This window comes from Ureibacillus manganicus DSM 26584 (assembly GCF_000772945.1).
GTDB classification, from domain to species: Bacteria; Bacillota; Bacilli; order Bacillales_A; family Planococcaceae; genus Ureibacillus; species Ureibacillus manganicus.
Genome location: NZ_JPVN01000008.1, coordinates 115,343 through 165,247, shown reverse-complemented (window position 1 = coordinate 165,247; position 49,905 = coordinate 115,343). Strand labels below are relative to the sequence as shown.

Here is a 49,905-nt window from a genome sequence, read left to right as displayed (position 1 = left end):
CCCCACAGTGGACTTCCACCACCTAGATAGTTGCCATGCCTGGCACACACAAAAAAGACATTAATCCTTCTTGGATTAATGCCCGGTTAATTAATGCTAACTCATAATAAAGTTAAATTGGTTAGTTTATTTTAATTAATATTTTACCTTCATAATTTCGGCTTTCGATTAATTTATGTGCTTCTGCTGCATCACTTAAATTAAAAACCTGTGCAATTGGTAGCGTAATTTGATTTGTTGCAAATAATTCTAACACTTTTTTTGCAACAGGGCCTAGTCGTTCAGGATTATGTTGTCTTGTTGTACCCAAGCTAAAGCCTTTAATATTTCTACAACTACTATGAACATCACTTGTTTTAAAAGTACCAGCCTTACCACTGCTATTACCAAATTGTACAAGTGTGCCATATAAAGCTAAGCACGAAAGACTCACACTAGTAACATCACCTGCAACGGAATCAAAGATAACATTTGCCCCTATATTATTGGTTTGTTTTAAAACTTCCTCAGTAAAGGTTTCATAGGTGCATACAACATCAGCCCCTAATTCTCTTACATAATTCGCCTTTTCTAAATTTCCCACGGTTCCAATAATTTTTTGGATCCCAGCCAATTTAGCTAACTGCACAAGCATCGAACCAACTCCACCAGCTGCACTATGTATAACAATAGTATCCGTTTTTTGTACTTGTCCAATTTCGTGTAAAAGTATATAAGATAAAATGGAAACAGTAGGCATTGCTGCCGCCTGTTCAAATGAAAGTTTTTCTGGAATTTTAAATACTAATTGTTCATTTGCAACTACATATTCAGCATATGAACCGTTTTTCGGAAAAGCTATGACTCTATCTCCTTTTGAGAACGACGAATTAACTGGAACTTCTTCAATTATTCCTGAAACATCCAAACCAAGAATGATTGGAAAAGCCCCTTCCCCCTTATTACCCAGTCGTTGCTTTATATCTGCATAATTTACACTTGTATACGCCACTTTAATTAGAACTTCATTTTTAGCTATTTTTGGAATGTCAATATCAGTATATGAAAGTACATTAATATCACCAAACTCATTTTGTATTACTGCTTTCATTTTTAAAATCCCTCCCCTGATTTTTAGACTGCTTTGGAAGTCCATATTCTGTAGACATAGTTGCCATTTTCTAATACTTTTTCTCTATGAACTTCAACCTTTACTTTTAAGTAATCTGCCCATTGTGGGATTAGTTCACCTAATTGAGTTATCACTTTTTCATCTGGTGTTGCATAACCAACTCGCTTCAAGACATAAGTAATTTGAGATATCTGGATACAAAGAATGTGACCATTCATATACTTCCATTTCTGATTCAAAAATCCTCTTATCTTCAGCATGTTGCCCGTTCACCCTATTGATTTCCATCAGCAATCCCCTTTACCTTATTTCAATACGCCCCTTTAATTAATTACTTTTAATAAAGATTCCTTTAAGTTCAATTAAATCATCTATCACCATATCAGCCTGGGAAAGTTCATCTTCCTTTGCAAAATCAAAATTACATCCTATAGAGACTAAGCCATTATCCTTTGCTGCATTTATATCAGAAAGACGATCTCCAACTACTGCACCACTGGTAATATTGTATTTCTTTATAATCGTTTGAACTAAATCTGATTTGTTCAGCGATTCAATTTGTTGGATGCTAAATGTTTCAGTAACCCACTGATCCAAATGATAATAATCTACAATTGCTTTTAAGTATTCCGTTAAGCCATTGCTCGCTATGTAAATTGCACAGTCATTTTCTTTTAAATAACTAAAGACTTCTTGCACATTCGGATATAATGCCCCTTTGCCACTATTTATATTTTCTATTAATCTTTCAAGAAAATAACGATCAGTCTGCTCCCTTACTTCAATGGAATGACCAGGCAACAAAGTTTCCCACACTTTCGGTAAAGGTACGCCCATAATTTCACGGTATTTCTCAATTGGAGTTTCTCTATCCCATTTATTTTGTGAGCGTAAATGGTTAAATGTATCTTCAAGAGATAGTTCTAATATTCTATCTGTTTGAAATAGCGTTCCGTCCATGTCAAAGATTAGCGATTGCGACATTTTCCCCTCTCCCTTTTAAGTAATTCTTCATTAAATCTCACACACTCTCATTTAACAATTGGAAATCATTCATTATTATAATAAGTTATTACGAGTTATACCCATTATATATTTTAAGTAGGGTGAAAACATGCGAATGCATACTAGATTTGCGAGTACTCTATTGTTCTTACTGTTATTTATATCTGCATCAAAAGAAGATGGAGTGGACCTCCTTGGAATCGAACTTGTATTAGTTGTCCTAAAAGAAGGTTCTATAATAAAATCTTTTGAAGTTCTTAATAAATCAGAGGTTGGTAGAATTTCAATCGGAACTCCTGAAACGGTATCTGTAGGAAAATATGAAGAAGAATCCCGTGGGAAAGTTGAATTTATGGAAAGATATTGAGTCAAAAGTAGTTTTTGCAATAAAGAGGTTCAAGCGTATGAACTTGAACCTCTTTTATTAAAAATATTCAACCCACAACTAGTCCTAATCGTTCTGCAAGTTCTTTTGTAAATTCCTTTTGTGATGTATCTTGCTCAGCGTACATTTTACTTATTCGTTTTTGAGCTTCATCTTTATAACCATAGGATTGATAAAGAATCGTTAAAAAGTGTGGATTTTCATACCACCCTTGTTCTTCTTTTCTTTTCATTTCGTTTATTACATCTTCTATTGTTTGGAATTGTTCAAGGTGAGGGAAAATCACATTTTCAATGTCGTTTTGAATTACTCTTTTAATTTCATTTAGGTTCGTTGTTAGATGAAGTTTATACCACTCATCTTGAATACCCTTCAACTCTGCAATACGCAGTCGTAGAACAGAGTATATTTCTGTTGGAAATTTCGGAGGTTCTACTTCATAAAACGTTCCGAACAACTTATCAGTAAATATCCCAATATTAAAGGTGAACTCTACTTCTTCTTTTGTATTCCACTTTGAATTTTGGATATTAACAACCCAAGCAAAATCAGAAAATACTTTTGCAAAGTTATTTCCCCTCTTTTTAAACCCTTTAGCTTTAAATAAAGGTGAAATTGATTCTTTGATCAGCTGTTTCAATTCGTTTTGCATACTCATAGTTTAAACCCACCTAATATTAACTTATCATTTACGTTTCCCGATATTTATTGAGATTATTCTACATACGGTTACTATGAAGGGATTTCAACTTCTTAAGTGTAATGCCTTTGTTATTGAAAAATGTTCATTATTATTTACTCAATACTAATCGATTGAATTCTTCTACTGTTTCAAAGTAATATTTTGATTCTAATTTCATCTGTTGCTTAATTTCAGAGATACTGTGTGACCAACCAGCAGCAGCAAAATCTACATTACAACTTCTCGCCATTTCCAATCCAGGCTTTAGGTCATCCAACATTAGTGCTTCTGTTTCTTCAAGATTAAAGCGTTTTAAAATATCCTTAATTGGAAATGGATGTGGTTTTCTCTGTTCTTCAGGAAGTTCCCAACCATAAATTGCGTCTGGCACAAATCCACAATGAATAGAATAATCTCTTTCAATTCGGTTCCTTTCAGAATGAGAAACCACCGTTACTATTCCACCTTGTTTTTTAAATTCTTGAATAGTCTCTACAAACATCTCATAGAAGTCTGGTACAGTTGATTCGGTATATTTTTTCCATACCACTTGCTGATGTTCTTGTTCTTCCTCTGTGAATTTAATGATGTCTTTACACAAAGAGGAAAAACCCGGATTAAAACAGTATCTAACAAAATTTTCAAAAGTAATAGGTTTATCGTTTGGTCGCAAGTATTCAAGAGCCTCTACAAATGATGGATAATGAATATTTGGTGTGCTTTTTACTGCTGTATCATCGTGGTCTAAGATTAGACATTTATATTTTAAAGCCATATATATCCCCCTATAAAATCGTAATATCATATCATAATCATTTATACATTTACCTTAGAAACTTTAGATAGCTCATTAAACTGCTTCGTTAGTTAATTGGATCTAAAAGAAATCATGTAAGGCTATTCGTTTTTCAAAAAATTCTTTCTCCATATTCCTTCGTACTTGTCGTCTCTTTATTTGTTCCATAGTGCAAGTGTTACATCCATGTGTTTCGACAATATTTGTATCTAAAAATAAATCATATGGTGGTTTTTGGAGTGATAATGCATGGTTTAGTATCTCCCCTAATATTTCATCATCATAAAAATTAGATAGAATCGTATATATTAATCCACCATCATTACTCTTCCCACTGTATGTCCATTGCTTTTCTAGTTCACTATGGTCATACCCACAATCCAAACATTTCATAAGTTCACCTATTTTTCGATTAATTCCTGAATGCGGAACAGCAAAATAAGGATGATATAGTATGTTCAATAGTTTTTATATACTAATTTCCTCAATAATTGAATGTCCCTCAGAACCTTCTGAATCAAGCCATTTCCAGTTTTCATATAACCTAATTCGCCCATCTGGTAAGATTTTAGGAGTAGAAATACATTGTCCACCTCTAATTTCATTTTTGTTGTTAACGTGGTTATATCTAAACTCTAAGCAACCGTCTTCCCTGACTATTCCAATTAATGTCCCTTGCACAATTTCTCCGCCACTGTATGTTGCTGAGATGATATGCCCCTTTTGTTTATATTTAAATAAAGTTTGTGAAGAAACCTCTCCATTTTCCGTATTTTCAATAGAAACAAAGTTGCGTCCATTATAATTTATCATTACTTAATACTCCTTTACTTACTAATATTTTTTTATCATACCATTTACTTCCTAAACTAATGCCCCTCAACTTTAATAAAATAAGGCATTTCACCTTTTTATGAAATGCCATTTTTGTCGATTTTAATATATGTATTTCAACTCAAATCAGTTAAACCTTTGGGACGCCCCCCTATCAGAAAGAACTCACTTTGTTTTAATTTAAAGTAATACCTGATATTATTTTATTTTTAATGACCGCTCAAGCGGTAATCTACTGATGTTGGAATGTTTACTTTTGATAAGGATTTTGACGGACTTTTTGCATAAAAAGTTCTGGATGTTCGATGCTTTCAAAACCATATTTTGAATATAATGAATGTGCATCATTCGTCGCTAACATAAATCTACGAACTTCCTTTAAATCAGGGTGGTTTGTAATCACATCCATTAACCATTTGGACAGTCCTAATTTCCGATAATCCGGTAATATAAACACATCACAAAGATATGCAAACCTCGCTAAATCAGTTATTACCCTTGCAAAACCAACTTGAACAAAGTCTTCTCTACCTACTTCACCTTTGTAAACACCGAAACAGAAAGTTGTATTTTCAATTGCCTTTTTTACGGTTTCCTTAGGAATCCCTTTAGACCAATATGCTTCTTCACTTAAAAATTGATGGATTACTGATAGATTTAAATAATCTTTATTTGTTGAAATTGAAAACCCATTATTTGCCCACATCTGTATTAATCCCCCACTAAATTATTTTTTAACTATTGTAAACTAGTTTTATCGCACAAACCTAATTGATTCACAATGGATGATACTAAGGGTTTCAAGGGGTTAATGATTGTTGTTGGTGTCCTAGTTTCAAACTGCTGAGCTGCATCAACCATAGATAGTTGTGCAACAGAGATCACTTTCTTCTGATCATCCATGATTTGTTCTAAGAATTTAGTAATTTCCTGATTGTATTGTTCTTTTAACCCTTGCATGATTAATTCAAAAGTGTTGTTTATAACCATAACCTCTATGTTCAAAGTTTTTTGATGGTGATTTGCGTATTGTTTGAGACGTTCCATTGTCCCTTCAACGGTTGAAGGATTTGTAAAAAGAATTATTTGAGGTTGCTGTATATTGCAAATGAATTCAAAGAATGGTTCATCAATCTTAATAATGGGAACTGATATTGAGAGCTGGTCCCCTTGCAAAATAGCAATGTAATTTGTACAAGTAATCAAGATTGCATCAACATTGCATTGCGCAATCCATTCGATTTGCTCTTTCACTTTAGTTTGGGCATCCGAGTTTTGAAAACTTTCATCTGATGTAACACGATACATTAATGCAGGGTCAACAAAATGAATTAACTCAATGTTATATGGAGAAAGTGCGTTTTCTATGTATTCTATATTTGAGTAATGTGCATGTAAGCATCCTAATCTTTTTTTCAATAGTAATTCCCCTTTTATAGATTTCTTAGCGGTTTAAATGGATGACTATGAAAACAAGGATTAGCCCCCTATCATTTGTACTAACTCGCTCTTTATTCTTCTGAATTTCTTAGCTTTTTCCATTGTGAATACATACTAAAGAGTGACATCAAAAAGATGATCCACATGACTTCATTATCAAACGCTATACCAGTAGAGGATTGGCCACCTAAAATCGTCATAGTACCTATTAAAAGAATAATATAAATCATCATAAATATTTGCCATTTAAATAGCACTTTTTTATTTGTTTCCCTGTACTTTTTGAATATCAGACTCACCAACATTATTACTAAAATAAGTGGAATCAGAACACCACTTGGGATAAAGTCAGCGAAAGGAGTATTAGGGAAAAAATCGTAAACTATTAATAGTGAAAAAGCGAAGATAAATATTATGTCTATAGACTTTATAAAGTTCATAAAACTGCACCTCGTTGATCCTTTTGCTGAGTGTCTATAATTTGCCTGATTCTGGCTATTATCCACCTAATTTTGTCTATTATCAGGGCATAATTGGCTATTATCCAAGCATTCTTTGTTCGTGTGTCTATTACCTGCCCTATTTTGGCTATTATCCACCTGGTTTTGTCTATTATCGGGGCGTAATTGGCTTTTATCCTATCACTCTTTGCATGAGTGTCTATTATCTGCCCTTGTTTGTCTATTATTCCCCTGGTTTTGTCTATTATCGAGGCGTAATTGGCTATTATCCTTCAATGTCCTTGCTTGATATCTAGCAATAGAGTATGAAAACCCCGATAGTATGTTATTTCCCCCAATCCTTCAACATTTCTTCATCAATCGATTCTACTATTTCTTCTGTACCGTCATTTCTTACAAACTTTACTTGAACTTCTTTAAAAGGGCTGATTGCGTACCAATATTTTTTATTTCCTTCGACATCGATTATTTTTGCTTTTTCATTTCCAGCATAGATTTCTTTAATATCAGTTTCACTAATTGCTCCGGAGTAGATATATGGAATCTCGTTCATAGCAGACCATTTATGGGGTGTATCCCACTCCGCGCCTCTTGTTTGTTTCCATTCCCACCTATTCTCCATTTTCTCAAAATAGGCAATGAAAATTTGTTCTCCTTGGCTGTTATGTTCTTTAAATACCGCAATCGCATCGTTTTCGTGAACTGCATTTAATTCTGTATGTACAAGATTATACGAAAAATTATTAGCATCTTTGTACATTCGCTTCATTTCTTGATGAAAGAATTCCTCAAAGGTAAGTTCATTTGAGCAGCCAACTAAAAATACGACAGAAAGCAATAATCCGATCATTATCTTGATTTTCAATTTCATCCTCCTTTTAATAGAATGAATCTGTTGATGTTAATCCCACTCCTTGAATAGTATACTAGCCCTTTCAATAGTAAGTGTTTCATTGCTACTTTTAACAACAATATCGAAATTCTTACTGTATGGGTGCATGAACACTTCGTACTGAATACGGCGCTCGTTATGAGATTGTTTTAAATACTCAACATCCATTCCTCTTTCCTCAATATCTCGACCGAATCTTCTAGAAAGTTCTGTATCTCCGTCTGTGTAAAAATAAATAAGAAGATCATATAATTCAGGGTTCGTAAAAGCTACGCACATACCTTCTACAATAGATATTTTGTTTTGTGAAGTGAGTATTGTACTTTTTAAATAACGAGTATTAATCGTGCGCAAATCCATGCCTTCCTTTAACATTTGAACATCTCTTTCTAAGGCTGGGATGTGATGTGCTGCGGGATGGCATGCTGTCATTTTAAAGCGATGTGGTGTTCCATTGTATGTATAGTCAATCTCTGCATGCTTTCTTATTGCTGAGCTTACTATGTAAGGGTCTGTATTAATATAGTTTATATTAGTCTTTAACTCTTCCTTTAACTTATGGGCAAATGTCGTCTTTCCGGCAGCACCATGACCAGAGATGCCAATAACTAACTTCTTATCAGAATCTTCAATCCAACGTACAATTTCTTGTATTAATGTATCCATCGTTCACTCTCTTTTCTCTTTTCTTATTCGGCTGATATAGCTTAATTCAATAAAAAAAGGCATTTCTCCTTCATAAAGAAATGCCTTACCTTACTATTAAAGTGCTTCTTAAAATTTACTAATTTTTATCTATCAAACCCTTTGCTATGTATTCGATAAATAACAGCTGCCATTTGCGCTCTAGTAATCGGATCATTGGGACCAAATTGACCATCTAAATAACCAGCCATAATCCCTTCTTGTTTCATTGTTTCAATGGCAACATATGCCCAAGAATTTTCGCCTACATCTTTAAATGAATTCATAACATTATTAGCAGATTGACCATAAAATCCAGCATTATAGAATACTTGTGCCATTTGCGCTCTGGTTAAAATGGCCTTAGGAGAAAAATATCCATCACCTGTACCATTCATTATTTTATTTTGTGCAACTAAACTAATGGGTTCAGATGCCCAAAAACCATTATGAACATCTTTAAATGAAATGTTTTCATTCGTTGGCGTCAGCGTTAAAAAGTTATCCATAATTTTAGCGGCTTCCGCTCTTGTTAAAGTGTCATTCGGCTTATATGTTCTATTAGGATATCCAGCTATCCAACCTTTTTCTGCTAAGAATAAGATTTCATTTTCAGCCCAATGTCCACCTATGTCTATAAATCTTCTTTCATCGTCATATTGATATAAATTCCATTGGTCCATCATTGAACCTATTTTAGTTTTGTAGTATTCCCCGCCCAGATGGTTATATCCGGCATTGGCAATGTCATAAAGATATTGTTTAGATGCCTGCTCAAAACTCCATCCACTTTTGAGTCTTTCATCATAATTTGTTTTTGCGAAACGATATCTCTGATTTAATAACAAATTCCCTGCTAAATAATCTACCGCTTCTTTATAAGAATCAAAGTCACGATACCAGTTATCTCTTCTTTGGCTTTCATCGTATAAAATTCGATTCTCTCCATAATTAGCTAAAACAGGGACTGCTTCATAATCTTCATCAGGTTGCCCCTGTAGTTGCCAAGCATTATCGGGATTATATCCCCATACTTTTATTCCGAATATATTTTTGGCATTTATTGCAATTCTTGTAGTTCCGTATCCACTTTCAAGAATTGCCATACCAGTAATAGCACTGGCAGGAATCCCCCACTTTTTATTTGCTTCCATTGCATATTTAGAGATTTCGTTAACAAAATCTTCTTTCATTTGAGTGGAAGGATAAAATACAGGTAAATAGGCATTACTATTTTTTCCTAAATTTACATCTTCAATTGGTACGGGATTAAGTCCATTTGCACTTGATATTAGCGAGTTCCTATTAACTAATGTAAATACTAAAATGATAGTAAGTAGAATTCTCACTTTTGTTTTATTGGCCAAATCTCCAACTCCTTTATATCAATCTAGTAAAAACAACTCTACCATCATAGCAATTTATTTCTACCCATTGGAGGGCTAATTCATGGGTAAACCCCCAATATTTGCATAACGGGATTTATTTTTTTCGAAACAAAAAGAAACCACCATTCATCCCTAAGGACAAATGATGGTTTATAAGTTTGGTGGACACAATTGGCATTTGACATTCTTTACAATTCTTGTTAGGCAACGTATAATATTTCTGTAAAGTTGATTTCAATGAGAAAATCAATTAAATAAATGAGGTGCATGTTTGTGAGTGCGGTAGTTTCTAAATAGGAAAACATTATAGGAAATAAGGAATTGTTAACATCTGGGGATTTTCATTAGAATCTCACCCCTTATTTTGTTATGGACTTATTTCCAACTATGAAGATACCTACCTAAACACTTTATAAACAAGCGCACTACTTCATCTTTATGGATGGGTTTATTTCCTTATGCTTGTAAAAGTTAAGCCACGGTATCTGCCGTGGCTTTTTTATGTCTAAATATCTCATTGAAATCCTAGGGCAGTAGGTTTCTTCATTGCTGATTTAAATCACAGTGAGGAGAAAAAAGAATGAATGAAAATACTTTTGAAAAATTACAATATAACGAGCTAAAAGAGATTGTGAAATCTTATTGTGTGAGCGGACTTGGGAAAAAACTAATCAACCAATTACTTCCTAGTTCCAACGTAAAAGTCGTTAAACATCGTTTAACTGAAACATCGGAGGCACGCGCAATTCTTGATGAAGGTGGGAACGTCCCCTTTTCAGGTGTGTCTAACATTGAACATATCATTACAAAATTAGAAAAAGGCATGATTCTTGATCCATCTGAATTGTTAAGTATCTCTGACTTTTTAAGAGGTTGCCGTAGAATCAAGACGTTCATGTCTGGCAAGGAATTCGCTGCACCAACCCTAGCATCTTACGCTCGCTCCATGACTGAGTTTTTAGATGTTGAAGAAGAAATCAATTTTTCCATTAAAAACAATCAGGTGGATTCAGCAGCTAGTGGTGAACTAAAACGAATTCGTCATCATATCCAAACAGCTGAACAAAAAATTAAGGATCGGTTAAATCAGTTTTTAAATAGTAGCGCAAACAGCAAGTATATTCAGGAATTCATTATCACGTTGAAAGATGATCGTTATACGATTCCTATAAAAGCATCATTTAAAAACCATGTTCAGGGCTCAGTTGTTGAGGTTTCTGGTAAAGGTGCTACGGTCTTTATGGAACCGAATGTTGTAGGAAAGTTAAGTGCAGAGCTGGCAACACTGAAATCGGAAGAAGCAATGGTGGAATATCAAATTCTCGCTACATTAACTGGGCTCGTTCTTGAAAATCTCCACCCTATTAAAGTAAATATTGAGCTCATTTCCCAATACGACATGATTTTTGCTAAAGCGAAATTTAGTAGGCATGTGGATGGAATTGAGCCGAAAATAAATGATTATGGAAAGATTCATCTGCGGGATTGCAGGCATCCCCTGTTATCTGGTCATGTTGTTCCACTTCAGTTTCTGATTGGGGAGGACTATCGAAGCTTAGTGATCACGGGTCCGAATGCTGGAGGGAAAACTATTGTATTAAAAACAATCGGGCTTGTTACGTTGGCAACCATGTCTGGTTTTCATATTACTGCAGCCAAGGGCACTGAAATAGCAGTATTTGATAATGTTTTTGTAGATATTGGCGACAATCAAAGTTTAGAAAATGCACTAAGTACTTTTTCTTCTCACATGAAGAATTTATCTGAAATTCTTCGTCTAGCGAACAACAACACTCTGCTACTGTTTGATGAAATTGGTAGTGGAACTGAGCCAAACGAAGGTGCTGCGATTGCCATCTCAATTTTAGAGGAGTTTTATTTGAAAGGATGTATTACTGTTGCAACTACGCATTATGGAGAGATCAAACGTTTTTCTGAAATGCATAGTGACTTTATGAATGCAGCCATGCAATTTAACAATGAAACATTGGAGCCTTTATTTAAACTGTTGATTGGGAAATCTGGAGACAGTAACGCGTTGTGGATCTCGAGGAAAATGAGTGTCCCTGAACATGTGTTAAAAAGAGCCGAAGATTATATGAAGAATAAAGAATATCGCTTAGAACGACTGAATGCGAGCAAAATTAGGACTCCAAATGAAGTTGTTGAGGTGGCGGAGAACCTGGTCGATTATCAAAAAGGCGATCGTGTGAAACTGCTGGATTACAACGACTTTGGAATTGTATATAAAGAGAAAGATAAGTATTCAAATGTGACTGTATTTTATAAGAAGGAATTCCTTGAGGTGAACGAGAAACGATTGACGCTTGAGGAAAAAGCGGAAGAATTATATCCAGAAGGTTATGATTTAGACTCCCTATTCACTGACTATAGAACACGTAAACTAAATCACGATATTGAACGAGGCTCGAAAAAAGCACTTCGGAAAATCAATAAAGAATTACGTAAAAATAAATAAGTCAGCATAAGGCGACACTGTTATGAATAGTCCATTTCCTCTCAAAGCTAGATCGAGGAGATGGGCTTTTTCACTGCAACTCTTCACCTTATTAATGAAGTTAAAGGTGGTGAGCTAGAGTGTACTTATTATCTATTTGAATGCCCGTTACTTTTTTGAGGACCGTTCATAAACTATAAATGAGGCACGTGAACGGGAGGTTATAATAATGAATCCATACAATAATTTAAATAACAATAAAAGTAACGCTAATAACTCATCAAATAATGAAATGAATGCTGCTCAACTAGCTGTACTAGGGGGCTTTCTTGCAACACTTGGCGATGCCATCTCAACCTATGCTGCAGTACTTGCGCTAGAAGAATTGCAACAAACACAAAATCAAAGTAACAATAACAAAAACAGTAACAGTAACAATAACAGTAACAATATAGACGATGAAATAAGCGAGCTCAAAAAGCAGATTAAATACTTAACTAAAGAGCTACATCGACAAAAAAAAGGAAAATAAAAAATTTTGTTACTTTACTTTTCTTATGAAGACCTTTTTAGTAGATTTTCACGCGCAAAAGGTCTTCATTGACGTTATGATGACCTTTTCCAATCGATTTCCTGGCGCAAATGGTCTTCATCCACCTTATCATGACCTTTTCTAGTCGATTCTCTGTCGCAAATGGTCTTCATCTACCTTACCAAGACCTTTTCCAATCGATTTCCTGGCGCAAATGGGCTTCATCCACCTTATCATGACCTTTTCTAGTCGATTCTCTGGCGCAAATGGTCTTCATCTACCTTACCAAGACCTTTTCCAATCGATTTCCTGGCGTAAAAGGTCTTCATCTACCTTATCATGACCTTTTCCAATCGATTTCCTGGAGTAAAAGGTCCTCATCCACCTTATCATGACCTTTTCCAATCGATTTTCTGGCGCAAATGGCCCTCATCCACCTTATCATGACCTTTTCTAATCGATTTCCTACCCCAAAAGGTCTTCATCCACCTTATCAAGTCCTTTCCCATCGATTTCTGGCGCAAAATGTCTATTTCACCAGTATGAAGACCTTTTCTATTAGATTTGCTCAAATGAATTTATCTATATCACAGCGAATCAAAATACAATAATCATTTTCCCTTGGACAGTAAGTAGAATTCCTTAAAGTTAACTAAGTTCCTCCGCCAATTCCAAAATTATTCCCTCTGGACCTCGAACGTAGCATAACTTATAATTTTCCTCATATTGCTGTATCTTACTAAAGATTTCCGTACCCCTCTTTTTCAATTTGGCAACAACAGCTTCAATATCTTCAACAGCAAATGCAATATGTCGGATCCCCAGTGTATTTGCAAAGGATGGCTGAATATCTTCTTCATTTGACGGCGTAAGAAATTTGATCAGCTCTATCCATGTCTGACCATCTGGCATTCCCAATCCTACACACACAACTTTAACGCCATTAAGCCCAACAGCATAACCCATCAAATCTCCTTCCATTTCCCATTCCCCTTTTACCTCTAGTCCCAAATCGATAAAAAATGCTTTAGCCTCTGAAAGATTATTTACGTTTATACTCACATGATCTATTCTATTAATCTTCATATCTGATACCTCCTTTGTTCCTGTTATTTCAATACTTTATTCGTGTAGTGTTGGGTTAAAACTTTAATTCGCTTACACAGAAAATACCGTTCTTCAACAATCCTTCCCCGTTTGTTCAATAAATTAAACAAAGAAGCTAAGAGGAAAAGTCTCTTAGCTTCTTTACTAATTCAATTAAATATCATCCCAAGTTTAAATGTAATACTACCGGTAGCAGAAATGTAACTGTTTTTGCTTGAACATCTAGGGATATTTTTAATCCCATTAATAGTCGATTGTTTGCTATTTAAAGGTAGTAAAATGATCAATAGAGATTATTAATAATTGTAATATAGAGTGTTATTGGACTAATTTTGATTACCTTATAACTTAAAATGTTTGACTAATTCATTTAACTCTTCAGCTAATTTTGCTAGTTGATTCGAACTACCGGCTACTTCTTCCATAATGCTACTTATTTGTTGAGAAGATGCAGATGTTTGTTCAACACCAGCTGCAGATTCTTCAGAAACAGATGCAATTTCTTGAATTGCTCCATTCATCTCCTGTGAACTTGCTGCAATGTGAGTTAAGTTTTCGGCAATCGTCGTAATACTATTAACCATTTCTGTTACAGCTCCACTAATTCCATGGAAAGTCTCACCAGTTGATTCAATCAGTGATTTTCCTTGTTCCACTTCGTTATAGCCTCCTAGTAACACTTCCGATACTAGACCCGATTCTTTTTGAATGTTACCTACTATACTAGTTATATTCGTTACCGAATTAGATACTTGTTCAGCAAGTTTTCTTACCTCATCTGCTACTACGGCGAATCCTTTTCCATGCTCCCCAGCCCTTGCTGCTTCAATTGCGGCATTTAAAGCTAAAAGGTTCGTTTGATCTGCAACGTCTTTAATCACGGTTACTAATTTAGAGATTTCTTGTGATTGCTTGTCTAGCCCTTGAACCTTTTTGACTGAATCCTGCATAATATCAACAATTTTTTCCATTTGGAGAATTGAATTTTTCATTAACTCTGATCCATCTTCAGTCATCTTTAATACTACTTTTGAATTTGCTTCTATACGGTAACCATTTTCATTTGCTTCTTGCACTTTATCTGCAAAATTATTCATACCAAATGATAAATCACTCGCGCTATTGGCTTGATTTTCAGAACCAGCTGCTAATTCTTGCATGGTAGATGCCACTTGTTCTGATCCCATTTTTACTTCGCTTGCAGATTGGGTCAATTCTTCACTTTGACTACTTACTGTTTCAGAAACAATATTGATTTGACTTACTATATTTCGCAAGTTCTGATTCAATTGGTTTGTAGATGTTACTAATTGTCCTATTTCATCTTTAGATATTGATTGTAATTCTTTCTGACTTAAATTACCTAACGCTAGTTGCTTCATTACATTTGTAACATGAGGTATTTCTCTTAACATACGTTTTAACAGGAAGAATACTAAAACAATAAGGATAAAACAAGCAGTCATAAAATATAAACTCATCATGTAGGTAAAAGTATTAAGACTACTTAATGCTACCTCTTGTGGTATAGATGTTCCAACAGACCAATTCGTTGTTGGAACTGGTGAATACCCGATATATTCTAAGCGATCATTTACATTTGTTAATTCAAGACCCTTTTCACCCTCAACCATTTTCCGACCCAAATTTCCTATGTCACCAGAAAGTGATTGAAGTTTTTGTTCCAGTATTAACTCACTATTTGGATGATATAGTATGGTTCCATCGTTGGAGAGTAAAAATGAATATCCACTTTCATCCAGTTTATTAGATTGCATTAATTGGGGTAACTTATCTAAAAATATGTCTATCGCAACGATACCAACCGTATTTTCGCCCTCTTTAATAGGTTTCATAGCACTTAAAATAATTTTTCCAAATACTTCGTCCATATATGGCTCAGTAAAATATACATCATCTTCCTCTATGGCTTGTTTATACCAAGGTCTGCTTTTTATATCGAAACTTGGATCAGATAGTATGTTATTACTTCCAACTAGAAAATTGGACTTATTGCTGGCCACCCAAGCCATTGCTATAGCATCATCTGTTTTAACAATCTCGTCAAGTGATTTTAAAACCCCATCATAATACGAATTTGTCGTTGCTTCATCCCTTGATTGGGCTGAATTCAAGTATTTTACTATCTCCTGGTTTGTTGCAATTTGTCTAACAACTGTGCTTTTTTCAGCAAACATACTATTAACTTGATCAGCAATTGCGTCACTATTCGTTGATACATTTACTTCTACACTTTGAACTAATATAGATTTTGTATAAGAGTAAATTAGAAATCCTGTAATTGAAAATACAATGATGATAGCTATAAAAAGAGCTAAAGCTACTTTTGTTGAAATACTATTTCTAATCCAAGAAAACAAGTTCGACTTCTTTTCATTATCTTTTTTTACCATTAAATATTCCTTCCAATCTATGTACTCTAAATTTATTTTCGGTATTATTTAACTCTATCTTTATTCTATTTTCGTAAAAAGCCCTACAATAAAATCAATAGAATTAGCCTTTTATAGCCTCTATTACTGCTAAATAGTTCCATTTAACCTCTCCTATTATTTTTTAACTCGTAATGTAATTAAAAACTACCTAAAATACTTTTGCGGCTTACTAATACTAAATAACCAATCAAAATTCAAAAAAAGGCACTAAAAATCCCTTCTCTGAAATTAAAATAGGTATAGTAAATTCAAGTTTAAAATTCACAATCGTTATTATATTCCTACAATTGACGATATCCAACATTTTTCGACAAAATGAATATAATATATCAACACAAATTCTATAGATTAGTATGTTCACTTTACTTTTTAGTAACTTTATCCTACAAAATCAATTTCCCTTAACATTTTTCAATCATTTTTGATACACATTATTTCATTCCTTGAACTTAATTCCAAAAGATTGACTCTGTTTTACAACTTATATCTAATAATAATCGTAAATAGTATTACCTATTATGATTCACTATCAATTACTAGCATTCTAACGAAACGTGTCCCTATCAGAATATATGGATCATTCTACAGGCATATCCTAATAGTGAAACTTGCCACTCGATACAAAAAAATTCTAACACTAGCTGGTCGTGTCAAAATTGTTATTTCTCCACCTGGTGAATATTAGTGCCATGTATTTTTAAACTCTTAAACATGTATGGCGAATCATACAAAATAATTAGTGAAAGTCTTCTATCAGCGAATAAGTAGAATAGAAAGTTATGCGAGACTCAATCGTTCAGCTTTGATCAACATATGCTAGGAGGATTTGCGCCGGTAAGTAGAGAATGAACTTGGAGATGGAGGGATTCAAGGAGGGTAAGGTATTATGAAAGAATTATTTAAGAATAAAAAGTTTGTTATTTTATGGTTAGCACAAGCTGCCTCTGGATTAGGAAGTACATTTGCAACATTCACTTTAGCTTGGCTAGTATATGAGATGACAGGCTCAAAGGTGGCTATGGGGAGTGTTTGGGTATCATTTATGCTTCCTAATATAATTATTCAATTATTTGCAGGTCCATTTTTAGATCGATGGGACCGAAAAAAAGTAATGATTTTTTCAGAGTGGTCAAGAGCAGCGACATTTCTTATATTATTCATATTCTTATCTTTGAATCTAGTACAAGCATGGCAGTTATTTATAGTATCTATAGCTATTGGAATTGCCCAACCGATCTTTTATCCGGCGAGTATGGCTTATGTTGCTGATATATTACCTAAGGAAAAACTAATAAAAGGTAACTCTCTTCTTGAAGGTACGGGGCAAGTCATGATGCTTTTAGGGCCAACATTAGGAGGACTATTAATCTCCTTTTTTGGAATAGAAGCTGTCTTACTCATCCTCATTATTTCACTAGGGGCATCTGGTGCATTATTAATGAAGAATCCAAGTTCTAAGAAAAGGCGAATAGAAAAAAAGGAAAGTTGGTACTTTCAATTTAAAGAAGGTCTACAATTTTACCGCGTCTACCCCGTATTGCTAGGGGTAGGATTGATGATGATGTTAATTAATTTTAGTTCCGGAGCAGCTCAACCAATGTTCTTACCATATATTACAGATGAATTAGGCGGCACCGCATTTCAATACGGTTTATTTACTTCAGCTTTTTCATTTGGAATGCTAGCTGGAACTTTGCTTACTGGAACATTAAAAGAGCCAAAGAACAGGAAAAGAGTCATGTTAGGGGCATTGTTCCTTAACGGGGTTTTATTTTTGGGCTTAGCTTGGACTCCATTTTATTGGCTTGCTCTAGTTATTTCATTTGGACAAGGACTATTTGCCATTATTTTTAACATTAACAATACGACCCTTTATCAGCGAAGAGTACCTGAACATTTACGTGGCAGAGTTTTTTCAGTGAGAATCTTACTAGCTCAGGCAGGGATACCTTTTGGTGCGGCATTAGGTGGCCTTTTTGCACAAATTTTTTCTATTCCAATATTATTTACTGTCTTAGGGTGCTTAATTGCTTTAACTACCATAGTTTGCTGGTTTATTCCGATTTTCCAAAAACTTAATGATCAAGATGTTGTCAACTTAGAAACTAATGAAGGTGCAGAGAAAATATAATTGGATTAAATTGGAGAAAAGGGGTTTTACATCGTATTCAATTGTAAAATCCCCTTCTTACTTTATATTGGATATACTTTTTTAAACCGTTCACATACTACTAACATACTTGGTGAAAATTCAATATCATATTTTTTTAGTGATTTAGTAAAAAACTCTACGTGTGCATCCCACCAAAACTGATAATCTTTTACACCTTCTGCTAAAGCAAATTCCTCTGTTACCTCATTCATAGGAACCACTTCAACAGATTGAATTTGAATGATTGCGACCGGCTCATCACGACCATCTAAAACAATATAATGTTCACCAGCACTAGGTATAGCTTCCTTTTCTAACTCATAAAATACGAAACCTGAAGTTGTTGCTGTCTTCTTTCCTTCGACAACTAAATCAGCTAACCAATCAGCAGAAGATCCAAATTGAAAAGCGTCTTTATATTGAAGTCCTTCCTGATGAGTTGCTACACAATAATCATTCCAAAATTGTTGTAATCTATTATTCATATAATCATCCTTTAACATAATATTTCGGTTACTAATTACTTTCTTTAGGTGTCTTATGAAATAAGAAAAGTTCTCTATTCGTTGATTTTATAGTCATTATCTTCACTTTCAATTAATTCAATTTCGTTGGTGTGGGGAATATATTTATACTTCCAGTAACTTTTCACTCTACCATCTTCGGTTTCCCAATCTTTTATTAGAGTTATATAATAATCCGCTGATGAATCCTCTGTCCACACTACTATATCTTCATCCTTTGGGTCAGTCACAACTGTTGATCCATGTGAAATTACTTCCGTTTCCCAAGAGTAAGTTACATTATATGTATTTTTTTGATAGACAACTTCTTCTATTTTAGAGGATTCATTGAGAGTTAATTTTGGAAAATCAGGATGATTCTTTAAAGCCTCTGTGATCATCTCAAAATCATAATTATGAAGCGAACTACTTGTTGTAACGGTTTGAGTTTTTTGTACTTGAGAACAACCTATTAACGCAAAACTAATTACGGTAAATAAAATAAATCTCTTTTTCATATTTACCCCCTTGTTAATTAGTCTACTCGTTGAGTTTAAAGTTTCAAAGGTTTCTTAAAGTAAACTACATAGTTATCACAACAATAAAAGAGCTTTTAATCTATAAAATAATCTTTCACTCTTGCCTCCGTTAGCTTAATAAATAGTCACTTAAAATGTTATAAAAAATGGATGATTATCTGTATCTAAACATATTAAAAGTTCCTCTTTAAAGTCATCATTTTTTATCAGTTTTAACGCCTCTTCAATACTAAAAAAACCGACCTCTAAACTTTCACTACTTGTTTTTAAACTACCATCTATAGGTGTTCCTAACCACCACATATTACATATATTTCTTTTTAACTCTTGTGAGATTCCACAAAATCCAATAATATCAATGTTTATTCCTGTTTCTTCTTTAACCTCTCTAACTACTGCATTCTTTATATTTTCATTTTCTTCCACAATCCCACCTGGTAACTCCCAACCCCGGTAAGGATCTTTTTTTAATAGAATTCTCTTATGTTCATCAATAACTACCGCACCTGACGTAAGAGTAAATTTATTCATAGAAACACCACCTACACTATCATTACCTATCTTGAACTATCCTGTCCCGTTAGTACAATAAGTTCAATAAAAAAACTCTGAATCCTTCTTGGATCAACGCCCCCGTTAGTTGAATAACAAACGGTAGAATTATAAATTAAATCTTTCTTTAATAAATTCTGCTACTTCAACTGCAGTTAAATTGGTATTGTTAATTTTTATATAATTCTCCTTTTTTATTTCCCCTTCATAAGAGTTTAATCGATGTTTTTCCATTGTCTCCTTTAGTTCTTTTTCAGACCATTCAACATTTCTTTTTGTAGGCTTGTGTTCAAGTCTGTGAGGACTTTTATTTCGCTCAATTCTTTCCTCTAAATCAGCTTCAAGTTCTACAAAGTAAACAGTACCACCACTGGACTCAAAAATCTCACAAACTTTGTTGACATAATCCCAATCAGATTGCAGATCAAACCCCCACACATAGGTGAAAATCAAACCTTTCAGGTCACTCTTTGCTACTGACTCAAATATTTCTTTCCGAAACAGATTTACTAATCTCCACATTTCCGAATTAAAGCCAAAGATTGGTGCAAGTAAATCAATGGTCATATGGTTATGAAATAGTTTTAATTCAGTCTTCTTTTCTAGTTCCTGTCCTACCGTCATTTTGCCGACTGCTTGGGGTCCAAATATAAGAACAAATTTCATATGTATCCTCCAATATTAATTGTTTCTTAGTTATTCAATTATTATTTTATATTCTTCTTCAATAAACCTGCCTCGTTAATTCAATAACCTCAACAAAAAAGGGCATTAATCCTTCTTGGATCAACGCCTCTTTAGGGTGTACCCCTTTTAGTCATAACTTTTTTCAATCAATAAATGAGAGATATCATTTTTATCGGATACAATAATGTCTAATATTCCTTCAGGATATAATGGTTTTAATTGTAGTTGTTCGTTTGTTCTCCAAATCAATTTTATTTCTGGATGCTCTTTATGAATTAATTGATCGATAATCTTCTCCTCAGTAATCGAACCCCAATGGATTAGTGTGCATTGGTGTATCTGTTTCCCATTGACTTTAATAATACTCTCATTCACACAAGCGAGTTCACTAATATTTGGAACCAATTCGAATTCCTCAAGAAACTCTCGATTAATTGCAGAAACAGATGTTTCTCCAAATTCAATACTACCTCCTGGAAGTCGATAAAAACTTTCTTCTAAATCACATTGCACAAGAATTTTTGTTTTATCGTCATTAAATATGATCCCTTCTGCTCGTAATTTAGGTCTATTCATTAATACCCCTCCGAAGTTTTAGAATTATAATATATATTTCTTTATTTATATTAATGAATCCTTATTCCACTAGACTGCCCCGTAGGTACAATAAGTTCAATAAAAAGGGCATTGAATCCTTCTTGGATTAACGCCCTCCGTTAGTTGAATAACGAATTTGAATATTAATTAACAAGAACGCTCAATCCACCATATATACCAAATTGAATTTCCTCTTGTCCTTCTTTAAAATACCCTTCTAACTCAATATCTGGGTTTTCAAAATCAAGTAAATTTGAATTGGCAAATACCTCTTGTATAGGTGTATAAATTGAAAAAGTTATTGGCTCACCTGATTTTAGATTTATCGGTCTTATATCATCCGTTTTTCCTTCTACCACGTAAGGATTACTCTTTGAACCATTAGATGTTTTTATTGGGTAACTTAAATTAAACGTAAGATGAGTTAAATCAAATCCAGTTTCGTTTGATATTTCTATTTTATAGAATTTATTTTCAGTGGCTGTTTCAGTTTTAATAACATTAAAAATAATATTTTTATCATCAAATTCGCCTTTATTAGCTGAACAGCCAAATATTGTACCGATTAACATAAATAAAGCAATTAAGCTCAGGTCTCTTTTCTTCATCTTCTCCCCCTAATTTCTAAATTTGATATTATTCAACAAACCTGCCCCATTAGTACAATAAGTTCAACAAAATAAGGGCTAATCCTTCTTGGATCAACGGAGCATTTATTAGACTCGTTCCAATATTATTACTAAGCGATTGAACATAGTCTCAGTTTTAATAATTTTCCCATTTAATTAAGTCTTTTTTCTATACTTAGACTGCCATTCTAACTTCAACAAAAAAAGGCTGAAATCCTTTTCTTGTCAATACTTCCTATAGTTGAGGTAGAAAAAACTCTCATTCAATGATTGCGCCTGATTATTAAAGAAAGTTAAATTAACCTGCACCTTAGACATGTTATTGCAATATAATTGCCATGGACGTAAACAAATTAACACCTCCCTGTTCTTTTCCTCAGAAATTTCTATGCTACGATTGTTAAAGATTAGCAACCTAAGAATATGGAGGCAAAATTATGTTTAAAAAATTGATCTCAATTGTACCAGTAGCTGCACTCACGATAACTTTAAGTACTAATGTACAAGCTGCAACGATTACAGTAGAAAAAGGAGATACCCTATGGGATTTATCTCGTGCTAATAATACAACTGTAGAAAATATCCAAAGGTTTAATCATCTTACTTCAGACCTTATACACCCTGGGGATGTCCTAACAATTGTCTCGGAAAAACAATATACAGTTAAACATGGTGACACATTATGGGATATAGCCAAAGATCATCAAGTTACAGTTTCGCAAATCAAAGAATGGAACCAATTACATACGGATCTCATTCAACCTGGTTTAACACTAGTAATCTTTGATGGTATGAAGACTAGTAAAATGGCTTTAACTGAAAAGCCAGTGATACCTGCATCATCAAAATCAAAGGAAAGTACACCTGAACCTGAAGCAATGACTCCTTCAACAGATAGTACGTCTGATGCAACTGTTCCATCAACTAGTAAAGCAGAAACCGTGCCAACTGCCCCATCAACAAATAAGGCAGAAACTGTGCCAACTGCTCCATCAACAAATAAGGCAGAAACTGTGCCAACTGCTCCATCAACAAATAAAGCAGATTTAAAGGAAATAACAGTGGAGGCTACAGCCTATACCGCTACCTGTGAGGGATGTTCAGGTATTACTGCAACTGGAATTAACCTTAAAGAAAATCCAAATGTAAAAGTCATATCTGTTGATCCTTCTATCATTCCACTTGGAAGTAAAGTATATGTTGAAGGCTATGGTGAAGCCATTGCAGGGGATACTGGCGGGGCCATTAAAGGTAATCGTATCGATGTGTTTGTTCCATCTCAACAAGATGCAATCAATTTCGGAGTAAAACAATTAAAAGTCAAAATATTAAACTAGTTATCCAAAACACCTATTCAAGCAACAAGAGCTTCAACCATTGTGGAAGTTTTTTTGAAAAAAATTTAAGCCGGTAAAATTTTCTCATCGGAAAATTTTACCGGCCTTTTAGGCTCCATCTGCATAATTTACTCCTTAGGATACTCGCCTTTAAAGCAGCTTAATATCATCCAATATGACTAAATCAATTCGCTTCTGAAAATGATCTTTAAAAATTCAATTTCAAGTCCATGTAGTTGTCGAAAGTCATACCGTTTCATTAAATGATAACTTTTACTTTTCCCTCTAGTACATCTAAACTTCCGTCAACACCAAACAGAGCTTTTACTTTTAATAGTTCTAATTTAGAAACTAATTCTTTCTCTATATTTAACCATAGTTTACATTATCTTATAATGTGGTTTTTTCACATTTCCCTTTATTCTTCTACATCTTTTTGCTTTGTTGCAGTAGTTTCGATACCCCTGTTTTTTCCCATTCTTCCACCAGTTCATATGCTTTTTCAGGAGTATATCCTTTACCTACAAGAACTCCCATGAGTATAAATTCTTGTAGAATGTGTGTTGCATTTATTCCTCTTTTAACATCTTCTAACCCTTCGTTGACTAAAAATTTCGTGTATTGTATCCATTCATCTGGTGATTTACCATCAATGTTAGGAGTTCCATTATGATGAGCGTTCCCTTTCTCTGCAGACATTGCATCTGCTTTTGTTGAATGAACCGTTCCAAATGGATGATTTGGTGGTGCATAGATTGAATATAGCTTTAACGGAATATTCCCTGTATTTGTTAAGTTGTGCCATGTTCCAGCAGGTACAAAAATAGCCGAATCATCCTCAACTCTTCTTCTAAAGTCTAATTGATTCTTGCTTTTACCCATTTGAGTAATACCTTGACCCTGTTCGATACGTAAAAACTGATCAACGTCAGGATGCATTTCTAAACCGATATCTTCTCCAGGTTTCAAGCTCATTAATGTAGTCTGTAGGTGGCTTCCAGTCCACAATGCAGTACGAAACGTATTATTTTGTTTCGTTATCTCATTAATATTTATAACAAAAGGATTTCTTCCGTAATCCCTGATTGGCAAACTATTATTACCATTTAGTACTTGATATGAGTCAAAATGGTTTACAAGAACAGGCCATGAAGAATTCCACTGGTTTGTGTTTCCACCATAATGATACATCGATGCATTACTGTAATATGGGTGTTGATATGGATACCCATTGGGAGGATAATACATTTTTTCAACCCTTTCGCAAAATGATGTACTATTATATGCCTACTTTTTAATCTGTGCCTTCCAACTCTATAGTTTGGGTTAGGTAAAATAAAAATCCTAATACAAAGTTCGGCTTCTAACTTAGTTTTGCATGTCAGATATTAATTGGTTTCGCAATTGCTGAACGACCTCTTCTGAAGCTGACGCTGAAGGGCATAACTGTATAAAGTTCGTTGACGTGATTCATCTTGATTTCGCAATTGTATTAATGTCTGTCTGAGTTCAGCATTATTAGTTTGTGCAGTGATATTTGTCTACCCAGTTAAGCTTGCATTTAATCCAGCTAGATAATCATTGACCATTTCTTTATCTTGAAACATATTACAGCGAATATAGAAAATGTATAGTCTTTATTTAAGTAACTGCTCCGTTCAATAACTACAAACAAATGCATTAATCTGTTTTAGATCAATGCCCCCGTTAGCTTAATAGAGACATTCTTTTAATTTATAAACTACTTCTTTATAGTTAAGAAAAAAATCTTTTATAGGAAGAATTGCAAAGTATGAATAGACTTCATTATTAGCTAATAAACATTCATCATAAATTATAATTATATTTAAGTGCTTTTGAGGTTCGATTTCACTATTCTTTATAGAATTTGCCAATTCCAAATATAAATTTTGACCTATTTCATTGATAGACCCTTCCACCGAAAATCGCCCTGCAAAGCTTTCCCACCAAACTTGAAAGGAGTGATAAACTTCATTAAAATCTGTCAAACTATCTGGATGAATCTTAAATAGCTTTTGGTAAAATAAATCTTTTTCATCATTAAATATTCTTAAATCGTTAACATCATCGCTATATATTCTTTGTGATGATTCAATCCACAGTTCCTTATACCTTAATTCAAAGTTCTCTTTAAATGTTAGTCTGTTTGAGAAATAAGGAAATTTTAATTTTTCTTTATTTGTATTTTGATTGAGAAAAATATTTTGTATGTAAATCAAAAAGTTCAAAGTATAGGATGTTTCAGTCTTCATCAAAAGTGAATTATCCAAAATTCTCCCTCCTTTTAATGGTGTCATTATTTCAATGTTTAAAGCCCAGGTAGTTCAATATTTCAAAAAAATGCATTAATCCTTTTTAGATCAACGCCCCATTACTTTAATTTCAAACTTTCACAGTATCCTACTGGTACTACTCTTTAGTTCAATAACTTCTTCATTTTTGTAGCGTCTACAGTTATGTAAGTATTGCTATAAAGAAGCATATGAATGTTCTTTATATTCCATAGTTTCTTAAATTCATTAATCGGAACTTTTCGATTAAAGCTCTTGTGATCATCATAATTCACCAGATGCATTAATGATTCTGAAAGGTAAATATACTCCTCGTCATAGCCTACGACAGGGACAAAATGTAAATTATTATAACCCTCTCGCACTTTAATAAAAACAATTACGGGAGTTCCTTTACTAACCTCGTACTTTAATGTATTTATATTCCCTTTATAATAGTTTGTTTTAAAGCCCTTTTCCCTTAACACCGTTCGGATTCCCTTTGGATATACAGTGCCTGTCCTCGTTTTACTAGGGAAATGTCGATATAATGCTTCACCCTCAGCCTCCATACCAAAATGGCGCAACAGATACGCTGTTGAAAATGCAGCACATTCCTTATTGTCCTGAAAATCTATTCGATTATTTTGTTGAATAAGGTAGCTAGCTGGATAATCTCTTTTTCGTAAAACAGGTGTGGGTAATGACATTAAATATGCATTAATTAGAGTTGATATAATAATCCATAAAATAATTGTTTTAACTATAAACATACTACTTCCTCCATAGCTTTAGCCTCGATATCGAAACAATATGCTAAATCCTTCAATGTTCACGATTTTTCTTTTCATTGTATAGAAAAACTGCCCCGTTATTACTTCAATAAAAAAAGCATTAATCCTTCTTCTTGGATTAACGCCTTGGGTAATTTAAAACCATCTATTGTTTCAGATTTAATAGATGGTTTTAATATTTCAGTTCGTTCTTTGGAAAAATTTATTCATATACTACTCACATTGATAGAGTTGTTAATGCAACAATAAAACTAATTATTTAACTTTAATAGTGATGCATCTTCAACAAATGTGGAGATATTAAATATATATAATACATCCTTCAGTCCATTATCAGACATATACTCACCAATACTGCCATTATAATACCGAATATCTATTACATGAATTTCTGGTATGTGGTTTGTCAGGAATGGAATGACATTGTGTGCATAGGAATCTTTAATAATGAGTAGCTTATCTTGTTTAATGTCCAGTTTATCAAGGTCTGATTTAATTGTCATTAGTGCATGAACGCCACCTAGAAAATAGGCGTATTGATCCTTTTTTCCAAGAAAACTTTCATCATACATACTTGAAAGTGTTTCATTCGTATCAGCTATAAAAATCTCGGTTGCTACTTGCTCAATAGGTAGGTAAGCTTCAATCATATCCGGAGATAGTCCATGAAACTGACTTCTAGTATGGTAGCTACCCAGAAACGAATTGCTCACTTCCTTGATTATAAAGTCATCTTGTGAAAGAGGTTGCCACCCCTTCTTTTCAATATAAGCAACATACGCCAAATAGGCTCCATACGTCGACCAATGATGATCGGTGCGATAGTAAATAGATTCAGATGCATGGGGAGAAAGGAAATCAAAACCATCCATATACGTTATGTCGTTATCTAGATAGTTGCTGACAAATTCACTTACATCTTCTTGAGAATAAGATGGGGCTAGCCATGGTAAGCGCTCGGGATAAAGCCCTACGGATGTAGGCGCCAACATAAAGGTTATGTCTACATCCGTATGATTATCTCCAAAAGTATTTACCCCTTCTATATATCTCTGAAGCTTATGATAATCAGGTTGCAAAAACTTCTCAAATAAGTACTCATCTTTCCCCTTATAAATTCCATTATTCTCCTGCTGCAGCCGGGCTTGTTCACTCACCGACTTTATCCAAAGCCATTGATCGCGAAACGGAAAATGATCCGTTACATAGCTCTCAGCTTCTGTTGCATAATTTGATGACAAAACATTTTCGAGTGTCATCTTTGGTGGGCGCTGTAAAAATCTGTTTTCCAGTTCAGAAAATCGGAGGTGTGGCAAAAAGAAAAATAACAACGACAACAGAAACAATGTGCCAACAAAGAAAACAACTAATAGTCGTTCAGCATTCTTCTTCAAGTTTTCACCCCTTAGAAACGGAAATACAAAAATGGATTAAATGTTGCGTCTACTAAATAGGCGACTGATAATAAGAAGATAAAGCCATACCAAACTAGATGATACAGTGATAATTTATTGGCTTTAAACGCTTGTTTCTTTGGTAAAGAGGCGATGACTAATACGACCAATAAAACAGCGTTCGTATAGACAAAGTATCCCGTCTCAGCATTCCATAGCGGTTGATTATTAAAACCTGCCATAGCCGATAGGTAACCAACAATTAAGGTAGGTGTTTCAAATGCGAATAATACCCATCCTATTAAAATAAGTACAATTGCATATGCATGCCGAACCCATCGTGGTAAGGCCGCCAATAGCTTTAACCCCCACCATTTTTCAAACATAAGGATGACACCAAAATACATTCCCCATAAAATGAAATTCCAGCTTGCTCCATGCCAAAAACCTGTAAGTAGCCAGACAATCAAAATGTTCCGCGATTGTTTAAGTAAACCATTCCGATTGCCTCCAAGAGGTATATAAACATATTCTCTGAACCAACTCCCCAGCGAAATATGCCATCTTCTCCAAAAGTCTGTTATGCTCTGGGAACTATATGGCTTGTTGAAATTTTCGTTAAACCGAAAACCAAACATAAGCCCAAGACCAATGGCCATATCAGAATATCCACTAAAATCGAAGTAAATTTGGAAGGCAAACGCAATAATCCCCAACCAGGCAGTAAACATAGGCAACGACTCTGGCTGGGAGCTCGAAATTATATCCCAGAGCAAGCCAATATTATTCGCAAGTAGAACCTTCTTTGATAGTCCGATTGTAAATCTACGAATTCCTTCTGCGAACAGTTCTATACTTTCTGACCGGTTATTAAGCTGATGGGCAATTGTGTTATATTGTACAATTGGACCTGCCACTAACTGTGGAAACAACGATACATATGCTCCAAAATCAATCCAATTTCTCTGCGCCTTCACTGTCCCTCTATATACATCTATAATGTAGGACATCGACTGAAATGTGTAAAAGGATATGCCAATAGGCAGCGGTAGTTCTGTTAACGGAATATGTGTACCGAACAATCCATTTACATTCTCAATAATAAAATCTGCGTATTTAAAATAAGATAACAGTGTCAGATTGACAACAATCGATAATGCAACAACGCACTTTCGTTTAACGGGACTTAATCCAGGTTTATCTAGCAACAAACCGAAGTAGTAATCTGTAACAGTAGACACTAGCATGATAACAATGTAAACCGGTTCTCCCCATGCATAGAAGAACAGACTCGTTAAAAGTAAAATTAAGTTTCGTATTCTTCTTGGCGAACAATAGTAAAGTGTTAATACAGCTGGCAAGAATAAGAATAAAAAGATTATACTGCTAAAAACCATTGTTTATTGTTGGTTAAAGAAACTATCATATATTTCAATAAGCTCGTCCGATTGTTCTGAAATGACAAACAATATATAGTTACCTTTCGTTACTAGATTATAGTTTTTAGCATTCTCATATTGGTCTGGAAGATATGTCTCAAACTGCTTTTGCACACTTTCTGCTCTTTGTTTCACAGCTTCTTCCACTGCTGATACTTTAGATGAATCTTTTACTTTTAAAATAGCAATTTCATTTGTCTTAATATTCATCATTGGAATTCTAATGGCATAATCTTCAAGATCTTCTAAATCAATGTTATATATATCCTTTACTTGATTATCAGTTAATTCCATCATCATCGGCTGCTCAACTTTCGATAACATCTCGTCTACCATTTGAGTTGTAGTTAACTCAGGTTCAACTGCACTTGGTGCGCCTTGTGAACAACCTGCCAGTAGCAATCCTCCTATAATTGTTATCATAAAAAACATCTGTAGCTTTTTCATAATCTATTTTCTCCTATTCATTTTAAACTTCAAACGATATAGACGTACGCTTTTAAATTTCGTTACAATATTATTCTAAAAAAAAATAAATATTAAAATTTAATCCTAACTAGCGCAAAATTTAAGACGCATGCAAAATATTGCAGCGTCTTAAAAAATTTCATTTATATATGGCAAGATTCCACTAGAGAGATTAGTCAATCTTTTGCTGACCTCTCTAGATACAAACCTTTAATGGTATTATTTATATAAGAAAAATTAAATACACTGTTTTTAACCTTTAACCATTTATATATATTATCTATCTTCTTTGTAAACTAGTGTAATGAAACAAAAGATTATATAACTTATAAGTAAGGTAACTCCTCCACCAATATAAAGGACTAATGTTATAACTTCTGGTAGATTAAATGGCTTTACCATGTACAACCACATGCCAAACGTAAGGCCAACAGTACCTATTATTGCACTCCAAACATGGATTTTTGCAGTAACCGTTTTTTTTGTCTGAAAAACCTTATAGTATACAGCCCATGCAAATAAACTTAGCCATCCAACTACTAAGATATGTGCATGGACGGGACGAAACGCATAAGAACCTGCACCTGCCATATGAGCACCTAATATTGCTCCTATTAAACCAAAAACACTAGCAAATCGTAATAATACTAGACTATAATTCTTCAAAATAGTTCCTCCTTTTCATACCCTCTTTATCTACTTCTATAATTTACTTAATCAATATGAATAGAGGATGAATAAGAGATTACAAAAATACCCTCCATTGACGATTTCAGATCGTCAATAGAGGGTAAAAAATCAGTTATGACTTAATGGTAACTCTACAACAAACATAGTCCCTTCATTTTCAATACTTTCCACTTGTATATCACCATCATGCAGTTTGATAATTGTCCAAACGATAGATAAGCCTAATCCTGTTCCTTCAATTGTCCGTGTACGAGAAGTATCTGCACGATAAAACCGGTCGAATATCCTGTCAATTTCAACACTGTTTAACCCTATTCCTGTATCTTTAAACCGAACAAAGATTGAATGTTCCCTTTTTTCAAGTGTTATCACAATACTTCCGCCTGGGTTATTATATTTAATGGCATTTGAAAGTAAGTTATCCCAAACTGTATTGAGTAAAGATGGATCACCAAATACAGTGACATCTGGCAGTGTGTAGCTAAGCATAATCCCTTCCTCACCTACTAGCCATTGATAACTTCGTACTAATTCTTTTATTTGTTGACCAATATTGAATGACTTTTTCTTTAAAATATCATCACCACGATCTAAAGAGGCAAGAAGTAACAATTGTTTCGTTAAATTTGATAATCTGCTAATTTCGTCATGAATAATTGAAACAAACTGCTCTTTTTCTTGCTGACTAATTGATCCATTTTCCAAAAGCTTTGTATACCCTTTTATATTAGACAATGGTGACTGAATATCATGAGAAATATTCGAGATGAATTCCTTTCTCACGTCATCCATTTGTTCTAGTTTTCTAGCCATGCTTAAAAAACTATTGGAAAGCTCTCCAAGCTCATCATTACGATTAATATCAAGTTCCACATTAAAATGACCATTCGAGAGTGATTTTGTGGCTGAAGTTAGTTTTGAAATGGGTTTTACCAAATATTTAGTACTAAAAATTACCATAACAATACTCAAAAATATTGTAAAAATTAGTAACCATCCAAATAACAGATGCATTTCGTTAAAAAGAAGTTTAATATCTGGTCTAATGAAAAGAGCGTATTTTTTTTCGTTATGTGTAAATGGAACCCCTATTGTATTTTTTAATTCATTAGCAAAAAAGCCTGTTACGAAAGTTTCTTGTGGAAAGTTAAGAATTCCATGATACGTATTCCCATTTAACACAAGCTCTTTGATTGATACTGGCAGACTGTTATCTCTAAATCCTGCACCCCAGTAACCTTCTTCTCCCATTTCATCTATTACGTAAAGCTGATAACCAATGGAGGAAATATGATCCAGGTACACATTTAAATTAGTATCTGAATTCTCATTAATATAAGTTGTAACGGACTCCGCTATTTTCGTGATTTTACTATCGTTGTCGGGTTTTAACTTTTGTTGATAATAGGCATTTGATATTAAAAATGCTAAAATACTACTTAATATCATGATTCCAACCGTAACGACGACAAACTTTACGTAAAGAGATTTCATGACCGTTTTTCCTCAAGGGAATAGCCGATCCCACGTATTGTTTTAATTTGAAAGTCATCTGTTAACTGAGTAAAGCGTTCCCTTAATCTTTTAATATGAACATCTACTGTTCTTTCATCCCCTTCATAATCAATCCCCCAAATTTGTTCAATAAGATGATCTCTTGAAAAAACCTGTTTAGGATTTGCCATAAGAAAATATAAAAGTTCAAATTCCTTCAAAGGTAAAAGGAATATCCGATCATCAATCTGAACCTCGTAGCTTTTTCTATTAATCGTTGTACTTCCCATACGAATAATAGATTCTTCTGTAACATTGTCATATCTCCGCAAAAGGGCTTTTATCCGATAGCTCAATTCTTTCGGCTCAAAAGGTTTCACTACATAATCATCAGTTCCAGCTTGAAAACCCTTCTCTTTATCATCTATTTGACTTTTGGCTGTTAAGAGAATGACAGGAATATTAAACTGCTGCCTAATTACCTTTGTTAATTCATAACCGTCCATAAATGGCATCATTACATCTACAATGGCTATATGACAGTTTTCCTTATGAAGAATTTCTAAAGCACTAATTCCATCTCTTGCTTTGAATACAATATATCCTTGCTCTGATAGATGAATATATAAAAGTTCTAAAATGTGGATGTCATCATCAACAACTATAATTTTTTTCATTGTGGTCGCTCCTTAAATGGTGACAATTGAAATAAGAAAAAAGCCCAGCATAAATAGCCGGGCTAAATGATATGCTGAATAAATTAACTATGTTGCACAATTAAGCCATCACTCATTTTAATAATATGATCCGCATAAGAAAGCATTTCTTCATCATGAGTCACAAATAGCGTAGTAATTTTCAAATTTTTCGTAATTTCTCGTATTAATGCCATCACATCTTTAGATCTTTTTGAATCTAAACTTGCGGTTGGTTCATCAGCAAAAAGTACTTTAGGTTTATGGATAATTGCACGTGCAATAGCAACTCGTTGTTTCTCCCCACCTGACAATGAAGATGGATAAGCATTTTTTCTATGTTCCATTCCAACTAATTGTAGAATCCTCTCAACTACACTCATTTGTTCATGTTTTTTCAACTTCGATTCAGATACGTCTAACATTAATAGTAGTTGTTCTTCTACAGTAAGGAAAGGGACAAGATGGGCAAATTGAAAAATAAAGCCAAAATCAGTTGCCCGTATTTTACGAATACTTTCTTCATCCATCTGACTAAGATTTTTCCCTTCAAATAGTACTTCTCCATCTGATGCTGATTGCAGCCCTGCGGCTATTGTCAGTAACGTGCTTTTACCTGATCCAGATGAACCCACTAATGCTGTTACTTCACCTTCTCTAAGAAAGAGATTTACCCCTTTTAATATTTCTTCCTTTATTTGCCCATTATTAAACGTTTTCTTCACTTCATTAAGTGTAAATAAAGACATATTATATCTCTCCTTGTTGAATTGCTTGCAATGGTTCAACTTTTCTAATTTGTAAGCTTGCGATGGTTGTACCAATAAATGCGATGACTAGGAATACAACGGATAAACTCAATGTTGTTTCTATCGATAAATTAAATGGCATTCCTTCAGGAGTAATTAAATTAAATCCTTGACTTATTGCAATGGACAGTGCAAGGGAAGTCGTTGTAATAAAAATCATCTGTGTCCACATCATTGTAAATAACCTGCTTGTCTTCAAACCAATTGCTTTTAATATGCCGAATAGCCCAATCTTTTGAACGTTCATCATATAGAAGAAAATGGCAAACAACATACCACTTGTGACCACTAAAAACCAAACAATCATGTTTAATGTCATCTGCTCTGCGTTATAACTAGGTATTGTTTTCAAAAATTCCTGCTTTGAAAAGGATCGTAACCCCGAAATTTCTTGAGGCGAATTATCTTTTGGAACAAATACTAATTGCATTTCATTTACTCTATAGATTTCCTTGTAGTTCTCTATGTTGATAAATGCAACTGCTGCATGGCTGAATTTCGTTTGGTCAACAAAGCCTTTTACAGTAAACTCTCCACTAAATTGAGGATTCGTCAATGTATCCCCTATTTCTATTCCTTTTTCTTTCATTGACTGATCTAATATAATTTCACCGTCTTTAACATCCTTAAAATTTTTCGACTCGGTTGAAGTAACAAAAACTACGCTTTGTTGTTTGCCCTTATGATCATTTAAGATTCCCATTTGAATTGATAATGCTGTAGCGTCTTTATAGTCGGTCAGAAGTTCTTCCTGTAAACTGCTATTGATTTTAGACAGAGTATAAGCTTCTTCTGCATCCTCATTCATGTATAACTGTCCTTCTGGTAAATCTTTAATTAAGGAAGCATTATCCTGCGATAATCCATTTGCTAAACCCGAAATAATAAACGTTAGTAAACTAACAAGAAATATTATTGACCCTAAGATTAAAAATCTTACCTTATTCTTTTTTATTTCTTTAAATGCAAGATTCATCGTTCATTCCTCCAATTTCCTTTTGACAACATTAAAATACAATTCTTAAATGAACAGAGAATGAACGAATGATTACAATGTATTTATATTAGATTTTTAAAAATGGACTAGATCGGCCCAATCGTTGCACTAATTTTTTTCAGCACTATTCAAGTAAACTTCCCCGTTTTAGGATCACTCAAACCAATCGTAACGGAATACTCACCATCTATAGGTTCTAACTCAAGGTATTTTCTAGGATTGGCACAATTAAAAAAACTTGGTAAAAAATGTTTACAAATAGTTAAAAGATGGATATACTTACAAAGTAAATAAAAAATTCTTAAGGAGGTCGAATGAAATGATCGTTATCGTTAAATTAGTAGATACAACTTCATCAAAAATGAAAATCACACATTCGACTAGATCGGAATGGATCGCTTAAGATTTTTTTGTAATTAAGTATACCCATACCGTAGGGAGAAGTGTGCCCCTGCGGTATTTTTGTGCCTTTTTTTACCGTAGGGGGATTCTCTCTACGGTTTTTTTCTGTTTTTTGGGTATTTTAAGGAGGTGAAAATATATGACATTGCACATTTTTTCTTTATCAATCACTATTACAAAACGTGAAATTTCTCTTGAGAAAGCACTTCATAATGAACAAGTGAAAAAAATCTTTGAAGAAAACCGAAGAAAACTAGATAGTTATATTCGTCCTTATTAACTTTGTTTATAACAAAAACATGAAAGGTGGGAATTGAAAATGATTTATATGATCATAAGACGACATGCAATTTTATGGGTGGAGAAAGACTCAACCTAGCTAGCAGAATGAAGCAATATAAAGTGACAATATAGCTATTTAATTTTTAAACCTCAGTAAGCTAACCCGTTCTAACCTAGAACGGGTTGCTTCAGGAGGTATTTTGCACTTTTTTAAGCGATACTTTTCACATACAACTTGATTTAGTTTAGGTAAGTGCGGAAATACAAAGTTAGGGAAATTTCTAATTCTAAAAAAGCGTAATTCCCATATTGAAATTGGCAATTTTTAATTGCTTAATCCCCTTATTCTACCAATATTCCCTGTTAGTTAAATATCTTATTTGAAAAGAGGAAGCTAATGAAAAAACAAAAGAAAACCTAACAAATCAAAATACATGGGACTTCTTGATTTATTAGGCTTATTTAAATTGGGGTATATTCTATTATTCTTCTAAAGATGGCGTGTTAGAACTACTAAGAACCGGTACAGTTATTTTTATTAAGACATAATACAGTGTAGCTGCCACAATAATACCAATAATCCACGCTATATCTACTCCGTTCATAGCTTTCGCAATTGGTCCTACATAAATTTCAGTGTTTAAAAATGGAACTTGGATCAATATTGTGATTAGATATACTGCAATTGTTTTTGTATTAAACGCCTTGAAAATACCATCCTTTTTTCCATATTCACTATGGTGATAGTGTGATCTTCCCAATACAAAGAAGTCCATTAAAGTAATTGTACTCCAAGGTATAATAAAGAATAAAATAAATACTAAATACATTTGGAAATTAGCCATAAAGTTTCCTGCCCCTACTGTAGCTATTAATGCAATAGTAAAAGCTATGGCTATAGATGCAATAACACGTAACTTTGCAGTAGTTTTAAATGGAATAAAGTTACTAATAATTGATAACAAAATAATTCCGGCTCCATAAATATTTAAAGAATTAATAATAAGTATCCCTATCGTTAATAGAAAAGCAATAATCCATCCAATTGTACCTAAACTATTAATTTGACCCATTACATTCCCGTCGGTTACCATAGACGCACTAAGAGCCCCTAAAATCATTAACCACGCAGAGCTTAGAAATGTGCCCGCATAACTATAATAAAATGTTTTTTTGCTTTCCTCAGGTCTAATAAATCTTGTATGATCAGAGACATACGGTCCATATGTTATTTGCCATGTTACACAAATAGAAGCCATTAATATAAAGGCAGACAAATTAAACTCCCCTGAAATCAATTGTGTGTTATTTAAATTCGCAAAAAGAAGAATTGTTAAAATAACAAAGATAAAGATAAAGATTATCGTAAAGACTTTCAAAGATTTTTGTAAAATACTTTGACCAAAAATTGCAATTAACACTGTTGGAATTAGACTCAAAATAACCATTAAATTTAAATTCAACCCTAACGTTTCTTGCAAACCTTGACCAACTACTACAGTATTAGTAGAGCCATATCCGATATACATTGTAAAAATGATAACCATCGGCAAGATTGCTCCGTAATATCCAAATTGCGCACGGCTTTGAACTACTTGCGGAAGGCCACTCTTAGGGCCAATTGCAGCATGCAAGGCCATAATAACCGCCCCTATTGCATGACCTACAATAATTGAAATCGTTGCCCATAAAAAATCTAAACCTACTAATATAGCTAGCGCCCCTGTTACCAGTGTTGTAGATACCGTACTAGCTGAAAACCATGTGAAAAACATTTCACTTGCTTTATTATTCCGCTTTTCAAGAGGAATAAATTCATGACTAACATCCTCAATTTTCGCCAATAAAAACACCTCCGAATTATTTTGACATTACACCTTCAAACGCTCTCCAATACTGAGATTGAATTTTTATGACTTCATCAATCGCTTGTCGTTGAACTATATTTACCACATCAGTCGTTTGTGAACCTGTAAATGGATCTTCCACATCTGTTTTTACTCCAGACATTTCCTCTATTATGCGCAATGTACAAAATGGTACATATGCATTGCTGTATCCACCCTCATGAACAAAGACGATATGTCCATTACAATGAATATTAGCTAGTTCCAACATGACATTTGTTATTGCACCAAAGCCAGCTGCAGTCATATTCATTCGACCTAGAGGATCAAACATTCCAGGATCTTGCCCCGCTGAAATGATTATTAACTCCGGTTTAAATTCATTAGTAATCGGCTCAATAATTGATTGAAAAGCTTCTAAATAACCTGCATCACCTGTTCCAGCAGGTAATGGGATATTTACATTAAAGCCTTCAGCTTTTCCTTTTCCTGTATCAGTAGCATAGCCAGTATTATTTGGAAAACTGAGATGCTGATGGATTGATATGAATAATACTTCATCATCTTCATAGAAAACTTTCTCTGTCCCATTTCCATGGTGAACGTCCCAATCCAGGACTAAAATTCGTTTCAAACCATATTTCTTTTTAGCATATTTAGCAGCAATGGCCACATTGTTGAATATACAAAACCCAATTCCCTTTTCCGGCTCAGCATGATGACCAGGTGGTCGGGATAAGGAATATGCATTTTTCACCTTAGATGTTAATACTGAATCCACCGCAGTAATTGCTGCACCAGCTGAAAGTAAAGCGATTTCATAAGACCCTCTTCCAACAATCGCGTGATCCCCTGCATCGCCTCCTGTTGTGTCACTTAATTGTTTTACATATTCTACATAAGAAGGAAGGTGCACTTCCTCGATTTCTTCTCTTGTAGCTGAACGAGGCTCAATAGTCTCTAATTCTTTAATTAATCCGCAACGATTTAATAGGTTATTTACTCTTCTTTTTGTTGAAGGAGCCTCTACAAAAACATCCGGTTCTAAATATCCACCGGCTGGTAAATATAAGGTACCAGAACCGTTGTCATGCCAAAAGAAACTTTCGTCAAAAATGTATCCAGTCTTTTTCAAAATAACCACTCCAAACTCGTTTTATTGTGAATATTGTCCATATTGATATGTTTCTCCTTAAAAATGAACGAAATTCATTTTCTTAAAAAACACAATAAATGAATCAGATTCATTTGTCAATCTATTATCTGAATCATCTAAACTTTATCTTTATCCATTGTTTCAATGAATAATATAGGCTAAACTTTTATTATTGGAAGAAAAGTGGTGATAATCTATATGGATAAAAAAGAAAGAATTATTAATGCAGCTATAAAGCTTTTTGGTGAAAAAGGAATTGAAAATACAAAAATTTCTGATATTGCGAAAGAAGCTAGAATCGCTCAAGGTACATTTTATTTATATTTTCCATCTAAATTATCTGTAATGCCTGCTATTGCAGATGTAATGATTAGCGAAATGATCCAATCTATTAGAAGTAATGTATCAACTGATTTAGATTTTTTCGGAAAAATAGAACAATTAATCGACACAGTATTTGAGGTAACAGAAAAACATAAAGAGCTAGTAGGAATTATTTATGCAGGATTGTCTGCTTCTGACTTCTTAGATGAATGGGTAGATGCTTACGAACCATACTATAGCTGGTTAACTAATTTGCTAGATTCCGCTAATAAAAATAACGAGATCCACCTAGTAATTGATTCATTACAAACAGCTAAGATTCTTTGGGGATTAATTGAAGCAGCTGCTGAACGCGCCTATTTATTTGATGAGAAAGAAAAAAATTTAATTTTACAAGATAAGAAAGATGTATTAATATTTATAAAAAAAGCACTAACGAGATAATTTTTCCATCTCGTTTTTTATTAACATAAAAATGAATGACATTCATTCATTAGGAGGGTTTTAAATGTCTAAAGGTTGGATATTTGTAATACTCACTAGTTTATTTGAATTATTTTGGATTTTCGGTTTAAATGTTGTCTCACATTGGTCGCATTGGATAATAATTGCGACGCTGGTAATCGCTGATTTACAGTTCCTTGCAAAAGCATGCGAAACACTCCCAACAGGAACTGTTTATGCTGTCTTTGCTGCTTTTGGAACAATTGGAACAACGTTAATGGATGTGTTTATCTTCAACGAAGAACTAAACATTTTTAAAATTCTCTTTATTTTTATTTTAGTGATTGGTGTGATTGGATTAAATATTTCTGATACTAAAGAACAAACAACTGCGAGGTGAAGATCATGGGTTGGTTACTTGTAACATTTGCTGCTATTAGCGAATTTGTAGCTGTTATTGGATTAAAAAAATATAGTATGCAGAAATCGCTAATTAACTTCGTTTTATATGCAGGCGGTTTTGGATTGGCATTACTATGTCTCTATTTATCTTTTAATTTTTTACAAGTGAGTACTGCGTATGCTGTTTGGATTGGAGTGGGAACTGCAGGTGCTGTAATTATAAATATGATTTATTTCGGAGAGTCACGTAGTATTGGACGAATTTGTAGTGTAGGGTTAATTATCATTGGCGTAGTCGGACTTAAAGCCATTACCTAAGTATTCGATATCGACGTTATACCATGGGGCATCACGGAATTTCTTCACAACTCGTTATAATTGTTAGGAATCTTAACCGTTTATAAACTAAATGAAATAACATACAATTTTTTGCAGCAATTCACTTTAATGCGCTATTTTCCATCCACAAATGAGACTATTTTTTTAATAATTTGTAAACATTTTCGAATTAAACGAGATATATACCAAAACAAGGACTTAGACTATATGAAAAGAGATAATATTAATATGGAATACACATTAGAAGAATTAATTATTCTCAAAGAAATACAAACTCTTAGGTCTAAATTGATAAAGTGTGGTATGGAAATGGGCTTAACCCATCCAGTTACAATTGAATTAAGCCAATGCCTAGATAAGCTGTTAAATGAATATTCTTTAATTAAAACTTCTTCAAACAAGGGGATTGGCTTTTAGGTAGAACAACAATGCTCATGCTAATTATTAAATAGTTTGGTATCGGAGAAATTATTTTTTTCCACCTTTTCAAAAGTAGAAAATTCCACTTTTGAAAAGGTGGAATTTTTCACTTATGATGAATCGCGTCCCTAGATGATTTTATGATTTTATTAATCATGACTTATTGAACTAAAGCCCGCGTTTGTTCAACAAGGTTTTAGTATTTTTTCAAGTACAATAGGACCCGTTTTCTTTGTCGTTGTATTGATTGTGCGAACTTTGATACGAGTAGGTCTCATTTCAGGAGAAACTTCATCCAATTTCCCAGCCCAAGTAGTTTCCCTATAGTTAGTTACTGGGGACAATGGAAACGTCCAACTTATTTCATTTGGAATATACGCTAATACTTCGTAACCATCATAATCTCCGAAACTTAATGGTTTTGGTAAATGGAGTGCAAGAACACTTAAACTTGTTCGTTCATCATTAAACTTTCTTTCAATATTATAAATCAGTGCTATTCCTCTGGCATTTTTAGGTGCGTTCTTTGTTGGTTCAAGTATTGCTGAACAAGGTGGCAACTCTTCCATTTTATTTTCAGAGTGTGTTTGTGAGGGGAAAATTACCAAAACGAGGATAAGGCTGAAAATCAATTTATTCATTTCTGATTCTCCTTAAATTTGTTAAGTATCATTATTCCCAAAACTTCATAATTATTGTATTTCAATCGTTCCACTATCCTGCCCCATTAGTTCAATAACTTCAACAAAAGAGGCATTAGTTCCTTGTTGTGAATCAACGCCTCCGTTAGAGAAGAAACAAATTACTAACCTGACCTTTTAAAATAATTTGTACAACGAAAAAGGCATCAATCCCTACTTAGATCAACGCCCTGTTAGTGTAAGAAATATTATTGTTTTAATATGCTTCTCAATTCATTAGTTTGCTCTTCAGAAAGGGCAAAGTATAAATTTGCACCGTTATTATATAAAATTGAACTACCATCGTCTTGATAGTAAACATACAACCACATTTCAGCAATGCCTTCCTTGGGTCTATCAAGTGAAAAAAATGTGTCTGGTTGACTATCTAAGTCTTTTGGTTCTTCAATCTCCCTAACTTCACTAATGATTGCCCTCAAAGCTTCTATTGATTTCGTGTCCTTGATTTCATTCTCCTTATCAAACTTTATTGCTTCCATTCCATTTACAGGAGTGCCCACACGAATCACTTCAGATGCTGAACACCCTGAAAATATTACTGGCAACATTAAGAGCAATACTATCCAAGGAAACTTTTTAATTTTAATCATCTCCCTTTATTTGTAATTTTGATTCTTATTCAACTAACCTGCCCCATTAGTTAAATAATATTTTTAAACCAAGTCATCATTCGAAGAACTTGAATTGGATCAAACCAAGTAACTAAAAATAATATAATGAAAAAAGTAGCAATTGATATATATTTCAAACTTCCTTTTTCCCTTTTAGAGATAGCAATAAAACTAAATACAACCCCTAACAATATAAATATAACTCCAGTAAGTACAATAGGTTCAACATAACCGTCTATTAACCAGTTTAATATAAAGAATAGAAGCCCTATAAATATTAAGACGATTGAACTTATACTGAATCTTTTCATATACATCCCCCTATCAGTTCCATTTCTAAAAATACTTTAAACTTTTATAAAAGTTCCTATTGTTGATCAACTAACCTACCCCGTTTAATTCAATAACTTTAATCCTTCTTGGATCAATGCCACGGCAGTTTAATAAGTATTGCCTATTGTATTATTCTATTTTTTCATTTTTCCTGTTTTCGCAAAATAGGTCGTTTGAATATCAATGCTTATTAGTTTAACTCTGTGTTTTCCATCATTAGGTTTAAATTGGTTAAAACGTATATGTAAAAATAAATTGGACAATAATACGAGAGAATGATATTTACTTAAACGAGGTGAAAATTGTGAAAAAATTAATATTTGGTACGTTTACAGCAATCCTTTCTACTGCTTTATTGTTCGGGTGTGGTACACCAAATGATGAACAGGAGCCAGATCCAACAGAAGAACCTTCTGAACAAATAGAAGATGAAAACCAATGATAATGACTCCCTTTTGAAGTGAACTCTAAAATTATGACACTGTATTTAATTTAAGCAACCTCGGAGGATTGAATTTGGTATTGTACCTAACTCAATCCTTTTGCGCCTTCGTTAGTGCAACAAGGAATAGTTATTTTATAGCAAGATTTTTTAACCACTGTTCATTCCACTTAAAATATATTTCACTAAACACCCCCGTTAGTTGATTGAGTGCGGTTAGATTTTAACTTTCTTCCAATGAAATTAGCAGGTACAGGGTTGAGTTCTAATTCTCTTGACCAAATAGAGAGTTGACCAATGTGGTGAATCTCATGAGCAATTATATGATGTAATATTTCTTCAACTGTATATGTATCTTCGTCCCAAGGAACCCTAACCACTTTCTCTTTTAGTTCATCTAAATTTTTTAGAAATTCAGCTACTTCATATTGAAATCTATCTGAAAGAGATTTAACCTTCTCAAGCGAATCATAATCAGCGAATTCAACTACGATATCTTCTTTACCTTGAATACCACGAACCCAACTGTATTCAACATCAATAATGTGAAATAAGGTATTTAGTATACTTCCTACTCCACCAGTCCTGTCTTTTAACAACTCCACATTTGATAGTTGTTTACACCAATCAAACCATTCGTCTCTAACTTGCCAGTTATATTCAAAAAAATTTATCAATATAGAACCCCCTAACAGTATATTCAAGGTTTAAACAGTTTCCAATGCCCTTCGGATACAACTTCTACCACTCCATCGATTACTTTGATTGCGGTTTGATCATCCATTGCATACGCAGGTCCCCTCATCCCGGATGCCCATCTTTGTGCGGCAGCCAAAGTGTTTCCGGGCAGCATTTCGTGATCCAGGTGCGGAAAGATTGAAAAATCAACCAATCCCAGTGTTACATCACTACCATCCGGTGGAGTCCAGCCAACGAAGTATTCCCCTATGTTAGGTGCCATCACCATGCTCCCAGCACTCATACCAACATAGACTGCGTTTAGTGATAGTAAAAGGTCTGCCATCCCGGATTGACGCATCCAGTGGCACAGGTAAAGGGCGTCGCCGCCTGATACCAGCAGTACATCTGTCTCCTGAATCAGAGGCTTCCAGCGGTTTTCGTCGATACTTGGAAGCGCTGTAAGCTCCAACACACCGACGGATTTCCAACCGAGATTGACCATGGGATTTTCCTCTTTTCCACTGATGAATTCCCAGGCTTTAACGCCAGGGCCAACCCATGGGTGTCCATACATCGCAGTGGGGATGCACAGGGCGTTGCAGTCTGCAATCGGCTTGCCAAGCATGCCAACCAGCGCATCGTGTATGCTTTTATTCATGATGCCTCCAGATGTAAGCAGAAATTTCATAACTTCACTCCTTGCTTTTGTTTGGTACTGTCAAACTTGTTTTTACTTCTATGATAGCTATCCTAGCTTAACTTCAACAAAAAAGAGCATTAATCCTTCTTAGATTAACACCCCATTTCGTTAACGAATAGAAAGTATATTTTTAATGCCAATATTAAATAATAACCCCGAATTCTTTAGAAATTCGAGGCTAATACAATATATTTATTTAATTTGGTTTTATTTAGGGATGTTACAGTTGTTTTGATTGCTTTTGAAATTAGCTTCATTAATACGTTCTTCAAGTTCGCTTGCAGCCCCGTGAGTATTATTATTGAAGTCTGCTTCTGCTGCAAATTCTTCACGATTATTTACGTTTTGGTTGCGATTACGGTTAACGTTTGAAAACTTTTCTCGGTTATTACGATCATTAGCCATTGCTATTCACCTCCACAGATATTGTGAGGAGAAATTTCCTGTTTATACTTTTAAGGAAGTTGTAAATGATTGACTACACTCTCTTTTAGATTTGTAGGGCGATTATCAACTTTCAAGCTGTAATGTTTGATTTGAATCCCTTTATTTTTTGCATTAAACCTTAATAAAATTTCATACTAAGGACACCACGTGGCAAACAAAAATCATGGAGGTGTTTATAGTGACTAACAACCGAAAGAGCAATGTAAGTGGTTCCATTAGTGATAAGCAAGCAGTAAGGAAAAATTTATCAAGGGAGTTTGATCATGAATTTGCAAATGAACCCTTGACAGCGGCAGAGAGACTTAATAATAAGAAAACTAAAAAGCGTCAATAAATTGATGTAAGCATGAATTATAAAAATGAGTGCACCTTTTTTAAAATCGAATACACGGCTTACTTTATTTATTATTTTGCGCTTAGAATGTTAAAAGTACTATCAAAGTCATACAACAAGCCCCCCATCTATAGTAAGGTGGGGGCTATTCATAGCACATCTATCTTATTCATATAATTCATCCCTAAAAATACCTTCTTTAGTATTCCATAAAGACTTACACTTTAATTGCATATTATATAAATGAAGTTACAATAAATAATTATTTCTTACCTTTTTGTTCTAAAAGTATAGGTGCTATATTTAGTAAGATAGAAACAATTGTCAAAAACCATAATGCCCTTTCCATACCAGGTACTACATCCTCTATAGCTGACCAATCTTCTACTTTTACCCAACGAGATACAAGACTGTATTCTGCACAGAGTGTTAATGCTGTAAATGATAGTCCTATCGCCATAGCAAGTTTATAATCCTTCCCTGCTTTATACAAATTAAGATTTATAAAAGTTGCTACTATTGCAGTAACTCCAAATATCATAAATAACATTACAAACCTCCATAAATGCTAATTCCTTTTGTGTTTTCTTATTGAACAAACTTGCCTTGTTAGTACAATAAGTTCAAATAAAAGCTCTATTGTTGTACCCATTTCTTTCTTTTTAACAAAAGGATTATAAACAAAGCTGCTTCACTTATAATTAGTAAAACTATACCAAAAAGTAATCCTCCAATTAGCAGAAACTCATTTACACCCCAAGCGAAGAAAAACCAACCTATTATTGCAAATAAACCTAATATTAAATTAATAGTTCCTGCAATGATGGCTTGTGGTAAGAACAGTCCTGTCTTCCTAATCATAGTGGAACCATATTTAAAACTTACAAAAGTTGCAACAATCATAAAAACAAAATATATAGTCATAGCAACATCTATCTTATTCATATGATTCACCTCTTTAATTTTTACCTTATTAATTCATAATCTCTTTTAAAGTAATCCGCCCTTTAGTTCAATAAGAAAAAGGCTTTCCCCCTTCTTGAAGTAAAGCCCCGTTTAGTTTAAGTAAAACTAATTATAACTTTCTACAATATCTCCATGTTTATCAAATCCAATTACATTTTTAATTTCTGTTTGAAACATCTCAATACTTGTTGTTATAGTTGGTGGATATTCAGTTATGAATGTATTGTTTTTTGCTATAATTTCCTGCTGTTCTCCATTTTTATATAGGATAATAAATTTTTCTACCTCATGTTCATTCGTCTTAATGGCACCATGAATTATTTTACCTATACCTTCAAAATAATTTGCTTGGACGAAAAAAGGTAAGCGATTGTCTGAACTGAACGTAATTCCAACACTTTGTTTATTATCATATCTGTACTTTCCATTCTCGTAATGGTAAACACCTAAGATATGTTGGTTATGGTTTAAATAATATACTAATTGCCTTTCTTCATCTTGATTCACAATTTCTATTGGCGTTTTCCAGTGACTTTGTACTGCTTCTTCCAGCGATCCATAACTTCTATTGCAACCTGACAAGATAAGTAAAATGAGAACAGATAAAGTTATCTTTTTCATGAAATCCCCCCTTTTTGCAGACAAATCACTCTTGCACTAACCTGCCCCGTTAGTTGAATAGGAACAATCTTTTAAATTAAATTCAATTAAATCTTGTTATTCAGGATATTTTGAAGTGAAATACTCCACACCTTCTTCATCAACTATACCCAATAAATATTTACTTGACGTTAAGAAAATTAAGAAACGACTTAACAAAATTAAGATTACTGATAGTAGTAGATTATTAAAGAGTCAAGATTTCGTAAATAAATAATGAGGTGAAATAATGAAAAATAAAAAATTAGCATTAATGAGTTTAGGTATAATTGCAGGAATAATACTAGTTACAATTACTATTTAAATACAATATAGGTGTTGATGGTTAATCAACACCCTCAATTACTTTCTACATATGCATAGCTATTCAGGATACTTCTGTGTGACGTATTCTACACCTTTAGAATCTTTGATTTTTCGTAATGCTATTTTCTCAAACTCTAGTGAAATATTTTCATCAAGAGTTACATAGTATTTTGAACCCTTCGTTTCAATTTTACCTTCGGGATAAATTTTAAAAAAATCACTAGTTCCAGATTCAGCATTTTCTCTCTCAACAACTTCATCTATACTGCTCTTTTCAGTCTCTTCAGTCTTTAAATGTGGTAGAATCAGTCTATTACTGGAAATTAATATTCCATCCTCAACTAAAACTATAAATTGATTATAATTATCGTTTCTAAATCCTGAACCTTCAAAGTCTGATGCCTTTGCCTTTAATGAATCGTCAATATTTTCACAAGCTGTTAATAACAAAAAGATAAACACAATACCAGTAAATAATAGACACTTCTTTTTCACCGCTACCCCTCCTATTTTCAGAATAGTCAGCCTATTAATCTTAATACGTTTAACAATGAAATAGGTTCCAAATTTTAGCTAAATACCCATATTTACTTATTCAACTAATCTGCCCCTTTAGTTGAATAAGAAACTAAACTTTACCTTCATTTCTGTATTGGGAAAGGTGACTAATTTGGTTGTAATTTTTTATTTTCCACACTTCTTCTTTAAATTCAATATTACTAATACATGCATTTATCAATTTTGTTTTACCTGAACCTATTTCACCATTTGAAAATTGGGATAAGATTGTATTGATAACTCCCCCGTGTGCTACTAATAGCACCTTTTTCCCAAGGTATAACTGGTTTATTTTTTGAATTCCATCTATTACACGCTTTGTTAACGTCCTTCTATCGTCTTGATTTGGGTAATTTTTGTTTGGAAATGCCGTTAACCTCTCTGTTACGGTCATCCCCTCTGCATCACCATAATCCCGTTCAATAAATTCAACCATTTCTATTATTGGAGATTTTATCTCATTGTTTATTATCTCTGCTGTTTCCTTAGCCCTTTTTAATGGGCTTGTAATTATTACATTCCAATGGGTAGTTTTAAGAAATTCTCGACATTCCTCAGCTTGTAAAATTCCATTATTGTTTAAAGGAATGTCTTTTCTTCCTTGAAGTTTCCCCAATGAATTCCAATCAGTTTCCCCGTGTCTAACTAATCATAATTCAGTCACTCTTTCCCCTTCTTTAATAGAATCTTTTATATAGTTCCAGCCATTCTGAGAACTTTCCCATTAAATTCTGTTTTTATCTGTTTCATTCCGTTTTTCTTATAAAATGCAATGGCGTGTTTATTTGTTGGTGATACACGAAGATGGTATTCAGTAACATTATTGTCTTTAAAGTATTTAATAGCGTACTCGTGTAAAAGTGACCCTAAACCCATCCCTCGTTTGTTGGGAACAAGGTAATAGAGATTAACATAACCAATTTCTTTCCCCTCATATTCCTTTACAGTTAGTTCTAGTTGTCCAATTGGTATCTCGTTTTCAACCAGTAGTACAAATCCTTTTGGATATTTCACTGACTGTTGCTGTAACCAATCCACATATGTATTTTCATCTCCAAAGTCTTTATCTGTACCAAAACTAACAATAAAAGAATCTTTGCGAAAAGCAATAACACACTCTTTATGTTTAGTTAAATTAATAGGTATAAACTCCATTTTTCTCTCTCCAAACCCCTTTGAATATGATAAATTGGCGAATTACGTAAGATTGTCTTTTTTCATTCTGTTGTACTTTATAGTTGCATCAATTGCGAAGATCAGCGTTATAATTGTACCCCCCGTCCAAAAATAACTAATCCCCTTACCTTCTAAAAGACGCCTAACGACCATACTCCCTGTTAAAAATACTAACGAAAATTGGATATAAATATGTGCATAAAAAAACTTCCCTTCGTTTTCTTTGTTTATGTATTTCTTCAATCCAATCCCCTTCTCTCATTTCGAACTATATACTTCTATCGATTTTTTAGACTTTCTAATTCAGCTAAAATTTTTTCATTTTGCAATTTTATTTCTTCATTTTGTTTTCTAATTGCATGGCCATCGAATAATAGAACGAATACACTGATGGTAAGTACGACTGATAGAATTGTAGTCGCCATTTTATATACCTCCTCTTAGTTTTGGTCGCTGTATTTTTACAATAAATTATCACGTTCCCTATAAATTAGATATTCAGCCTCGTGTTTAATCATTTCTATGTAATGGTGTTTTTTAAAAGGTTTGGTATGTTTTTTAATCTTTCTAAGACTGCCTTTAACCGCAGTTTTTTTATTTGGGATATCTATATGTACCGTTAAGTAAACCTTCTCATTATGTTTTACGACACCTGTTACCTGTCCTTTTTCGGTGTCTATCAAATATTCAGGCATGATCTTTATTGGAGCAAATAGCGTTGTTCCAACATTTCTAGGTTTTATTCTGAACCATTTATAGAGAAGATCTTTATAGAATTGTTTTTTCATATCCATTCACCTCGGTCACTGCTTTAATCCCATATTCAAGATTCGCTAGGGATTCTCCTGTCTAATATAGGAAACTTTATGTTTGGAAGGTAAATAAAAAACACTGTTCCATTTTGGAATCAGTGTTTCTTCATTAATATAATTAACCGCGCAAAATCTTTTCCATCGCTTTTCCTTTAGCTAATTCATCGATTAGCTTATCTAGATAGCGAATTTCCTTCATCAATGGGTCTTCGATTTCTTCAATTCTAACACCACAGATGACACCTTTGATTAGAGCACGTGAAGGATTCAATTTAGGCGCTTGGGCAAAGAAGGTTTCAAAGTCAGTTTTGTTTTCAAGTAGCGTTTCTAATTCTTCTTGGCTATATCCTGTTAACCAACGGATGATTTCGTCGACTTCGTCTTTCGTACGGCCCTTCTTCTCCGCCTTCGTAATATAATGTGTATAGACACTTGCAACACTCATTGTATAGATTCGATGTTTAGTAGTCATGATACTTACTCCTATATCCTGTTTTATCTATTATAGAATGAATAATCGTTGCGTTCAAACAAGGAAAAAACTGCACCCTTTTAAAGGACCTTGGCAAGTAATGAGTCGAAATTTACAAAATTGACTTAACTTTCTTTTTTGTCAGAATTAACAATAATACAAATAAATAATAGATGATGATCGTTGCTATTCCGCAATAATAAAACACCGAGATAGAAGTTGGACCCCATACTTTTATGAAGTCCCAAGTCATATTGAGTATTTTAGGAGCCACCATTACAAGTATTAAAATCGCTGATACAAAGAGTGAATGGAACACTAATAGAAATATCCTCATGCCTTTTAAAACTGCCCAAGTTCGTTGTTTTCTTTTAATCTTCCATAAGCTTATTAACAATAAACTGCTAAAAATTAAACCTAGACAGCCCACAATAATACATAGAATCGTTACAATCTTATCTATTTCTTGATACCCGTCAGAATGATTGCTATTAACAGGATTCCCTTCCCACAAATCCATCACACCTTGACCGATTGCTGTAGTATAAGTTGAATTCATGTTAGATAGAATGGCCACACCAATTTTTTCATCAGGTTGCATGATGAAATAAGTTGTAAACGTTGGGTTTTCACCAGCATGGAATATGTATTTTTTGCCGTTCTTTTCTAGGATGCTCCACCCACTAGTATAATAGGTGTTCTGATCGAAAGGTTCTACGGATTGATCTGGGACTTGGGATTCTTCAATCGTTTGTCTGCTAATTATATCGTTCTGTATGAAACCTAACTGTA

The 49,905-nt window shown here is 33.7% G+C and carries 61 protein-coding genes and 3 pseudogenes (1 of these 64 running past the window's edge); 12 read left to right on the top strand and 52 right to left on the bottom strand.

All coding sequences use genetic code 11. The features are described 5' to 3' along the window. Positions 1–121: 121 nt before the first annotated feature. The 3 genes and pseudogenes from CD29_RS08545 to CD29_RS08535 form a co-directional block, all read right to left on the bottom strand. Positions 122–1,090, bottom strand: a complete 969-nt coding sequence (locus CD29_RS08545; RefSeq protein ID WP_036185348.1) for a quinone oxidoreductase family protein — start codon at positions 1,088–1,090, stop codon at positions 122–124. Positions 1,091–1,113: 23 nt separating this feature from the next. Continuing rightward, a complete protein-coding gene (locus tag CD29_RS08540) occupies positions 1,114–1,371 on the bottom strand; it encodes a hypothetical protein (protein ID WP_036185346.1) in 258 nt (85 codons plus the stop codon). 67 nt (positions 1,372–1,438) lie between these two features. After that, positions 1,439–2,110, bottom strand: a pseudogene (locus CD29_RS08535) (HAD hydrolase-like protein); the annotation flags it as partial. A gap of 115 nt (positions 2,111–2,225) precedes the next feature. Here CD29_RS08535 and CD29_RS08530 point away from each other — a divergent pair. Then, complete coding sequence (locus CD29_RS08530) at positions 2,226–2,483, top strand: type 2 periplasmic-binding domain-containing protein (protein WP_036185341.1); 258 nt, start codon at positions 2,226–2,228, stop codon at positions 2,481–2,483. A 67-nt stretch (positions 2,484–2,550) separates the two neighbouring features. Here the strand turns inward: CD29_RS08530 and CD29_RS08525 are convergent, their stop codons facing one another. From CD29_RS08525 to CD29_RS08480, 10 genes are all read right to left on the bottom strand, one after another. Next, positions 2,551–3,159, bottom strand: a complete 609-nt coding sequence (locus tag CD29_RS08525; RefSeq protein ID WP_036185338.1) for a DUF4304 domain-containing protein — start codon at positions 3,157–3,159, stop codon at positions 2,551–2,553. Positions 3,160–3,292: 133 nt separating this feature from the next. Then, positions 3,293–3,958 carry an HAD family hydrolase gene (locus CD29_RS08520; protein ID WP_036185335.1) on the bottom strand — a complete coding sequence of 222 codons (666 nt, stop codon included), beginning with the start codon at positions 3,956–3,958 and terminating at the stop codon, positions 3,293–3,295. A 102-nt stretch (positions 3,959–4,060) separates the two neighbouring features. Further along, complete coding sequence (locus tag CD29_RS08515) at positions 4,061–4,441, bottom strand: hypothetical protein (RefSeq protein ID WP_169716168.1); 381 nt, start codon at positions 4,439–4,441, stop codon at positions 4,061–4,063. A gap of 6 nt (positions 4,442–4,447) precedes the next feature. Then, on the bottom strand, positions 4,448–4,792 hold the full coding sequence (locus CD29_RS08510; protein ID WP_197061747.1) for a n-acetylglutamate synthase: 345 nt from the start codon (positions 4,790–4,792) through the stop codon (positions 4,448–4,450). A gap of 271 nt (positions 4,793–5,063) precedes the next feature. Next, positions 5,064–5,519, bottom strand: a complete 456-nt coding sequence (locus CD29_RS08505; protein WP_036185330.1) for a GNAT family N-acetyltransferase — start codon at positions 5,517–5,519, stop codon at positions 5,064–5,066. Positions 5,520–5,551: 32 nt separating this feature from the next. Next, entirely contained in the window at positions 5,552–6,232 is a 681-nt protein-coding gene (locus CD29_RS08500) for a hypothetical protein (protein ID WP_036185327.1), read from the bottom strand. A gap of 92 nt (positions 6,233–6,324) precedes the next feature. Then, entirely contained in the window at positions 6,325–6,486 is a 162-nt protein-coding gene (locus CD29_RS20670; protein ID WP_235801805.1) for a hypothetical protein, read from the bottom strand. A gap of 553 nt (positions 6,487–7,039) precedes the next feature. After that, positions 7,040–7,579, bottom strand: a complete 540-nt coding sequence (locus tag CD29_RS08490; protein WP_235801804.1) for a hypothetical protein — start codon at positions 7,577–7,579, stop codon at positions 7,040–7,042. A gap of 36 nt (positions 7,580–7,615) precedes the next feature. Then, positions 7,616–8,272, bottom strand: coding sequence for a uridine kinase family protein (locus CD29_RS08485; protein WP_036185322.1), 657 nt, complete (start codon positions 8,270–8,272; stop codon positions 7,616–7,618). A 125-nt stretch (positions 8,273–8,397) separates the two neighbouring features. Beyond that, the gene (locus CD29_RS08480; protein ID WP_235801803.1) at positions 8,398–9,657 is read right to left on the bottom strand and encodes an S-layer homology domain-containing protein; all 1,260 of its coding nucleotides are present in this window, start codon (positions 9,655–9,657) and stop codon (positions 8,398–8,400) included. Between the two features lie 601 nt (positions 9,658–10,258). Here CD29_RS08480 and CD29_RS08475 point away from each other — a divergent pair. Further along, on the top strand, positions 10,259–12,157 hold the full coding sequence (locus tag CD29_RS08475) for an endonuclease MutS2 (RefSeq protein ID WP_036185320.1): 1,899 nt from the start codon (positions 10,259–10,261) through the stop codon (positions 12,155–12,157). Positions 12,158–12,365: 208 nt separating this feature from the next. Further along, the gene (locus tag CD29_RS08470; RefSeq protein WP_036185318.1) at positions 12,366–12,668 is read left to right on the top strand and encodes a hypothetical protein; all 303 of its coding nucleotides are present in this window, start codon (positions 12,366–12,368) and stop codon (positions 12,666–12,668) included. A 648-nt stretch (positions 12,669–13,316) separates the two neighbouring features. Here the strand turns inward: CD29_RS08470 and CD29_RS08465 are convergent. Together CD29_RS08465 and CD29_RS19975 are read right to left on the bottom strand one after the other, a co-directional pair. Continuing rightward, on the bottom strand, positions 13,317–13,754 hold the full coding sequence (locus CD29_RS08465) for a VOC family protein (protein WP_036185316.1): 438 nt from the start codon (positions 13,752–13,754) through the stop codon (positions 13,317–13,319). 362 nt (positions 13,755–14,116) lie between these two features. Further along, positions 14,117–16,189, bottom strand: coding sequence for a methyl-accepting chemotaxis protein (locus CD29_RS19975; RefSeq protein ID WP_081976196.1), 2,073 nt, complete (start codon positions 16,187–16,189; stop codon positions 14,117–14,119). Positions 16,190–17,117: 928 nt separating this feature from the next. On the opposite strand from CD29_RS19975, the gene CD29_RS08455 reads away from it, so the two are divergent. Continuing rightward, positions 17,118–18,362 (top strand): MFS transporter, encoded by a 1,245-nt coding sequence (locus CD29_RS08455; protein ID WP_036185314.1) that lies wholly within the window; start codon positions 17,118–17,120, stop codon positions 18,360–18,362. A 62-nt stretch (positions 18,363–18,424) separates the two neighbouring features. On the opposite strand, the gene CD29_RS08450 is transcribed toward CD29_RS08455, so the two are convergent. The 6 genes from CD29_RS08450 to CD29_RS08425 all read right to left on the bottom strand — a co-directional run bounded on the left by CD29_RS08450 (position 18,425) and on the right by CD29_RS08425 (position 21,869). Next, positions 18,425–18,868, bottom strand: a complete 444-nt coding sequence (locus tag CD29_RS08450; protein ID WP_036185313.1) for an ASCH domain-containing protein — start codon at positions 18,866–18,868, stop codon at positions 18,425–18,427. Between the two features lie 74 nt (positions 18,869–18,942). Further along, the gene (locus CD29_RS08445) at positions 18,943–19,404 is read right to left on the bottom strand and encodes a hypothetical protein (protein ID WP_036185311.1); all 462 of its coding nucleotides are present in this window, start codon (positions 19,402–19,404) and stop codon (positions 18,943–18,945) included. 150 nt (positions 19,405–19,554) lie between these two features. Further along, positions 19,555–19,956: an NUDIX hydrolase gene (locus CD29_RS08440; RefSeq protein ID WP_036185310.1), complete on the bottom strand. Its 402-nt coding sequence runs from the start codon at positions 19,954–19,956 to the stop codon at positions 19,555–19,557. A 129-nt stretch (positions 19,957–20,085) separates the two neighbouring features. Next, entirely contained in the window at positions 20,086–20,643 is a 558-nt protein-coding gene (locus tag CD29_RS08435) for a DEAD/DEAH box helicase family protein (RefSeq protein WP_036185308.1), read from the bottom strand. Positions 20,644–20,790: 147 nt separating this feature from the next. Continuing rightward, positions 20,791–21,240 (bottom strand): NUDIX domain-containing protein, encoded by a 450-nt coding sequence (locus CD29_RS08430; RefSeq protein WP_036185307.1) that lies wholly within the window; start codon positions 21,238–21,240, stop codon positions 20,791–20,793. Between the two features lie 164 nt (positions 21,241–21,404). Next, positions 21,405–21,869, bottom strand: coding sequence for a hypothetical protein (locus CD29_RS08425; RefSeq protein ID WP_036185305.1), 465 nt, complete (start codon positions 21,867–21,869; stop codon positions 21,405–21,407). A 458-nt stretch (positions 21,870–22,327) separates the two neighbouring features. Here CD29_RS08425 and CD29_RS08420 point away from each other — a divergent pair, with 458 nt between their 5' ends. After that, positions 22,328–23,227 (top strand): 3D domain-containing protein, encoded by a 900-nt coding sequence (locus tag CD29_RS08420; RefSeq protein WP_036185303.1) that lies wholly within the window; start codon positions 22,328–22,330, stop codon positions 23,225–23,227. A gap of 426 nt (positions 23,228–23,653) precedes the next feature. Here the strand turns inward: CD29_RS08420 and CD29_RS08415 are convergent, their stop codons facing one another. The 12 genes and pseudogenes from CD29_RS08415 to CD29_RS08365 form a co-directional block, all read right to left on the bottom strand. Next, complete coding sequence (locus CD29_RS08415) at positions 23,654–24,475, bottom strand: cupin domain-containing protein (RefSeq protein ID WP_036185300.1); 822 nt, start codon at positions 24,473–24,475, stop codon at positions 23,654–23,656. 140 nt (positions 24,476–24,615) lie between these two features. Beyond that, positions 24,616–24,834: pseudogene (locus CD29_RS20865) on the bottom strand (spore coat protein). Between the two features lie 105 nt (positions 24,835–24,939). Beyond that, positions 24,940–25,518 carry a hypothetical protein gene (locus tag CD29_RS08410; protein WP_036185297.1) on the bottom strand — a complete coding sequence of 193 codons (579 nt, stop codon included), beginning with the start codon at positions 25,516–25,518 and terminating at the stop codon, positions 24,940–24,942. 146 nt (positions 25,519–25,664) lie between these two features. Continuing rightward, positions 25,665–26,291 carry a cysteine peptidase family C39 domain-containing protein gene (locus tag CD29_RS08405; protein WP_036185295.1) on the bottom strand — a complete coding sequence of 209 codons (627 nt, stop codon included), beginning with the start codon at positions 26,289–26,291 and terminating at the stop codon, positions 25,665–25,667. Positions 26,292–26,563: 272 nt separating this feature from the next. Beyond that, complete coding sequence (locus CD29_RS08400; RefSeq protein WP_235801802.1) at positions 26,564–27,571, bottom strand: DHHW family protein; 1,008 nt, start codon at positions 27,569–27,571, stop codon at positions 26,564–26,566. A gap of 146 nt (positions 27,572–27,717) precedes the next feature. Further along, the gene (locus tag CD29_RS08395; RefSeq protein ID WP_036185290.1) at positions 27,718–29,103 is read right to left on the bottom strand and encodes an MBOAT family O-acyltransferase; all 1,386 of its coding nucleotides are present in this window, start codon (positions 29,101–29,103) and stop codon (positions 27,718–27,720) included. Positions 29,104–29,106: 3 nt separating this feature from the next. Continuing rightward, positions 29,107–29,592 carry a DUF4358 domain-containing protein gene (locus CD29_RS08390; RefSeq protein WP_036185288.1) on the bottom strand — a complete coding sequence of 162 codons (486 nt, stop codon included), beginning with the start codon at positions 29,590–29,592 and terminating at the stop codon, positions 29,107–29,109. A gap of 297 nt (positions 29,593–29,889) precedes the next feature. After that, the gene (locus CD29_RS08385) at positions 29,890–30,279 is read right to left on the bottom strand and encodes a hypothetical protein (protein ID WP_036185285.1); all 390 of its coding nucleotides are present in this window, start codon (positions 30,277–30,279) and stop codon (positions 29,890–29,892) included. A 132-nt stretch (positions 30,280–30,411) separates the two neighbouring features. Next, on the bottom strand, positions 30,412–31,797 hold the full coding sequence (locus CD29_RS08380; protein WP_036185283.1) for a HAMP domain-containing sensor histidine kinase: 1,386 nt from the start codon (positions 31,795–31,797) through the stop codon (positions 30,412–30,414). Further along, positions 31,794–32,474: a response regulator transcription factor gene (locus CD29_RS08375; protein WP_036185281.1), complete on the bottom strand. Its 681-nt coding sequence runs from the start codon at positions 32,472–32,474 to the stop codon at positions 31,794–31,796. The genes CD29_RS08380 and CD29_RS08375 overlap by 4 nt, the downstream gene beginning before the upstream one ends. 83 nt (positions 32,475–32,557) lie before the next feature. Then, on the bottom strand, positions 32,558–33,241 hold the full coding sequence (locus CD29_RS08370; RefSeq protein ID WP_036185279.1) for an ABC transporter ATP-binding protein: 684 nt from the start codon (positions 33,239–33,241) through the stop codon (positions 32,558–32,560). Between the two features lies 1 nt (position 33,242). After that, positions 33,243–34,277: an ABC transporter permease gene (locus CD29_RS08365; protein ID WP_036185276.1), complete on the bottom strand. Its 1,035-nt coding sequence runs from the start codon at positions 34,275–34,277 to the stop codon at positions 33,243–33,245. A gap of 562 nt (positions 34,278–34,839) precedes the next feature. Between CD29_RS08365 and CD29_RS19965 the strand changes: the two genes are divergently transcribed. After that, positions 34,840–34,980, top strand: a complete 141-nt coding sequence (locus tag CD29_RS19965; RefSeq protein WP_081976195.1) for a YrzI family small protein — start codon at positions 34,840–34,842, stop codon at positions 34,978–34,980. Between the two features lie 484 nt (positions 34,981–35,464). Here CD29_RS19965 and CD29_RS08360 read toward each other — a convergent pair whose 3' ends face one another. Then, positions 35,465–36,835, bottom strand: a complete 1,371-nt coding sequence (locus CD29_RS08360) for a purine-cytosine permease family protein (protein WP_036185274.1) — start codon at positions 36,833–36,835, stop codon at positions 35,465–35,467. 7 nt (positions 36,836–36,842) lie between these two features. Further along, positions 36,843–37,973 carry a class II histone deacetylase gene (locus CD29_RS08355; RefSeq protein ID WP_328286481.1) on the bottom strand — a complete coding sequence of 377 codons (1,131 nt, stop codon included), beginning with the start codon at positions 37,971–37,973 and terminating at the stop codon, positions 36,843–36,845. Between the two features lie 210 nt (positions 37,974–38,183). Here CD29_RS08355 and CD29_RS08350 point away from each other — a divergent pair, with 210 nt between their 5' ends. The 4 genes from CD29_RS08350 (at position 38,184) to CD29_RS08335 (ending at position 39,911) form a co-directional block, all read left to right on the top strand. Then, complete coding sequence (locus CD29_RS08350; protein ID WP_036185272.1) at positions 38,184–38,753, top strand: TetR family transcriptional regulator; 570 nt, start codon at positions 38,184–38,186, stop codon at positions 38,751–38,753. 64 nt (positions 38,754–38,817) lie between these two features. Further along, positions 38,818–39,153: a DMT family transporter gene (locus CD29_RS08345; protein ID WP_036185271.1), complete on the top strand. Its 336-nt coding sequence runs from the start codon at positions 38,818–38,820 to the stop codon at positions 39,151–39,153. A gap of 5 nt (positions 39,154–39,158) precedes the next feature. After that, positions 39,159–39,473 (top strand): DMT family transporter, encoded by a 315-nt coding sequence (locus tag CD29_RS08340; protein ID WP_036185269.1) that lies wholly within the window; start codon positions 39,159–39,161, stop codon positions 39,471–39,473. 249 nt (positions 39,474–39,722) lie between these two features. Further along, positions 39,723–39,911, top strand: coding sequence for an aspartyl-phosphate phosphatase Spo0E family protein (locus CD29_RS08335; protein ID WP_036185393.1), 189 nt, complete (start codon positions 39,723–39,725; stop codon positions 39,909–39,911). 188 nt (positions 39,912–40,099) lie between these two features. Here CD29_RS08335 and CD29_RS08330 read toward each other — a convergent pair whose 3' ends face one another. The 3 genes from CD29_RS08330 to CD29_RS08320 all read right to left on the bottom strand — a co-directional run bounded on the left by CD29_RS08330 (position 40,100) and on the right by CD29_RS08320 (position 41,537). Then, the gene (locus CD29_RS08330) at positions 40,100–40,555 is read right to left on the bottom strand and encodes a hypothetical protein (RefSeq protein WP_036185267.1); all 456 of its coding nucleotides are present in this window, start codon (positions 40,553–40,555) and stop codon (positions 40,100–40,102) included. Positions 40,556–40,803: 248 nt separating this feature from the next. After that, a complete protein-coding gene (locus tag CD29_RS08325; RefSeq protein WP_036185265.1) occupies positions 40,804–41,205 on the bottom strand; it encodes a hypothetical protein in 402 nt (133 codons plus the stop codon). 50 nt (positions 41,206–41,255) lie between these two features. Beyond that, complete coding sequence (locus tag CD29_RS08320; RefSeq protein ID WP_036185263.1) at positions 41,256–41,537, bottom strand: hypothetical protein; 282 nt, start codon at positions 41,535–41,537, stop codon at positions 41,256–41,258. Positions 41,538–41,863: 326 nt separating this feature from the next. Between CD29_RS08320 and CD29_RS20225 the strand changes: the two genes are divergently transcribed. After that, a complete protein-coding gene (locus tag CD29_RS20225) occupies positions 41,864–42,001 on the top strand; it encodes a hypothetical protein (RefSeq protein WP_169716165.1) in 138 nt (45 codons plus the stop codon). 185 nt (positions 42,002–42,186) lie between these two features. Here the strand turns inward: CD29_RS20225 and CD29_RS08315 are convergent, their stop codons facing one another. The 3 genes from CD29_RS08315 to CD29_RS08305 form a co-directional block, all read right to left on the bottom strand. Next, positions 42,187–42,678 (bottom strand): DinB family protein, encoded by a 492-nt coding sequence (locus tag CD29_RS08315; RefSeq protein ID WP_036185260.1) that lies wholly within the window; start codon positions 42,676–42,678, stop codon positions 42,187–42,189. A gap of 23 nt (positions 42,679–42,701) precedes the next feature. Further along, positions 42,702–43,370, bottom strand: coding sequence for a Type 1 glutamine amidotransferase-like domain-containing protein (locus CD29_RS08310; protein ID WP_036185258.1), 669 nt, complete (start codon positions 43,368–43,370; stop codon positions 42,702–42,704). Between the two features lie 219 nt (positions 43,371–43,589). After that, complete coding sequence (locus CD29_RS08305) at positions 43,590–43,787, bottom strand: hypothetical protein (RefSeq protein WP_036185256.1); 198 nt, start codon at positions 43,785–43,787, stop codon at positions 43,590–43,592. Between the two features lie 220 nt (positions 43,788–44,007). On the opposite strand from CD29_RS08305, the gene sspO reads away from it, so the two are divergent. Further along, positions 44,008–44,163, top strand: a complete 156-nt coding sequence (gene sspO / locus CD29_RS08300) for a small acid-soluble spore protein O (RefSeq protein ID WP_036185254.1) — start codon at positions 44,008–44,010, stop codon at positions 44,161–44,163. Positions 44,164–44,425: 262 nt separating this feature from the next. On the opposite strand, the gene CD29_RS08295 is transcribed toward sspO, so the two are convergent. The 11 genes and pseudogenes from CD29_RS08295 to CD29_RS08250 all read right to left on the bottom strand — a co-directional run. After that, positions 44,426–44,713: a hypothetical protein gene (locus CD29_RS08295; RefSeq protein WP_036185251.1), complete on the bottom strand. Its 288-nt coding sequence runs from the start codon at positions 44,711–44,713 to the stop codon at positions 44,426–44,428. 86 nt (positions 44,714–44,799) lie between these two features. Next, on the bottom strand, positions 44,800–45,108 hold the full coding sequence (locus tag CD29_RS08290) for a hypothetical protein (protein ID WP_036185249.1): 309 nt from the start codon (positions 45,106–45,108) through the stop codon (positions 44,800–44,802). Between the two features lie 126 nt (positions 45,109–45,234). Beyond that, complete coding sequence (locus tag CD29_RS08285; protein ID WP_235801800.1) at positions 45,235–45,750, bottom strand: hypothetical protein; 516 nt, start codon at positions 45,748–45,750, stop codon at positions 45,235–45,237. Positions 45,751–46,152: 402 nt separating this feature from the next. Continuing rightward, positions 46,153–46,590, bottom strand: coding sequence for a hypothetical protein (locus tag CD29_RS08280; protein WP_036185247.1), 438 nt, complete (start codon positions 46,588–46,590; stop codon positions 46,153–46,155). Between the two features lie 133 nt (positions 46,591–46,723). Then, positions 46,724–47,302 (bottom strand): annotated as a pseudogene (locus CD29_RS08275) (histidine phosphatase family protein); the annotation flags it as partial. 41 nt (positions 47,303–47,343) lie between these two features. Beyond that, positions 47,344–47,808: a GNAT family N-acetyltransferase gene (locus CD29_RS08270; protein WP_036185245.1), complete on the bottom strand. Its 465-nt coding sequence runs from the start codon at positions 47,806–47,808 to the stop codon at positions 47,344–47,346. Positions 47,809–47,850: 42 nt separating this feature from the next. Further along, a complete protein-coding gene (locus CD29_RS08265; RefSeq protein ID WP_036185241.1) occupies positions 47,851–48,072 on the bottom strand; it encodes a hypothetical protein in 222 nt (73 codons plus the stop codon). A gap of 35 nt (positions 48,073–48,107) precedes the next feature. Next, positions 48,108–48,254, bottom strand: a complete 147-nt coding sequence (locus CD29_RS20220) for a hypothetical protein (protein ID WP_156111881.1) — start codon at positions 48,252–48,254, stop codon at positions 48,108–48,110. A 36-nt stretch (positions 48,255–48,290) separates the two neighbouring features. After that, positions 48,291–48,617 (bottom strand): hypothetical protein, encoded by a 327-nt coding sequence (locus tag CD29_RS08260; RefSeq protein ID WP_036185240.1) that lies wholly within the window; start codon positions 48,615–48,617, stop codon positions 48,291–48,293. A 142-nt stretch (positions 48,618–48,759) separates the two neighbouring features. Next, on the bottom strand, positions 48,760–49,113 hold the full coding sequence (locus CD29_RS08255; RefSeq protein WP_036185239.1) for a DUF2200 domain-containing protein: 354 nt from the start codon (positions 49,111–49,113) through the stop codon (positions 48,760–48,762). A 112-nt stretch (positions 49,114–49,225) separates the two neighbouring features. Next, a protein-coding gene (locus CD29_RS08250) for a serine hydrolase domain-containing protein (RefSeq protein WP_036185237.1) crosses the window boundary here: on the bottom strand, positions 49,226–49,905 show its 3' end. 811 nt of this gene lie beyond the right edge of the window; the window shows 680 of its 1,491 coding nt (coding positions 812–1,491); its start codon lies beyond the right edge, outside the window — the gene reads right to left on this strand; its stop codon occupies positions 49,226–49,228.

Bases quoted from the DNA above. Each gene is read 5' to 3' on its own strand.
- CD29_RS08545 (WP_036185348.1), bottom strand. From the start codon at position 1,090: ATGAAAGCAGTAATACAAAATGAGTTTGGTGATATTAATGTACTTTCA.
- CD29_RS08540 (WP_036185346.1), bottom strand. From the start codon at position 1,371: ATGCTGAAGATAAGAGGATTTTTGAATCAGAAATGGAAGTATATGAAT.
- CD29_RS08530 (WP_036185341.1), top strand. From the start codon at position 2,226: ATGCGAATGCATACTAGATTTGCGAGTACTCTATTGTTCTTACTGTTA.
- CD29_RS08525 (WP_036185338.1), bottom strand. From the start codon at position 3,159: ATGAGTATGCAAAACGAATTGAAACAGCTGATCAAAGAATCAATTTCA.
- CD29_RS08520 (WP_036185335.1), bottom strand. From the start codon at position 3,958: ATGGCTTTAAAATATAAATGTCTAATCTTAGACCACGATGATACAGCA.
- CD29_RS08510 (WP_197061747.1), bottom strand. From the start codon at position 4,792: ATGATAAATTATAATGGACGCAACTTTGTTTCTATTGAAAATACGGAA.
- CD29_RS08505 (WP_036185330.1), bottom strand. From the start codon at position 5,519: ATGTGGGCAAATAATGGGTTTTCAATTTCAACAAATAAAGATTATTTA.
- CD29_RS20670 (WP_235801805.1), bottom strand. From the start codon at position 6,486: ATGATGATTTATATTATTCTTTTAATAGGTACTATGACGATTTTAGGT.
- CD29_RS08485 (WP_036185322.1), bottom strand. From the start codon at position 8,272: ATGGATACATTAATACAAGAAATTGTACGTTGGATTGAAGATTCTGAT.
- CD29_RS08475 (WP_036185320.1), top strand. From the start codon at position 10,259: ATGAATGAAAATACTTTTGAAAAATTACAATATAACGAGCTAAAAGAG.
- CD29_RS08470 (WP_036185318.1), top strand. From the start codon at position 12,366: ATGAATCCATACAATAATTTAAATAACAATAAAAGTAACGCTAATAAC.
- CD29_RS08465 (WP_036185316.1), bottom strand. From the start codon at position 13,754: ATGAAGATTAATAGAATAGATCATGTGAGTATAAACGTAAATAATCTT.
- CD29_RS19975 (WP_081976196.1), bottom strand. From the start codon at position 16,189: ATGGTAAAAAAAGATAATGAAAAGAAGTCGAACTTGTTTTCTTGGATT.
- CD29_RS08455 (WP_036185314.1), top strand. From the start codon at position 17,118: ATGAAAGAATTATTTAAGAATAAAAAGTTTGTTATTTTATGGTTAGCA.
- CD29_RS08450 (WP_036185313.1), bottom strand. From the start codon at position 18,868: ATGAATAATAGATTACAACAATTTTGGAATGATTATTGTGTAGCAACT.
- CD29_RS08445 (WP_036185311.1), bottom strand. From the start codon at position 19,404: ATGAAAAAGAGATTTATTTTATTTACCGTAATTAGTTTTGCGTTAATA.
- CD29_RS08440 (WP_036185310.1), bottom strand. From the start codon at position 19,956: ATGAATAAATTTACTCTTACGTCAGGTGCGGTAGTTATTGATGAACAT.
- CD29_RS08435 (WP_036185308.1), bottom strand. From the start codon at position 20,643: ATGAAATTTGTTCTTATATTTGGACCCCAAGCAGTCGGCAAAATGACG.
- CD29_RS08430 (WP_036185307.1), bottom strand. From the start codon at position 21,240: ATGAATAGACCTAAATTACGAGCAGAAGGGATCATATTTAATGACGAT.
- CD29_RS08425 (WP_036185305.1), bottom strand. From the start codon at position 21,869: ATGAAGAAAAGAGACCTGAGCTTAATTGCTTTATTTATGTTAATCGGT.
- CD29_RS08420 (WP_036185303.1), top strand. From the start codon at position 22,328: ATGTTTAAAAAATTGATCTCAATTGTACCAGTAGCTGCACTCACGATA.
- CD29_RS08415 (WP_036185300.1), bottom strand. From the start codon at position 24,475: ATGTATTATCCTCCCAATGGGTATCCATATCAACACCCATATTACAGT.
- CD29_RS08405 (WP_036185295.1), bottom strand. From the start codon at position 26,291: ATGTTTATAGTTAAAACAATTATTTTATGGATTATTATATCAACTCTA.
- CD29_RS08400 (WP_235801802.1), bottom strand. From the start codon at position 27,571: ATGACACTCGAAAATGTTTTGTCATCAAATTATGCAACAGAAGCTGAG.
- CD29_RS08395 (WP_036185290.1), bottom strand. From the start codon at position 29,103: ATGGTTTTTAGCAGTATAATCTTTTTATTCTTATTCTTGCCAGCTGTA.
- CD29_RS08390 (WP_036185288.1), bottom strand. From the start codon at position 29,592: ATGAAAAAGCTACAGATGTTTTTTATGATAACAATTATAGGAGGATTG.
- CD29_RS08380 (WP_036185283.1), bottom strand. From the start codon at position 31,797: ATGAAATCTCTTTACGTAAAGTTTGTCGTCGTTACGGTTGGAATCATG.
- CD29_RS08375 (WP_036185281.1), bottom strand. From the start codon at position 32,474: ATGAAAAAAATTATAGTTGTTGATGATGACATCCACATTTTAGAACTT.
- CD29_RS08370 (WP_036185279.1), bottom strand. From the start codon at position 33,241: ATGTCTTTATTTACACTTAATGAAGTGAAGAAAACGTTTAATAATGGG.
- CD29_RS08365 (WP_036185276.1), bottom strand. From the start codon at position 34,277: ATGAATCTTGCATTTAAAGAAATAAAAAAGAATAAGGTAAGATTTTTA.
- CD29_RS19965 (WP_081976195.1), top strand. From the start codon at position 34,840: ATGACATTGCACATTTTTTCTTTATCAATCACTATTACAAAACGTGAA.
- CD29_RS08350 (WP_036185272.1), top strand. From the start codon at position 38,184: ATGGATAAAAAAGAAAGAATTATTAATGCAGCTATAAAGCTTTTTGGT.
- CD29_RS08345 (WP_036185271.1), top strand. From the start codon at position 38,818: ATGTCTAAAGGTTGGATATTTGTAATACTCACTAGTTTATTTGAATTA.
- CD29_RS08340 (WP_036185269.1), top strand. From the start codon at position 39,159: ATGGGTTGGTTACTTGTAACATTTGCTGCTATTAGCGAATTTGTAGCT.
- CD29_RS08335 (WP_036185393.1), top strand. From the start codon at position 39,723: ATGGAATACACATTAGAAGAATTAATTATTCTCAAAGAAATACAAACT.
- CD29_RS08330 (WP_036185267.1), bottom strand. From the start codon at position 40,555: ATGAATAAATTGATTTTCAGCCTTATCCTCGTTTTGGTAATTTTCCCC.
- CD29_RS08325 (WP_036185265.1), bottom strand. From the start codon at position 41,205: ATGATTAAAATTAAAAAGTTTCCTTGGATAGTATTGCTCTTAATGTTG.
- CD29_RS08320 (WP_036185263.1), bottom strand. From the start codon at position 41,537: ATGAAAAGATTCAGTATAAGTTCAATCGTCTTAATATTTATAGGGCTT.
- CD29_RS08310 (WP_036185258.1), bottom strand. From the start codon at position 43,370: ATGAAATTTCTGCTTACATCTGGAGGCATCATGAATAAAAGCATACAC.
- CD29_RS08305 (WP_036185256.1), bottom strand. From the start codon at position 43,787: ATGGCTAATGATCGTAATAACCGAGAAAAGTTTTCAAACGTTAACCGT.
- CD29_RS08295 (WP_036185251.1), bottom strand. From the start codon at position 44,713: ATGTTATTTATGATATTTGGAGTTACTGCAATAGTAGCAACTTTTATA.
- CD29_RS08290 (WP_036185249.1), bottom strand. From the start codon at position 45,108: ATGAATAAGATAGATGTTGCTATGACTATATATTTTGTTTTTATGATT.
- CD29_RS08285 (WP_235801800.1), bottom strand. From the start codon at position 45,750: ATGAAAAAGATAACTTTATCTGTTCTCATTTTACTTATCTTGTCAGGT.
- CD29_RS08270 (WP_036185245.1), bottom strand. From the start codon at position 47,808: ATGGAGTTTATACCTATTAATTTAACTAAACATAAAGAGTGTGTTATT.
- CD29_RS20220 (WP_156111881.1), bottom strand. From the start codon at position 48,254: ATGGCGACTACAATTCTATCAGTCGTACTTACCATCAGTGTATTCGTT.
- CD29_RS08260 (WP_036185240.1), bottom strand. From the start codon at position 48,617: ATGAAAAAACAATTCTATAAAGATCTTCTCTATAAATGGTTCAGAATA.
- CD29_RS08255 (WP_036185239.1), bottom strand. From the start codon at position 49,113: ATGACTACTAAACATCGAATCTATACAATGAGTGTTGCAAGTGTCTAT.